General features: G+C 69.1%; 54 protein-coding genes and 6 pseudogenes. 24 read left to right on the top strand and 36 right to left on the bottom strand.

Going from position 1 to position 57,141, the window contains the following annotated elements; translation table 11 throughout:
* Positions 1-27: 27 nt before the first annotated feature.
* The 7 genes from ABH940_RS33035 to ABH940_RS33005 all read right to left on the bottom strand — a co-directional run bounded on the left by ABH940_RS33035 (position 28) and on the right by ABH940_RS33005 (position 3,249).
* Positions 28-195 (bottom strand): hypothetical protein, encoded by a 168-nt coding sequence (locus tag ABH940_RS33035; protein ID WP_370061952.1) that lies wholly within the window; start codon positions 193-195, stop codon positions 28-30.
* Positions 196-222: 27 nt separating this feature from the next.
* Positions 223-546, bottom strand: a complete 324-nt coding sequence (locus ABH940_RS33030; RefSeq protein WP_370106959.1) for a PRC-barrel domain-containing protein — start codon at positions 544-546, stop codon at positions 223-225.
* A gap of 196 nt (positions 547-742) precedes the next feature.
* Positions 743-1,114, bottom strand: a complete 372-nt coding sequence (locus ABH940_RS33025) for a hypothetical protein (RefSeq protein WP_370061948.1) — start codon at positions 1,112-1,114, stop codon at positions 743-745.
* 176 nt (positions 1,115-1,290) lie between these two features.
* Complete coding sequence (locus ABH940_RS33020) at positions 1,291-1,575, bottom strand: J domain-containing protein (RefSeq protein ID WP_370062957.1); 285 nt, start codon at positions 1,573-1,575, stop codon at positions 1,291-1,293.
* 73 nt (positions 1,576-1,648) lie between these two features.
* Complete coding sequence (locus ABH940_RS33015; protein WP_370106954.1) at positions 1,649-1,912, bottom strand: hypothetical protein; 264 nt, start codon at positions 1,910-1,912, stop codon at positions 1,649-1,651.
* Between the two features lie 221 nt (positions 1,913-2,133).
* The gene (locus ABH940_RS33010; protein WP_370106953.1) at positions 2,134-2,568 is read right to left on the bottom strand and encodes an Hsp20/alpha crystallin family protein; all 435 of its coding nucleotides are present in this window, start codon (positions 2,566-2,568) and stop codon (positions 2,134-2,136) included.
* 225 nt (positions 2,569-2,793) lie between these two features.
* Positions 2,794-3,249: an Hsp20/alpha crystallin family protein gene (locus ABH940_RS33005; RefSeq protein WP_370106952.1), complete on the bottom strand. Its 456-nt coding sequence runs from the start codon at positions 3,247-3,249 to the stop codon at positions 2,794-2,796.
* Between the two features lie 122 nt (positions 3,250-3,371).
* Here ABH940_RS33005 and ABH940_RS33000 point away from each other — a divergent pair, with 122 nt between their 5' ends.
* The 4 genes from ABH940_RS33000 to ABH940_RS32985 all read left to right on the top strand — a co-directional run bounded on the left by ABH940_RS33000 (position 3,372) and on the right by ABH940_RS32985 (position 8,024).
* Complete coding sequence (locus ABH940_RS33000; protein ID WP_370106951.1) at positions 3,372-4,052, top strand: type III effector protein; 681 nt, start codon at positions 3,372-3,374, stop codon at positions 4,050-4,052.
* A gap of 82 nt (positions 4,053-4,134) precedes the next feature.
* Positions 4,135-4,593, top strand: coding sequence for a hypothetical protein (locus ABH940_RS32995; protein WP_370061940.1), 459 nt, complete (start codon positions 4,135-4,137; stop codon positions 4,591-4,593).
* 125 nt (positions 4,594-4,718) lie between these two features.
* The gene (gene htpG / locus ABH940_RS32990) at positions 4,719-6,662 is read left to right on the top strand and encodes a molecular chaperone HtpG (protein ID WP_370106950.1); all 1,944 of its coding nucleotides are present in this window, start codon (positions 4,719-4,721) and stop codon (positions 6,660-6,662) included.
* 519 nt (positions 6,663-7,181) lie between these two features.
* Complete coding sequence (locus ABH940_RS32985; RefSeq protein WP_370061936.1) at positions 7,182-8,024, top strand: hypothetical protein; 843 nt, start codon at positions 7,182-7,184, stop codon at positions 8,022-8,024.
* A 717-nt stretch (positions 8,025-8,741) separates the two neighbouring features.
* Here ABH940_RS32985 and ABH940_RS32980 read toward each other — a convergent pair.
* The 5 genes and pseudogenes from ABH940_RS32980 to ABH940_RS32960 form a co-directional block, all read right to left on the bottom strand.
* Entirely contained in the window at positions 8,742-10,271 is a 1,530-nt protein-coding gene (locus tag ABH940_RS32980; RefSeq protein WP_370062954.1) for an NCS1 family nucleobase:cation symporter-1, read from the bottom strand.
* A gap of 60 nt (positions 10,272-10,331) precedes the next feature.
* Positions 10,332-11,348: a TIGR03842 family LLM class F420-dependent oxidoreductase gene (locus ABH940_RS32975; protein WP_370106949.1), complete on the bottom strand. Its 1,017-nt coding sequence runs from the start codon at positions 11,346-11,348 to the stop codon at positions 10,332-10,334.
* Positions 11,349-11,374: 26 nt separating this feature from the next.
* A pseudogene (locus ABH940_RS32970) lies at positions 11,375-12,235 on the bottom strand (amidohydrolase family protein); the annotation flags it as partial.
* Positions 12,223-13,035 (bottom strand): ABC transporter permease, encoded by an 813-nt coding sequence (locus tag ABH940_RS32965; RefSeq protein WP_370061932.1) that lies wholly within the window; start codon positions 13,033-13,035, stop codon positions 12,223-12,225. The gene ABH940_RS32965 and the pseudogene ABH940_RS32970, both read right to left, overlap by 13 nt.
* On the bottom strand, positions 13,032-13,637 hold the full coding sequence (locus tag ABH940_RS32960) for an ABC transporter ATP-binding protein (RefSeq protein ID WP_370061930.1): 606 nt from the start codon (positions 13,635-13,637) through the stop codon (positions 13,032-13,034). The genes ABH940_RS32965 and ABH940_RS32960 overlap by 4 nt, the downstream gene beginning before the upstream one ends.
* A 764-nt stretch (positions 13,638-14,401) precedes the next feature.
* Here ABH940_RS32960 and ABH940_RS32955 point away from each other — a divergent pair.
* From ABH940_RS32955 to ABH940_RS32935, 5 genes are all read left to right on the top strand, one after another.
* Positions 14,402-14,647 carry a transposase domain-containing protein gene (locus tag ABH940_RS32955; RefSeq protein ID WP_370106948.1) on the top strand — a complete coding sequence of 82 codons (246 nt, stop codon included), beginning with the start codon at positions 14,402-14,404 and terminating at the stop codon, positions 14,645-14,647.
* 30 nt (positions 14,648-14,677) lie between these two features.
* Positions 14,678-15,160, top strand: coding sequence for a transposase (locus ABH940_RS32950; protein ID WP_370106947.1), 483 nt, complete (start codon positions 14,678-14,680; stop codon positions 15,158-15,160).
* A gap of 28 nt (positions 15,161-15,188) precedes the next feature.
* Positions 15,189-15,671, top strand: coding sequence for a hypothetical protein (locus ABH940_RS32945; RefSeq protein WP_370061926.1), 483 nt, complete (start codon positions 15,189-15,191; stop codon positions 15,669-15,671).
* 269 nt (positions 15,672-15,940) lie between these two features.
* Complete coding sequence (locus tag ABH940_RS32940; protein ID WP_370106946.1) at positions 15,941-17,071, top strand: ISAs1 family transposase; 1,131 nt, start codon at positions 15,941-15,943, stop codon at positions 17,069-17,071.
* 238 nt (positions 17,072-17,309) lie between these two features.
* Positions 17,310-17,483 (top strand): hypothetical protein, encoded by a 174-nt coding sequence (locus ABH940_RS32935; RefSeq protein ID WP_370106945.1) that lies wholly within the window; start codon positions 17,310-17,312, stop codon positions 17,481-17,483.
* Between the two features lie 96 nt (positions 17,484-17,579).
* Here the strand turns inward: ABH940_RS32935 and ABH940_RS32930 are convergent, their stop codons facing one another.
* Complete coding sequence (locus tag ABH940_RS32930; protein WP_370106944.1) at positions 17,580-18,317, bottom strand: DUF4097 family beta strand repeat-containing protein; 738 nt, start codon at positions 18,315-18,317, stop codon at positions 17,580-17,582.
* 637 nt (positions 18,318-18,954) lie between these two features.
* The gene (locus ABH940_RS32925; protein WP_370073046.1) at positions 18,955-19,077 is read right to left on the bottom strand and encodes a hypothetical protein; all 123 of its coding nucleotides are present in this window, start codon (positions 19,075-19,077) and stop codon (positions 18,955-18,957) included.
* Positions 19,078-19,510: 433 nt separating this feature from the next.
* On the opposite strand from ABH940_RS32925, the gene ABH940_RS32920 reads away from it, so the two are divergent.
* Both ABH940_RS32920 and ABH940_RS32915 read left to right on the top strand, forming a co-directional pair.
* Positions 19,511-19,855: a transposase family protein gene (locus ABH940_RS32920; protein WP_370106943.1), complete on the top strand. Its 345-nt coding sequence runs from the start codon at positions 19,511-19,513 to the stop codon at positions 19,853-19,855.
* Positions 19,831-20,250, top strand: coding sequence for an SAM-dependent methyltransferase (locus ABH940_RS32915; protein ID WP_370106958.1), 420 nt, complete (start codon positions 19,831-19,833; stop codon positions 20,248-20,250). Before ABH940_RS32920 ends, ABH940_RS32915 begins: the two co-directional genes overlap by 25 nt.
* Before the next feature lie 364 nt (positions 20,251-20,614).
* Here the strand turns inward: ABH940_RS32915 and ABH940_RS32910 are convergent, their stop codons facing one another.
* Positions 20,615-21,022, bottom strand: a complete 408-nt coding sequence (locus tag ABH940_RS32910) for an NUDIX hydrolase (RefSeq protein ID WP_370072932.1) — start codon at positions 21,020-21,022, stop codon at positions 20,615-20,617.
* Between the two features lie 319 nt (positions 21,023-21,341).
* Here ABH940_RS32910 and ABH940_RS32905 point away from each other — a divergent pair, with 319 nt between their 5' ends.
* Together ABH940_RS32905 and ABH940_RS32900 are read left to right on the top strand one after the other, a co-directional pair.
* Positions 21,342-21,836 (top strand): hypothetical protein, encoded by a 495-nt coding sequence (locus ABH940_RS32905; protein WP_370072933.1) that lies wholly within the window; start codon positions 21,342-21,344, stop codon positions 21,834-21,836.
* Positions 21,837-21,930: 94 nt separating this feature from the next.
* On the top strand, positions 21,931-22,542 hold the full coding sequence (locus ABH940_RS32900; RefSeq protein ID WP_370072934.1) for a class I SAM-dependent methyltransferase: 612 nt from the start codon (positions 21,931-21,933) through the stop codon (positions 22,540-22,542).
* A gap of 240 nt (positions 22,543-22,782) precedes the next feature.
* Here the strand turns inward: ABH940_RS32900 and ABH940_RS32895 are convergent.
* Positions 22,783-24,193: pseudogene (locus ABH940_RS32895) on the bottom strand (IS1380 family transposase).
* Between the two features lie 156 nt (positions 24,194-24,349).
* Positions 24,350-24,604, bottom strand: a complete 255-nt coding sequence (locus tag ABH940_RS32890) for a hypothetical protein (RefSeq protein ID WP_370072935.1) — start codon at positions 24,602-24,604, stop codon at positions 24,350-24,352.
* Between the two features lie 189 nt (positions 24,605-24,793).
* On the opposite strand from ABH940_RS32890, the gene ABH940_RS32885 reads away from it, so the two are divergent.
* Positions 24,794-25,339, top strand: coding sequence for a hypothetical protein (locus ABH940_RS32885; protein ID WP_370106942.1), 546 nt, complete (start codon positions 24,794-24,796; stop codon positions 25,337-25,339).
* A gap of 288 nt (positions 25,340-25,627) precedes the next feature.
* Here the strand turns inward: ABH940_RS32885 and ABH940_RS32880 are convergent, their stop codons facing one another.
* The 3 genes from ABH940_RS32880 to ABH940_RS32870 all read right to left on the bottom strand — a co-directional run bounded on the left by ABH940_RS32880 (position 25,628) and on the right by ABH940_RS32870 (position 28,206).
* Positions 25,628-26,131: a cold-shock protein gene (locus ABH940_RS32880; protein ID WP_370106957.1), complete on the bottom strand. Its 504-nt coding sequence runs from the start codon at positions 26,129-26,131 to the stop codon at positions 25,628-25,630.
* A 741-nt stretch (positions 26,132-26,872) separates the two neighbouring features.
* A complete protein-coding gene (locus tag ABH940_RS32875) occupies positions 26,873-27,583 on the bottom strand; it encodes a hypothetical protein (protein WP_370072951.1) in 711 nt (236 codons plus the stop codon).
* 203 nt (positions 27,584-27,786) lie between these two features.
* On the bottom strand, positions 27,787-28,206 hold the full coding sequence (locus ABH940_RS32870) for a cytochrome P450 (protein ID WP_370072937.1): 420 nt from the start codon (positions 28,204-28,206) through the stop codon (positions 27,787-27,789).
* 584 nt (positions 28,207-28,790) lie between these two features.
* Here ABH940_RS32870 and ABH940_RS32865 point away from each other — a divergent pair.
* The 5 genes from ABH940_RS32865 (at position 28,791) to ABH940_RS32845 (ending at position 32,312) form a co-directional block, all read left to right on the top strand.
* Complete coding sequence (locus tag ABH940_RS32865) at positions 28,791-29,438, top strand: helix-turn-helix domain-containing protein (protein WP_370106941.1); 648 nt, start codon at positions 28,791-28,793, stop codon at positions 29,436-29,438.
* Positions 29,321-29,827 (top strand): helix-turn-helix transcriptional regulator, encoded by a 507-nt coding sequence (locus tag ABH940_RS32860; protein WP_370106940.1) that lies wholly within the window; start codon positions 29,321-29,323, stop codon positions 29,825-29,827. The genes ABH940_RS32865 and ABH940_RS32860 overlap by 118 nt, the downstream gene beginning before the upstream one ends.
* Positions 29,828-30,094: 267 nt before the next feature.
* Complete coding sequence (locus ABH940_RS32855) at positions 30,095-30,763, top strand: thioesterase II family protein (RefSeq protein WP_370106939.1); 669 nt, start codon at positions 30,095-30,097, stop codon at positions 30,761-30,763.
* A 5-nt stretch (positions 30,764-30,768) separates the two neighbouring features.
* On the top strand, positions 30,769-31,617 hold the full coding sequence (locus ABH940_RS32850) for a metallophosphoesterase (protein ID WP_370106938.1): 849 nt from the start codon (positions 30,769-30,771) through the stop codon (positions 31,615-31,617).
* Positions 31,614-32,312, top strand: a complete 699-nt coding sequence (locus ABH940_RS32845) for a 4'-phosphopantetheinyl transferase (RefSeq protein ID WP_370072938.1) — start codon at positions 31,614-31,616, stop codon at positions 32,310-32,312. Before ABH940_RS32850 ends, ABH940_RS32845 begins: the two co-directional genes overlap by 4 nt.
* A gap of 278 nt (positions 32,313-32,590) precedes the next feature.
* On the opposite strand, the pseudogene ABH940_RS32840 reads toward ABH940_RS32845, so the two are convergent.
* Positions 32,591-33,601 (bottom strand): annotated as a pseudogene (locus ABH940_RS32840) (TIGR03842 family LLM class F420-dependent oxidoreductase).
* A 236-nt stretch (positions 33,602-33,837) separates the two neighbouring features.
* Between ABH940_RS32840 and ABH940_RS32835 the strand changes: the two are divergent.
* From ABH940_RS32835 to ABH940_RS32825, 3 genes and pseudogenes are all read left to right on the top strand, one after another.
* Positions 33,838-34,752: a transposase gene (locus ABH940_RS32835; protein ID WP_370106937.1), complete on the top strand. Its 915-nt coding sequence runs from the start codon at positions 33,838-33,840 to the stop codon at positions 34,750-34,752.
* Positions 34,653-34,871, top strand: a pseudogene (locus ABH940_RS32830) (transposase); the annotation flags it as partial. The gene ABH940_RS32835 and the pseudogene ABH940_RS32830, both read left to right, overlap by 100 nt.
* A 131-nt stretch (positions 34,872-35,002) precedes the next feature.
* Positions 35,003-35,152, top strand: a complete 150-nt coding sequence (locus ABH940_RS32825) for a hypothetical protein (RefSeq protein ID WP_370072941.1) — start codon at positions 35,003-35,005, stop codon at positions 35,150-35,152.
* A gap of 199 nt (positions 35,153-35,351) precedes the next feature.
* Here the strand turns inward: ABH940_RS32825 and ABH940_RS32820 are convergent, their stop codons facing one another.
* Genes ABH940_RS32820 through hppD form a run of 3 tightly spaced genes read right to left on the bottom strand, consistent with a single transcriptional unit; the run spans position 35,352 to position 39,058 of the window.
* Positions 35,352-35,564 carry an MbtH family protein gene (locus ABH940_RS32820; RefSeq protein ID WP_370106936.1) on the bottom strand — a complete coding sequence of 71 codons (213 nt, stop codon included), beginning with the start codon at positions 35,562-35,564 and terminating at the stop codon, positions 35,352-35,354.
* Between the two features lie 30 nt (positions 35,565-35,594).
* Positions 35,595-38,042 carry an aminotransferase class I/II-fold pyridoxal phosphate-dependent enzyme gene (locus ABH940_RS32815; RefSeq protein WP_370106935.1) on the bottom strand — a complete coding sequence of 816 codons (2,448 nt, stop codon included), beginning with the start codon at positions 38,040-38,042 and terminating at the stop codon, positions 35,595-35,597.
* Positions 38,039-39,058, bottom strand: coding sequence for a 4-hydroxyphenylpyruvate dioxygenase (gene hppD / locus ABH940_RS32810; RefSeq protein ID WP_370072944.1), 1,020 nt, complete (start codon positions 39,056-39,058; stop codon positions 38,039-38,041). The genes ABH940_RS32815 and hppD overlap by 4 nt, the downstream gene beginning before the upstream one ends.
* A gap of 225 nt (positions 39,059-39,283) precedes the next feature.
* Between hppD and ABH940_RS32805 the strand changes: the two genes are divergently transcribed.
* The gene (locus tag ABH940_RS32805) at positions 39,284-39,382 is read left to right on the top strand and encodes a multicopper oxidase domain-containing protein (protein WP_370072945.1); all 99 of its coding nucleotides are present in this window, start codon (positions 39,284-39,286) and stop codon (positions 39,380-39,382) included.
* A gap of 233 nt (positions 39,383-39,615) precedes the next feature.
* Here ABH940_RS32805 and ABH940_RS32800 read toward each other — a convergent pair whose 3' ends face one another.
* The 10 genes and pseudogenes from ABH940_RS32800 to dpgA form a co-directional block, all read right to left on the bottom strand.
* Complete coding sequence (locus ABH940_RS32800; RefSeq protein WP_370106934.1) at positions 39,616-41,535, bottom strand: fatty acyl-AMP ligase; 1,920 nt, start codon at positions 41,533-41,535, stop codon at positions 39,616-39,618.
* A gap of 193 nt (positions 41,536-41,728) precedes the next feature.
* The gene (locus ABH940_RS32795; RefSeq protein WP_370106933.1) at positions 41,729-42,328 is read right to left on the bottom strand and encodes an AMP-binding protein; all 600 of its coding nucleotides are present in this window, start codon (positions 42,326-42,328) and stop codon (positions 41,729-41,731) included.
* A 441-nt stretch (positions 42,329-42,769) separates the two neighbouring features.
* The gene (locus ABH940_RS32790) at positions 42,770-43,906 is read right to left on the bottom strand and encodes a nitric oxide synthase oxygenase (RefSeq protein WP_370072921.1); all 1,137 of its coding nucleotides are present in this window, start codon (positions 43,904-43,906) and stop codon (positions 42,770-42,772) included.
* The gene (locus tag ABH940_RS32785; RefSeq protein ID WP_370106932.1) at positions 43,795-44,283 is read right to left on the bottom strand and encodes a transposase; all 489 of its coding nucleotides are present in this window, start codon (positions 44,281-44,283) and stop codon (positions 43,795-43,797) included. Before ABH940_RS32785 ends, ABH940_RS32790 begins: the two co-directional genes overlap by 112 nt.
* Positions 44,284-44,593: 310 nt before the next feature.
* A complete protein-coding gene (txtE, locus tag ABH940_RS32780) occupies positions 44,594-45,814 on the bottom strand; it encodes a 4-nitrotryptophan synthase (protein WP_370106931.1) in 1,221 nt (406 codons plus the stop codon).
* A 42-nt stretch (positions 45,815-45,856) separates the two neighbouring features.
* Positions 45,857-45,994 (bottom strand): annotated as a pseudogene (locus ABH940_RS32775) (MbtH family NRPS accessory protein); the annotation flags it as partial.
* Positions 45,995-46,381: 387 nt separating this feature from the next.
* The gene (dpgD, locus tag ABH940_RS32770; RefSeq protein ID WP_370072924.1) at positions 46,382-47,188 is read right to left on the bottom strand and encodes an enoyl-CoA-hydratase DpgD; all 807 of its coding nucleotides are present in this window, start codon (positions 47,186-47,188) and stop codon (positions 46,382-46,384) included.
* Positions 47,185-48,513 carry a (3,5-dihydroxyphenyl)acetyl-CoA 1,2-dioxygenase DpgC gene (dpgC, locus tag ABH940_RS32765; protein ID WP_370072931.1) on the bottom strand — a complete coding sequence of 443 codons (1,329 nt, stop codon included), beginning with the start codon at positions 48,511-48,513 and terminating at the stop codon, positions 47,185-47,187. The genes dpgD and dpgC overlap by 4 nt, the downstream gene beginning before the upstream one ends.
* A gap of 62 nt (positions 48,514-48,575) precedes the next feature.
* On the bottom strand, positions 48,576-49,277 hold the full coding sequence (dpgB, locus tag ABH940_RS32760) for an enoyl-CoA-hydratase DpgB (protein WP_370072926.1): 702 nt from the start codon (positions 49,275-49,277) through the stop codon (positions 48,576-48,578).
* 11 nt (positions 49,278-49,288) lie between these two features.
* Complete coding sequence (gene dpgA, locus ABH940_RS32755) at positions 49,289-50,485, bottom strand: 3,5-dihydroxyphenylacetyl-CoA synthase DpgA (RefSeq protein WP_370072927.1); 1,197 nt, start codon at positions 50,483-50,485, stop codon at positions 49,289-49,291.
* 475 nt (positions 50,486-50,960) lie between these two features.
* Here dpgA and ABH940_RS32750 point away from each other — a divergent pair, with 475 nt between their 5' ends.
* A complete protein-coding gene (locus tag ABH940_RS32750) occupies positions 50,961-51,899 on the top strand; it encodes a TauD/TfdA family dioxygenase (protein WP_370106930.1) in 939 nt (312 codons plus the stop codon).
* A 235-nt stretch (positions 51,900-52,134) separates the two neighbouring features.
* On the opposite strand, the gene ABH940_RS32745 is transcribed toward ABH940_RS32750, so the two are convergent.
* The gene (locus ABH940_RS32745; RefSeq protein ID WP_370106956.1) at positions 52,135-56,817 is read right to left on the bottom strand and encodes an amino acid adenylation domain-containing protein; all 4,683 of its coding nucleotides are present in this window, start codon (positions 56,815-56,817) and stop codon (positions 52,135-52,137) included.
* A gap of 45 nt (positions 56,818-56,862) precedes the next feature.
* Positions 56,863-57,126 (bottom strand): annotated as a pseudogene (locus tag ABH940_RS32740) (AMP-binding protein); the annotation flags it as partial.
* Positions 57,127-57,141: the final 15 nt, after the last annotated feature.

The following is a 57,141-nucleotide window of genomic DNA, read 5'->3' as shown; positions in this document are numbered from 1 at the left end:
ACGGCCCGGACGCTGCGGGGGCGGTAGTCAGCGGCTGGGACGCCGCGCGCCGCCGCGGACTTTGAGTCCGCCCAGGAGCAGCGCGGCGAGGAAGACGACCACGCCGATGATGAGCAGGTAGAACAGGCCCTTGGCGACCGCGCCGATAATGCCGAGCGCGACGGCGGCCAGGATGAGCAGCAGTACGAGGACCATGGCTTGGGCCTTCCCTGTGGTGCTTGGTCAGCGTCGGGCGAGGCGGCGTTCGCCGCCCTCGCCGGGCGTGTAGGGCAGTTCGTAGTGGGCGAAGACCGCCGGTTCCTCTTCGGCGGGCAGTACCCCGTCGGTGTCGATCGCTGGCGCGTCCTTGACCTGGGACTTGGCGAAGGCGACCTTCAGGTAGCCCGGGCCGACCAGCGCGCCGTCCAGTGGCACGAAGACCAGGCGGTGCCTGGTGGGCAGGCCCACGGTGACGGTGCCGAAGCTGGGCTCGTCGGTGGCGGTGTCCACATAGACGGACTCCAGCGTGCCGATCTTCTTGCCGTCGCGGTCCACCACGTCGTGCATGCGCCACTCCCGGACATCGACTATCGCGATCACTGCCAGGCCTCCCTTCCCTGGTTGCCGTGATCGCCCAAAGTTGGCGGGTGACCGTCGGCCCGATGATGATCATGCCGTCTGGTTGCCGCGGGACGCCGTCACCGCGCGCGCGAGGACCCGTGCTCCACCCGTCCGGGTGATGCTGGGTGTGTCCGCTGCGGTGTCACGGTCCGGGCATGGGGCCGGTGTAGAGGAGTTCGGCGGTGGTGTGCTGGGCTCTGCGCAGGTGTGTGGCGGCTTCTTCGAGGGCGGCGATGGCCAGGCCCAGTTCGGTGGCCACGACGGCCTGCACCCGTGAGGGGATGGGCGGGTCGTCCAGGACGGCGAGGTGCTGGTCGGGTATGGCGTTGATCGCCGCGGCGGTCTGGTGGAGGGTCAGCGGGAGCTGTTCGAGCATCCCGGCGAGGGCGCCGAGGGTGTGGTGGGCGTCGATGGGGTAGGGGAAGCAGCCGGGCCGGGCGGTGATTTCGCCGAGGCTGCGGATCTGCTCGGTCGCTGCCGCTGCGGCCTGGTGCGGGCTGCGGGCGCCGGTCATGACGGACTCCGGTCTGGTGCGGGCTGCTGCGGTGGGGTGGTGTACCAGCTGGTAGGGGTGGGCGGGCCGGGCTGGAGGGGTGGGCGGTGGGCGTGGGCGCCGAGCATCGGTGCGTGGTGGCGCTCGGGGCGGTGGCTGGCGGGGTCGGTGACCTGCCGGCGGGGCGCGGTGGCGCTTCACTCTGCGGGCAGGTTGTGGACGCGGACCGGGCCGGCCACCACGGTGGCGCCGCGCGGTCGCGTCGGCTGTCGCATCGGTCTGGGTGCTGCCGGGGCCGGTGACCGGCCCGGGTCCTGTGGCCGGGAACCATTCTGGGCCTCGCGTCTCAGGAGGCGGTAGGCGGCCAGGACCTCGGCAGTCCGGGCCGGGGAGGCCGGATCGGGGCTGGTGTCCGGGTGCCAGGCGCGGGCGAGTACACGGTAGGCACGCGTGACCTGCTCCAGGTCGGCGCCCAACGGCAGTCCGAGTACCCGGCGCGCGTCCTCGACCGCGTCCCAGCCCGGTTCCCTGGTCGCCTGCCGTCCTTTGTCATCCTCAGCGGGTGTGCCGGCACCGTTCCGGGGTGTGCGGCGGACTGCGAACCTTCCCCGACGCTGCGGTGGTCACCGCGCGCGAGAGCGGCAGCCGCCGCGGGGAGCCATCCGGGGCAGGTCGGCCAGGAGCTCGGTCGGATGGTGGGAGCAGGAGGTCTTCTTCGGCCAGGTCGTGCAGGTCGGCCGCCAGGAGGCCGGGGTCGGACCAGACGAGGTCCCAGAAGGCCTCGTCCACAGTCGGGTCGGTCTTCGTCTGCCAGGTCATGGTGCCTGCCTCGCAGAGGGGTCGGGGTGTCGCGCGGACAGACCGGGGGATGTGTGTGTCCGCGCGACACCGTTTCCTTTCGGGGCACCAGGCCCGAGGGTGTGGGCCTGGAGTCGTGGGATGCCCGGTTGCGGTGTCGGAGTTGCCGTGCGGGCGTCCGGGGGAAGGTTCCGCCCGCACGGCCGTTCTCCCTTTCCCGCGTCCGGGCCTGAGGGCCAAGGTCAGGCCTGGAGTTCCTTGCGGTCGCTGCCGCCGCTGATCTGGATCTTGCGGGGTTTGGCGGTCTCGGCGACCGGGATGGTGAGGGTGAGCACTCCGGCCTCGTAGGCGGCGCTGATCTTGTCGGTGTCGAGGGTGTCGCCGAGGAACAGCTGCCGGGAGAACACCCCGAGCGGCCGCTCGGAGACCTGGACCTCGGCGTTGTCGCCGTGCTGCGTGGGGCGGCGTTCGGCCTTGACGGTCAGCACGTTCTTCTCGACGTCCAGGTCGATCGCGTCCGGGCTGATGCCGGGAAGGTCGAACTGCACGTAGAACGTGTCGCCGTCGCGCCAGGCGTCCATGGGCATCGCGGACGGGCGCGACCACGTGCCGGTGGTGCCGAACATCTGCTGGGTGATCCGGTCCAGCTCGCGGAAGGGGTCAGTGCGCATCAACATCGTCGAGCCTCCTCGTCGAATCCAGTGGCAACATCGACGCGCTCACACATCCCGTGATAACACGTCGTCCATAAAGTGACAAGCTTTGAATGTCGCTTGATGGACGACATTGGGACGTGGTTACGCGTGGGTGGGTGAACAGGACATGAGTGTGGCCTTCAGCAGCCGGGCCATCGGGGGCGGGGTGCCGCGCAGCGCCGGCCGGGGGCGTCGCGGCCCGGGTGGTCACGCCGCAGCGGGGGCCGCGGCATCCTGCCGGGGGCGGGGCCGCGTGCCCTCGGCGCCCTGGACGGTGATCTTGCGGGGCTTGACCGCCCCCGCCACCGGCACGGTCAAGGTCAGGACGCCGTCGTGCAGGCCGGCCTCCAGGCGGTCGGCGTCCAGGGTGTCGGCCAGTTCGATCCGGCGGGCGAACACCCCGTGCCGCCGCCCACCGGCCTCGGTGCGCGCAGCCTGACTCCGCCCGGTGGGGCGGCGCTCCGCACGTACCGTCACCAGCCGGCCGGCCACCTCCACGTCCACCGCGTCGGCCGGGACGCCGGGCAGGTCGAGCGCGATGACATACCGGTCGCCGTCGCGCCAGGCGTCCACCGGGATCGGTGCCGGCTGGGACCCGGAACCCGGCCGGTCCTGTCGGACCGTGGGGTTCACCTGGCGGGTCACCGCAGTGCGCATGAACATCGTCGGACACCTCCGGTCCAAGGGCTTTCTCGCTGTGTCGCACCGGTGCGGTGCGAACGGAAACCGTTGTAGCATGTCGTCCAGACGATGACAAACACGCCGTCAGCGAAAGAGTGACCATCATGGACGCGCACGATCACACCGGCGAGGCGGGGCCGGTTTCCTTCATGGCCGCCGCTTCCGCGCTGGGGATGATGGACGCCGCCGCCCGCACGGCTCGCCACGCACCCCGCGAGGCTGCCGACCAGGACGACCCCCGGCAGGCCCTGGCTGCGCTGATGCTGCTGCGGCACGTCCGCGACGAACTCGCCGGCTGGGAGACCAGCCTGATCGAGACCGCCCGCACCGCGGGGGCCACCTGGGCCGATCTCGCCGAACCCCTCGGTGTTCAAAGCCGCCAAGCCGCCGAACGCCGCTACCTGCGCCTGCGCCCGGACCAGGCTGCGGGCACCACGGCGGGCAGCACTGGTGAGCAGCGCGTCCAGGCCGCCCGCGACCAGCGCGCCGCCGACCGCGCGGTGACCGGCTGGGCCCGCGACAATGCCGCCGACCTGCGCCGCCTGGCCGGTCAGATCGGCGCCCTGGAGGACCTCACCACCAGCGCGGTCCCGGCCATGGAACGTCTCCTGGACGCCCTCGGCGACAACGACCCCGCCCGCCTGCTGGCGCCCCTCGCCGAAACCCGACCCCATCTCGAAGCGGCCCACCCGAAAATCGCGGGTCGTCTGGACGAACTCACCGCCCGCACCGACCAGCTGCGCGCCCACAGCGACCGGCAGCGCCGCACCCCACCGGGCCCATGACCGCCACGGCCACCTGCACTTGACGGCCCCCGTAACACCCTGATCCGTGACGGCCCTGCCGTCCCCGACCTCTCCGACGCCCATGACTCCAGCCGATCTCCAACAGCTGCTCATCGAGCGCGCCCCCACCGTCCCCGGCATCACCGACGCCGGCAAGCGTGACGACGACAGCCCCTACGGACTGACCGTCACCCTCACCGACGGCGGGCAGGTGTGGTGGTCCATAACCGGAGCGAGCGGACCGGCTCCCACCACCGACGAAGGCTTCAGTGCCGAGGAGATACCGGACCTGACGGGATCCTCGGTCCCGGTGGCCCACGTCGAGCAGGCCCTGGTCGCCACCGCTGCCGGCGCGGACGATCCGTCCGGCGGAGTAGTTCGCGCCGACCGGTACAGCGTCCGCCCGAACCCGCCTGCGGTCCGCTACGGCGCCACGCTGGAATGCCGTGACGGCTGGAAGCTGTTCCTGTCCTGCTACGGCACGTCCCGCCCCGGCCGCACCAAACCCGAGCAGCCCTACAGACCCCTCAGCCACGTCTGAACACCCATGGGCCGGGCGCCACTGGGGGCCGAACGGTTCAGCCCCTGGGTGGCGGCGCCGCCCGAATCTCGCTACTTGACCCGACCCGCACCCTGTCCACCCGTTGCACGAAGGAGACACGTTCCGTGGCCGCCACGACCGAGACGCTGGAGTTCCAGGCGGAGACCCGCCAGCTGCTGCAGCTGGTGATTCACTCGATCTACTCGAACAAGGACATCTTCCTGCGCGAGCTGATCTCCAACGCCTCCGACGCCCTCGACAAGCTCCGCCTGGAATCCCTCACCGACACCGACACCGGCCTCGGCGTCGACACCTCCGACCTGCACGTCACCCTGGAGGTCGACAAGGAGACGCACACCCTGACGGTGCGGGACAACGGCATCGGCATGACCCGCGACGACGTCGTCGACCTGATCGGCACCATCGCCAAGTCCGGCACCGCCTCCCTGCTGGCCAAGATCAAGGAAGCCAAGGACGCGGACGCGGCCCAGCACCTGATCGGGCAGTTCGGCGTCGGCTTCTACTCCGCGTTCATGGTCGCCGACAAGGTCACCCTGCACACCCGCCGCGCCGGCACCGACCAGGGCACGCTGTGGGAGTCCGACGGCGAAGGCACCTACACGATCGCCGAGGCCGAAGGTCTGCCGGTCGGCACCGCGGTCACCCTCCACCTCAAGGCCGAGGACAGCGAGGACGGACTCGGCGACTACCTCGCCACCTGGAAGATCCGCCAGATCGTCAAGCAGTACTCGGACTTCATCCGCTGGCCCATCCGCATGGCCACCGAACCCACCGACACCGCCGACACGGACACCGGCGCCGACGGCACGACCGCAGGCGGGCCGGAGACCCTGAACTCGATGAAGGCCCTGTGGGCCCGGCCGCGCAGTGAGGTGGCCGAGGCCGAGTACAGCGAGTTCTACCAGCAGATCAGCCACGACTGGCAGCCCCCGGCCGAGACCATCCACATGCGCGCCGAGGGCACCTTCGAGTACGAGGCGCTGCTGTTCCTGCCCGCCCACGCTCCGTTCGACCTGTTCTCCCGCGACACCAAGCGCGGTGTGCAGCTGTACGTCAAGCGCGTGTTCATCATGGACGACTGCGACGCGCTGATGCCGAACTACCTGCGCTTCGTCAAGGGCGTCGTCGATGCCCACGACCTGTCCCTCAACGTCTCCCGCGAGATCCTCCAGCACGACCGGCAGATCACCGCCGTGCGCCGACGCCTCGTCAAGAAGGTCCTCGCCGCCATCAAGAGCATGCAGGCCACCCGCACCGACGCCTACGCGACGCTGTGGGAGCAGTTCGGCCGGGTCATCAAGGAAGGCCTGATCGAGGACCGCGACAACGCCGACACCCTCCTGGAGCTGGTCTCCGCGCACTCCACCCACGACCCGGCCGAGACGACCACGCTGCGCGAGTACGTGGCGCGGATGAAGGACGGCCAGAACACGATCTTCTACCTGACGGGCGAGAACCGCGCCATGGTCGAGAACTCCCCGCACATGGAGGCCTTCACCGCCAAGGGCTACGAGGTCCTCATCCTCACCGACCCCGTCGACGAGGTCTGGACCGACCAGATCCCCGCCTTCGACGGCCACCGCTTCCAGTCCATCGCCAAGGGCCAGGTCGACCTCGACAACGACACCGCAGACGAGGAGGACGCGAAGGCGGCCAAGGCCCAGCAAGAGCAGGACTACGCCGCCCTGCTGGCCTGGCTGCAGACCAGCCTGACCGACCATGTGAAGCAGGTCCGCCTCTCCACCCGGCTGACCACCTCCGCCGCCTGTCTGGTCGGCGAGGCCCACGACCTGACCCCCACCCTGGAGAAGATGTACCGCGCCATGGGCCAGGAACTGCCCACCGTCAAGCGCATCCTCGAACTCAACCCCACCCACCCCCTCATCACCGCCCTGCAACAGGCCCACCAGGCCAACCCCGACGACCCCGCGCTCGCGGAGACCGCCGAACTCGTCCACGGCAGCGCGCTGCTCGCCGAAGGCGGCGACCTGCCCGACCCCGCCCGCTTCACGCGCCTCCTCACCAACCGCCTCACCAAAGCCCTGTAACCCCAGCGGCGTGCGGCCGACCGGCTACACGACCGGCCGGCCGCACCCACTCCCCCGGCCCCGCACCACAACGGGTGGGGCTGCGGGTGGGTCGAACTCGCCGATCCTGACGGAAACCTCTTCGTTGTCGAATCACCTGAACCTGAGGATTTCGAGGCGCTGCTCGCCACACCCAGGGAGACGGCTGACCCGTTTTGGAGTGACGCAGTCGACCGACGGTAGGGGGCGTGCGCCGCACAGGCGAACGAGGAACGGCTGGCCAGCGAGGGTTATGACGTGGGCGAGGGCAGACCATCCTCGCACCCGGAACCAACTGCCCTACCTTCAGACCAGAGCGAGGACAGACCGCCGGTCGCGTCGCACGGGCGGCCACCACCAACGGCCCAGCGAGGGGCCGATACAGCGGAATGCGCGAAAGCCATGGCCCGTTCGGGCCCTGACCGTGGAGGCCGCAGACCTGGCGACGCGACGGCGTAACCTGAAACCGTCCCGGCTTCCGGGGCGTGAACGGGGGATGTCATGGAGACCGGGTCCGAGGAGCGGTTGCGCGGCGACGTGCAGTCGGCCGTGGCCATACTGACGCCGGGTCAACCGGCGGTCGTTGCACGGGAGTGGTGCGACACGGTGCAGCTGGACCGGGAACAGGTGGGCTGGCAGCGCCTCTGCCTGGCCGGGTTGGAGCTGCCAGCGCCCGCCCCGGAGGCCGCGGCGGACGCGCTCGCCGCGGGCGGCTGGGAGACCCGGCGCTGGGGCGGCCACGTCCGGGCGCAGCGCGAGGGCTGCACCCTCCGCCTGGACACCGGCTGCGGCTCGCGACTGCTCACCCTTCTGGCGGCAACCCCGGTGGTGTTCGACCACCCGGAGCGGGGCTGGCAGCAACCCCAAGCCACGTACAGCCTCGCCGACGGTGTGCTCTGCCACGAGTGCAACGGCTGGACCGTGTGCAACGAATGCGGCGGCCAGGCACGGCTGAGCGGCGGCAGGAAGTGCTGGTGCGCCGCGAGCAACGCCGGCCCCGGACGCTGCGGGGTCTGCCACGCCAAGGGCAGCCACCCAGCGGCCCGGCTGCGGCGCGAGCGCCACCGGCGCGAGAACCCCTGGGAGTACGACAACGAGGTCGCCACCGACTACATCGGCACCCAGCCCGACCCCGACGCCTTCGAATGGCCACCCACCGTCACCGGCTTCACCACCGAGACCGCCGCCCTGGCCGACCTCGCTCAACGACAGTGCCCCTGCGGCGAGTTCCGAGCACTGTGGCGGCACGAACGGGAACAAGCCGACGGCTACTCCGCGCTCCGCTTCATCGGCGACTGCAAGGCCTGCGCGGCGATCCGCGCCCACGCCTACGAACTTCCGTAGAGCTCGTAACACGATCTTGCGGGTTAGTGCAGGTCAGCCGTAACCGGTGTGACGGCTGGGCCGTTCGTGAGGACGTGAGCGTCGAGCCGTGGGTCGTGGACGACGAGTTGTGGGCGATCATCGAGCCGATGCCGCCCCCCTGGCCCCCTGCAGGGCGTCCTCTTTGGGCTCTACACCGGGATCCGTGACTGCAGTTGCCGTTGGAGCTGGGCGTCGGCCCCGGGCAGACCTGCTGGAGGCGTCTGGGGCGATGGCAGGATGCAGGGGTCTTCGACCAGCTCCATCGGAAACTGCTCGCGGAACTCAACACGGCCAGGCGGACTGGACTGGAGTCGCGCGTGCGTGGACGTATCCCAGGTGCGCGCGAATCCCACTGAGGATCCGGCTTCAGCCCCCTGGGACCACTTTGGGACCAGACAGCACGAGCGCGATTGAGCGCGCATGGACAGACCTGGACATACATGATCGAGGTAACACCTGGGCTCCGTCAGCTCACACAAGGCAGGAGAGCCACGCGCATAGCCCAACTATCCTAAAGCCCAACATAGTTGGCCACCAGCTCGGAGCCCGTCGAACAGGTGGCCAACCAGCAAGAGGGTCAACGCACTTGACTGGGGATCAAGTGCGCTACCTGTCGTGCTCCGTGGGTGCCGCCAGGTGGGCCGCAGCCGTCCTGACGGCGAGGCAGGGCGGCTGCGGGGTCGGTGGGACGGCGTGTCAGTCGGTCCGGCGCTGCCCCAGGCTGAGGGCAGCGTAGACGACGAACGCCGAGGCCAGGCCGACGGCCCAGCCGTAGTCGGCCAGCGGCTTCAGCAGGGGGATGACTCCGTCGGCCGGGAACGGGCCCTGCTTCACGCCCTTCACCACAGTCGAGTACGAGCCGCCGATCGCCAGCAGGCCGCCCACGACGAAGGCCAGCACCGCCCGCAGGTTCCAGCCGCCCGTGTACCAGTAGCGGCCGTCTCTCCGGTACAGCTCCGCGAGGGCCAGGCGGGTGCGACGGACGAACCAGTAGTCGGCGATCAGGATGCCGGCCACCGTTCCGAGCAGGCCGCCGACCACCCCCAGCCAGGTGAAGATGTAGACGTGCGGGTTCGCGATCAGCTTCCACGGCATGATCACGATTCCGACCACGCCCGTGATCAGCGCGCCTCTACGGAAGTTGACGAACCGGGGCACCAGGTTCGACAGGTCGTACGCCGGCGAGACGACGTTCGCGGCGATGTTCACCGACAGCGTCGCCACCATCACGATCAGCAGGGCGAACAGCGCCCCCACCACATTGCTCATCCTCGCGCTCAGCGCGATCGGGTCCCAGACCGGCTCCCCGTACACCGCCTGCGAACCCGACGTCACAAGCACCGACAGCACCGCGAACAACGTCATCGTCGTCGGCAGCCCCAGCGTCTGGCCCCACAGCTGCGCCCGCTGACTGCCCCCGAAACGCGTGAAGTCCGGGATGTTCAACGACAGTGTCGACCAGAAGCCGATCATCCCCATCAGCGCGGGGAAGAACACCTTCCAGAAGCCGCTCCCCCACCCCAGCTGCGAGGGCTGGTCCAGCAGCGGGCCCACGCCGCCCGCCTTCGACACCATGAAGCCGAGCAGCACCAGGGAGCCGACGATCACCAGCGGCGCGGCCCAGTTCTCCACCCGCCGCAGCGTCTCCATCCCGCGCGTGATCACCGCGATCTCGATCAGCCAGAACACCAGGAACGACAGCCACTGCGTCCACGGCGTCCCAGAGATCTGACCTACCGTCAACCATCGGTTGCCCAGCACCTTCCCGGCCAGCAGGTAGATGCCCTCCCCGCCGATCCAGGTCTGGATGCCGAACCAGCAGCACGCCACCGCCGCCCGCACCAGCGCCGGCAGGTTCGCGCCACGGACGCCGAACGAGGCCCGCGCGAACACCGGGAACGGGATGCCGTACTTCGTCCCGGCATGGCCGGTCAGCAGCATCGGCACCAGCACGATCACATTCGCCAGCGCGATGGTCAGCACGGCCTGCTTCCAGTCCATGCCGAGCGCCACCAGCCCGGAGGCCAGCGTCCACGAGGGGATGCAGTGGGCCATGCCGACCCACAGGGCAAGGTAGTTGTAGGTGCGCCAGGTGCGGCGCGCGAGGGGGACGGGGGCGAGGTCGCCGTTGGCGAAGCGCGGATCGTCCAGGACCACCCCGTCGGCCAGGGCGACCCGGCCGTCGGGGAAAGCGGTCTGCGTGGCGATCAGGTCGGACGAGGATATGGAGGGTGCGGGAGTTGCCGAGGACGAGGACACCGGGCACCACCTCTGGTGTGTTGTGGTTCAGCCTTTCAGGACGGGGATGATGTGCTCGCCGTAGGCGTCGATGGTCGGCTCGACGGCGTCGTGCATGGTGTAGATCGCGAACTGGTCCACGCCGAGGGACCGCAGCTGCTCCAGCTTCTCCAGCTGCGCGGAAACCGGTCCGATCAGGCAGAAGCGGTCCACGATCTCATCCGGGACGAAGGCCGTGTCCGGGTTCCCGGCCCGGCCGTGGTGGGAGTAGTCGTAGCCCTGGCGCTCCTTGATGTAGTCGGTGAGCGCGTCCGGCACCATGCCGGAGTGCTCGCCGTACCGGGAGACCAGGTCGGCGACGTGGTTGCCGACCATGCCACCGAACCACCTGCACTGCTCACGCGCGTGCGCGAGCTGCTCCTCGCTGCCGTCGGTCACGTACGCCGGGGCGGCGACGCAGACGGTGACGGACCCCGGATCGCGTCCGGCCCGCTCGGGCGCGGAGCGCACCGCCTTGACCATCCACTGCGTCAGGAACGGGTCGGCCAACTGGAGGATGAAACCGTCAGCCTGACGGTCGGTCAACTCCAGCGCCTTCGGCCCGTACGCGCCCATCCAGATCGGCAGCACCGGCTCGCCGGTGATCCACGGGATCTGCATCACCGTGCCGTCGACCTCGGCCTCCCGGCCCTCCGCCAGCTCCTTGATGACGTGCATGGCGTGCGACAGACGGTCGAGCGTGGCCGGCTTGCGCCCGGCGACCCGCTGGGCGGAGTCGCCACGGCCGATGCCGCAGACGGTGCGGTTGCCGAACATGTCGTTCAGCGTCGCGAAGAGCGAGGCGGTGACCTCCCAGGTGCGGGTGACCGGGTTGGTGACCATGGGCCCGACCGTCAACCGTTCGGTCTGCGCGAGGATCTGACTGTAGATCACGAACGGCTCCTGCCAGAGCACGCAGGAGTCGAACGTCCAGCCGTGGGTGAACCCGGCCGCCTCGGCCCGCTTCATCCGCTCGACGAGCAGACGGGCCGGAGGGTCGGTCTGGAGCACGAGGCCGATGTCCATGCGGTGCCTTTCCACGTACTCAGGGCTCAGATCAGGTACTGGGAGGTGCTGCGCGGCAGGAAGGTGCCGTGACCGGTGTGGCCGACGTAGCAGCCCGCGTCGACGACGGGCGTGCCGCGCGAGATCACCGTGCGCGCCCGCCCGGTCATCTGCCGGCCCTCGTACGCCGAGTAGTCGACGTTCATGTGATGGGTCGCGGCCGACATCACATACCGATCGTGCGGGTCGAAGACCACGATGTCGGCGTCCGAGCCCGGCGCGATGGTGCCCTTGCGCGGGTAGAGGCCGAACATCCGCGCGGGCGTGGCGCAGGCCAGCTCGATCCAGCGGCGACGCGAGATGTGGCCGTCGAGCACGGCCTGGTGCAGCAGGTCCATCCGGTTCTCCACGCCGGGCAGGCCGTTGGGGATCTTCGAGAAGTCCCCGCGGCCGAGCTCCTTCTGCCCGACGAAGCAGAACGGACAGTGGTGCGTGGAGACGACCGAGAGGTCGTTGGTGCGCAGCCCGCGCCACAGCGCCGCCTGGTGCTCCTTCGGCCGCAGCGGCGTGCTGCACACGTACTTGGCGCCCTCGAACCCCGGCTCGGCCATGTTGTCCGTCGACAGGAAGAGGTACTGCGGGCACGTCTCACCGAAGACGTTGAGCCCGAGATCGCGCGCCTGCGCCACCTCGGCCACGGCCTGCTCGCACGAGACGTGCACGACGTAGAGCGGCGCACCTGCGACCCGGGCGAGCTGGATCGCCCGGTGGGTGGCCTCGGCCTCCAGCAGCTCGCGGCGCACCTCGCCGTGGTAGCGCGGGTCGGTGTGCCCGGCGGCGAGCGCCTGCTCCACCAGCACGTCGATCGCGATGCCGTTCTCGGCGTGCATCATGATCAGCCCACCGTCACCGAGGCGCAGGCCGGTGCCGCCGGTAGAGCGCTGCGGGTGCGGCGGTCGAAGACGAGGAAAGCCAGGAGCGCTGCGCCCGTGAACCACACCAGTTGGAGGGCGAGATCGGTGAACGGGACGGTGGAGGAGAAGCCGGCCGCGGTGCTCGCCTGCATGGCTCCGTAGGAGGGCAGGTAGTCGGTGAGCCGGTTGTCCGCGACCGGGTTGGCGATGGGGTTCTGCACGGTGAGGTCGATGATGCTGATCATCACGATGGTGAACATGCCCTCGACCTCCTTCTTGAGCAGGGCTCCGAGGGTGACGCCGAAGGCGCCGTAGGTCATGGCCGCGCAGAACATTCCCACCGCCAGGAGCCAGGGCCGCTGGGGGCTCCAATACAGGCAGATGACGACGGTGGCGTAGGCGGCGACCGCGAGCGAGGCCAGGACGAGGGCGGTGACCTTGGCCAGCAGCAGATGGATCCGCGGATACCCGGCCATGGTCAGCCGGCGGTCGAAGTCGCCGGAGGCGAACGTCGCGGCGAACATCATGAAGCCGACGATGAGCGTGGCGGCGTTCAATGCGCCGCTGATCTGGGTCAGCTCGTCGCCGCCCGCGCGAAGCACCTCGCCGGTCGCGCGAAGCCGGATCTGGACCCAACCGGGCGTGACCACCAGATGCGCGAGGCTGATCCAGATGGGGACGAACACCGCGACCAGCACCATGGCGAACCGGTTGCGGCCGTGCTCGATCAGCGCGAAGCGGATGGCGGTGGCCAGGTGACGCCAGGCCCCGCGACCCGGACCGGTGCGATTCACGCGCGCGCCTCCGCGCCCTCGTGCAGGACGCCCCCACGGAGATGGAACAGCCGGTCCAGGCGCTCGGCGTCGTGCGCCAGGTGGGACACCACCAGTACCGCTCGACCGGCCTCCCGCAGCCGGGTGACCAGCTCCCAGAACCGCAGGTACGTCTCCCAGTCGAAGCCCTGGTAGGGCTCGTCCAGCAGAAGCACCTGCGGGTCGTGCATCAGCGCGAGCGTGAGGTTGACCTTCTGCCGCGTCCCGCCACTGAGCACACCGGTGCGTACGCCTGCGTAGGCAGTCAGACCCAGCACATCCATGAGTTCTTCGGCTCGGCACAGGTTCCGCAGGCCGTAGGCGGTGCGGAAGAACTCCAGGTGCTGACGGACAGTGAAGGCATCATTGAGAACCGCCTGCTGAGGGCAGTAGCCGAGCCTGCCGCGATGACGCACCGCCCCGCCGTCCGGACGCAGCTCGCCACTCAGAATCCGTAACAGGGTGGACTTGCCGGCGCCGTTCTCCCCCACCACACCGGTCAACGCACCGGGAGGCAGCACCAGGTCCACCCCGCACAGAACCTCCCGCCGGCCGTACCCGTGGCGGACATTGCACACCTCCACCGACACCTCCTACGCCCGCAGCACGTACAAGACCAAACGATCCACCGGCAGGGAAGGACACGGCCCGCCGAACCCGTCCAGCAACAGACGCAAGGATCAGCCGACCGCGTTCTCGCTGTTCGGGCCACACCTTCCCCAGGAAGACGACGACCTTGCCGAGAATCCGCGCGTTCGCGGCGCTGATCGGTGAGTGGACGTCGCTGGCCGGTGTCAGCCAGGCACCGGCGCGACCGCCGTGCCGGATCCGCTTGACCGTGTCGTCGGGGGCGTCGATGAGGGCGGCGACGTTCTACGGGGTCCTGAACAGTGTGGCGTGGGAGAGCACGTCGCAGCCCATCCGTCGGACGTTTTCCAAGAGGACCGCCCGGACATGGTCTTCGTCCTGGGGTGGGAAGGCGACGCGAATCAGGCTAGGATCCCCGAGCGCAACTGAGGCAAGGCTTTCGGCTGCCGCGCTGGAACTGAACGGGGAGTCGCGGGATCCGCGAGCACCACGCATGCCCACACGGCGCACATGGTCCAGTCAGGCGCCTCCGGACTGCGTCGAAGGCCGGGTCCGCGGCCGACAGCCCGAACGGGACCCGTTCGACCGACACTCCTGAAGATCGGAAAGCCAACAGCCACTTCAACGCCGTTGCGTTATGCCGCAAGCGGGCTGGTCAAGGGCTTGCACGAGGCAACGGGACCCCTGTAGATCAACGATCGGCGAAGAAAGTCGATCAAGGTCAGGGGTCCCGTTGCGGGAGAAGTCTGTCATCAGGCGGGTGGTCGCGGTAGCGGCGGGGGTGTTCGCGCCGGGGCATCTGGGCGAGTTGACCCAGATCGTGGACTCCGCGCTGGTGGATGCGGCGTTGGAGGCGAGCCGGGCGGTGTGGGACAAGCTCACTGCGGGCCTGGGCTCGCTGGTGCCGGTGCGCCCGCACAGCTCTTCGCTGTCGCGGGCCCGCAGGCGGCTGGGGCCGGAGCCGTTGCGGCTCGTGTTCGAGGCGTTGGCGGGGGCGGTGGCCTAGACGGACCGGCCAGGTGCCTGGTGGTGCGGGATGCGGACGGTCGCGGTGGACGGCACCAGCCTGCGCCTGCCCGACCGTGAGCCGGTCACCGCCCGCTTCACCAAGCGGCACGGCCCGCAGTACGAGTTCGCCTATCCCGTACTGCGGCTGATCACCCTGGTCGAAACAGGTACCCGCGCCGTGATTGCCGCCGCGTTCGGACCCGAGGCCGATGGCGAACTCGTCTACGCCACACGGCTGCTGAACCGTCTCGGCGCCCGCATGCTTCTGCTCGCGGACGCCGCCTTCGACGCGGTCGCGTTCCTGCGAGACGTCCACGCCACCGGCGCTCACTTCCTAGTGCGGTCTACCGCCGGCTGGCACCCGACCATCGGGCAGCGCCTGCCGGACGGCTCCTACCTCAGCCGACTGTCCGGCTCCTACCGGGCGGGGCGCGGCTACGAGATGCTGACCGTCCGCGTGATCGAGGCGTGGATTACCGTGACCCTGGAGGACGCTCACCAGTCTGACTGACCCCCAGCTCTATCCGGCGAGCCGGCTCGTGGCCCTCTACCACGAGCGTTGGCAGGCGGAGACCGCCTACGCGAGCTTGAAAGCCGTCCTGCTGGACGGTCGGGTCCTGCGTTCCGGCCACCCTGCGGACCTGGAGCAGGAGGTCTGGGGCCTGCTGGCCGTCTACCAGGCGCTGATCCGCACCGCCGCAGACGCGGCGTCCGACCGGCCGGGCCTGGACATGGACCGGCTCAGCTTCACCGTCGCCCTCCACTCAGCGCGCGGCCAGGTCACCACCGCCACCGGTGTGCTGCCACACGGGCCTGCCCGCCTGGTCGGAGCGATCGGCCACGCGCTGCTGGACAACCTCCTACTCGCACGCCGACGTCAACGACTCAAGGCCCGCAGCCTCAAGAGCGCCAGCAAGTACGTCAAGAACACCGGCAAGCACCCGGAAACCGGGCAGAAGTACACCCTCCACACCGAAATATCGATCATGGAAGGCGGGCTTGCATCCCGCTCGCCACGCTAAACGCAGCGGCGTTGAACAGCCACTTACGTTCCCGACCGCACTGTGCACCCAGGGCGACTTCAAGTTCCGTGGTTGTGCGGTGTGTTCGGGTAGCGGCCGACCCGGTGTGGATAGCAGTACAGGCACGGGCTTCGTGATCATTGTGGGTGCCTAAGCCCGATGATCACGAGGTGGCCCGTGCCTGCCGCTGTATCTTCTCCTATCCCCGCTGTCCTGCTGGAGCTGGGTCCACTGGATGCCGACAGGGTCGCTGACCTGCGCTCGATGCCGTGCCCGACCCCCGCTCGCAGCGAGGACGCTGGTACCCGCTGACGGCGATCTTGCTGGTGTGTGCCTGCGCGGTCGTGGCAGGAGCCAAGAGCATCGACGAGTTCGCCGAGTGGGGCGCGAGCGTTCCCGGCAGGCTGCTGGCTGCCCTCAGTGTGCACCGCCAACTGCTCGGGTGGCGGCGCTGTCCCTCGGCGGCGACGATCGGGCGAATGCTCCAGGCCGTCGACGGCGACGCGCTGGACCGGGCGGTGGGCGCCTATCTCGCCGACCGGCACCGCGCCGCCGCCAAAACGACCACCCAGCCGTCCGGTCCGCGGCGCATCATCGCCGTGGACGGCAAGGCCCTCAAGGGCTCGGCCCGGCTCGGCTCACCGCGCCAGCACCCGCTCTCCGCGGTCACCCACGGCACCGTGGTGACCCTCGCCCAGGCAGAGGTCGGCGCGAAGACCAACCAAACCACGCACTTCGAACCACTGCTCGCACCGCTGGACCTGACGGGCGCCACGGTGACATTCGATGCCCTGCACTCGGTCAAGGCGAACATCTCCTGGCTGGTCGAGACCAAGAGGGCGCACTACATCGCCGTGATCAAGACGAACCAGCCCCCCACCCACCGTCAACTGGCGGCCCTGCCCTGGCACGACATCGACGTCCAGCACACCGCCTCCGAGACCGGGCACGGCCGACGCGAATCCCGCTCGATCAAGACCTGCGCCATCGCCGACGGACTCGGCGGCATCGCCTTCCCCCACGCCAAGCTCGCCCTGCGCCTCCACCGCCGTCGCCAGGAGAGCGGAAAGCGGCAGAGCCGCGAGACCGTCTACGCCGTCACCAGCCTCGACGCCCACCAGGCCACCCCGGCGGACCTCGCCTTCGCGATCCGCGGGCACTGGGGAGTGGAGAACTCCTCCCACCACATCCGGGACGTCACCTTTGCCGACGACGCCTCCACCGTCCACACCGGCACCGCACCCCGCGCGATGGCCACCCGCCGCAACCTCGCCATCGGCGCACTGAAGACCCTCGGAGCCGACAACATCGCCAAGACCACCCGAGCCATCAGCCGCGAACCCCAACGATCACTCTCGATCCTGGGCATCACCAACAACCCGGACGAACACGGAACTTGATCAAGCCCTGCTGATCACCGGGGTCGCCGCCGTCGCGCTCACGACGTCAGCGTCGGCTGCCGAGGCCAATCCCGCCGCACCTGCCCGGGTCCACAGTCCGACCCAAGCGGAGGGATGTGGCGGCGACGTCTGCATCAACCTGGCTGACCCGTGGCCCAGCGGCTCGGTGCAGGTCAGGGGGTGTGCTTGGAAGGACCCCTTCTTCGGGCACATCGAGATCACCGGGCCCTCAGGCATCGTGCGGAACAGTCTCACCGGCCAGTGGTACACCACCACCAACTACTGCACAGGCAACGACAAGATGTTCGTCACCAGCGTCCCCGCGATCAAGGGCGAATACTGCGCCATCGGCTGGGTGCGGAGCCAAACCGGCTGGGTGCAGTGGGGAAGGGCTTGCGAGTGGGTCGAATAGGCAGGTAGAGCAAGACCGTGGCGCGATGCAGGATCACTCCATCGCGCCACGGTCTTGTGCGTGAGGAGAGGCATCACCGAGCCAGCTGAGCGCCTGTCAGCCGTAGTTGATGCTCAGAGCCCCGGCCACGGTGGAACCCGTGATGCTGTTCTGCGCGGTGGGGGAAGCCAATCCGTCGTCGACCGAAACAGCTGAGTTGTCGTTGCTCATCACGGAAACGCGGTAGCGGTCTCCGCGAGGAACGGTGACGTCGACCGACCCGGCAGTCGCCTTGACGGTCACAGACCTCGGCGGGCCGGCGAAGGCCAGATCGATGGAACCTGCAGTGGCCGCAGCCGAGACGGTCGGTGACAGCATGGCATCTCCGCTGATCGACCCGCTCGTTGTCGATGCCTGGACGGGCCCGGTGAGCCTGCTGAGCGTGACAGCACCTGAGTCGGACCGCACGTCTACGGCAGCGCCCATCGCGAAGACGTCAGTCGCCCCGGAATCGTTGAAGACCTGGACCGATGCCCCAACGGGGACCTGAATATCCACGCGTGCCTCGCAGTCGCTCAACCCAAACACCTGGATGCCGCCGCACAACGCTGTGATCGTCAAGGTGCCGGTTGCCGTGTCGAGTCGCTGGTCCACGGCAGGGCGTGCGGTCGACCAGCGAAGCTTCTGGGTCACTGTCGCCTGGCCCGCCGGTCCAGGGTGGATCGTGACGGAAGCCGAGGTGGCGTTGACCTCCACAACGTTGATTCGGGCGTCTCTATAGGCCCTGGACTCGGAGGAGTGCTGTGCGGTGAGCCATCCGACGACGCCCGTGGCGGCGATGACGGCGACGACCACGATGACCACCGCCGCTACCGAGTACCACAGGACGGGACGGGGCCGACTCGTCGTGGGGGGCACCAAAATCCTCCGATCGCGCAATCCGTAGACAGCCAGACTAGGAGAGAGCATCTGCAGCCGACCATGAACCGGGCGCCCGCCAGGGGGTGCACCTAGCACCACCCCCGCCGGCGATGCGCGGTCTGCGCACCGAGCAGCCGAGTGCTGTGTGAGAGCGGGACCCGCGTTGGTCCGTCAGCTGCCCGGCGCCGTGCCTCGAGGAGGGTGGTCTCCCTCAGGCGCTCGTGCCCTGCGAGCCCAGTACCAAGTGGAACGGCACCCGCCCTGCCAGAGCAGCGAGCTGGTGGGTGTACTCGGTCGTGCAGGAAGCCCACGACGCCGGCTGAGGCACGGGCCAGGATGCCGGTGTCGTAGACCGTCCAGGCTGCGCCGTAGGTGCGAACTCCGTGCGGCCCGACCGACCGGAAGCACCGGCGCTGAGGGCTCGTCCGTCGTCGCCCGGCCGCGCGCGGAAGGAGTGAGCGGTGTCCGAGATGGGTCGGCCGCAACAGGCCGCCCGGGGCGCCGCGGCTGCCGGCGAGACGGCACCGGTGTGTGTGAGGTGGTTCGCATACCCTGACGGTTCTGATCGTGCTCATGTCGGGAGGCTGGTGGCGAGGGACAGTGCGGAGATCGTGCGGTTCTGGCGTGCGGTGGAGCTGTACAGCCCGCAGAAGGTCGACCCGGTGACACCGCCCAGCGCGGTGAACGCGTCCACGTGGCCTTCGAGGGAGCCTCCTGCGAGGCGGTCGCGTAGACGCTTCTTTCTCCAGTAGGCGCGGGGTCTGGGCCGGGTCCAGCCGGAGCATCGGGCAGCCATCCGACCCCGGAAGCCGAACTCGCCCAGGTCATCAAGGGTCAGGCCAGCACGTGGATCCACTCGGTGCAGTAGTGCTGCCCCCGCATGGTGAACTGCCACCCAATCGCGGTCCAGGGCGACTTCAAGTTCCGTGGTTGTGCGGTGTGTTCGGGTAGCGGCCGACCCGGTGTGGATAGCAGTACAGGCACGGGCTTCGTGATCATTGTGGGTGCCTAAGCCCGATGATCACGAGGTGGCCCGTGCCTGCCGCTGTATCTTCTCCTATCCCCGCTGTCCTGCTGGAGCTGGGTCCACTGGATGCCGACAGGGTCGCTGACCTGCGCTCGATGCCGTGCCCGACCCCCGCTCGCAGCGAGGACGCTGGTACCCGCTGACGGCGATCTTGCTGGTGTGTGCCTGCGCGGTCGTGGCAGGAGCCAAGAGCATCGACGAGTTCGCCGAGTGGGGCGCGAGCGTTCCCGGCAGGCTGCTGGCTGCCCTCGGTGTGCACCGCCAACTGCTCGGGTGGCGGCGCTGTCCCTCGGCGGCGACGATCGGGCGAATGCTCCAGGCCGTCGACGGCGACGCGCTGGACCGGGCGGTGGGCGCCTATCTCGCCGACCGGCACCGCGCCGCCGCCAAAACGACCACCCAGCCGTCCGGTCCGCGGACCTGCGCGCGCCGAAGGCGATCCTGACCCACCCGTGCCTGGCCGGCCCGGACGCCGCGCTGGACCTGGACCGCCCGGTCGCACTGTTCCTGAGCGCCGTGGTGCACTTCCTCGGCGACGAGGACGACCCGTACACGGTCGTGCGCACGCTGGTGGATGCGCTGCCGTCAGGCGGTTGGCTGGTCCTCAGCCACCCCACCGCCGACGCGAGCCCGGACCAGGTCGGCCGCGCGGGCTCAGCGTACCGGAGCGGCGGCGTCGGCATCCGGCCCCGCAGCCGGGCCGAGGTGGCCCGCTTCGCGGAGGGCTTGGAGCTGGTGGAGCCGGGCATCGTGCCGCCGGGAGAATGGCGCCCCGAGCCGGGCGCGCCCGTCAGCGCGCTGACGCAGGACGGGTACGTCCTGGTGGCGCGCAAGCCGTAGGGCCTCTCCAGCCAGGTCAGCCCGGGTGGAGCGCCGCATCGCAGTCGAGGCAGTGGCGGCTGTGGTGCTCCGGCGGGTACCAGGGCGCGTCCGGGCCGGCCGGCGTGTAGGGCGGGCTCGGGTTCCAGGTCGTCGACGCCGAGGCCGCAGAGCGCGCGGGAGGGCGAGCCGCCGGGCGCGCCGGGGTCGGTCCGGGCGGCGTGCACGACGCGCACCCCGGCGCCGACGTCCAGCACCTCCGTCGCCGGCTCCAGCTCGAGCAGGACGATGATCGCGTTCACCCTTCGATCCTGCGCCGCCTGGGGGGGTTTGCCGCATCCGCTGAGGCGGGCCTGGACTCCCGCTGCCCACCGAATCCCGATACTCACCGGGCAGCGGAACCCGATTTCAGAAACTCCACGTACTGCCGGATGCGCAGCACGTCGTCGGGGAAGCAACTGTCCCAACCCTGATCCAGCCGCACCCAGACCGCCGGCTGTCCGGCCTCCGCGACGAGCGGCAGTCCCGGGTCGGCGATCGCCGCATAGGACAGCGACAGCGTCACCGGCAGACGCGGAAGGAACGACCGCACGGTCACCGCGGCGGGCCGCTCCATCAACTGCGGCCGCAACCCGGCCTCCTCGGCCAGCTCCCGAGCCGCGCCGTCGCGCGGACACTCTCCCGGCTCGACCTCGCCTCCCGGCGGGACCAGCCCGCGCACCGGATGTTCGACCAGCACGATCTGCTCCAGCGCGGAATCCAGAACCCACACCTCGGCGCCCAACGGCGGCACGACCCCGGCCAGCGCGGCACGCAGCCAGGACCGGGCCCCGTCGAACTCCAGGGTGGCGGCTGCGGCGTCGGCGACGGCGGCGTCGAGCGGGCGCTGCTCGAACGGGTTACGGATTATGGCGGCACGCTACCGGCCACCACTGACACCGCCCGGCCGCCGAACAGCCCCGGCAGTGTCGTCAAAGGGTCAGGCCCTCCGGCTGCGGAAGGTGTACCTAGCACCACCATCGAGTCGGGTAGGAGGGCTACTGCCTCGGGCGTGCGCGAACGACATGCTGATGTTGTGCCCGAGGGGCGGGCACGGGAGGGAGTCAGGTGTCATGGCGAGCACTCAGCTGACCGGCGTTCATTCGCCGCGTCTGGTCCCCGTGGACGCCGGTTCGGGCTCCGGTGTCCCGCGGATCCTTCCGAAGTCCGCGGCCGCTTCGACGTTCCCCCGGCTGCTTCGCCGGGCGGCCACAGTCCTCACCCTGCTCGGACTGGCGATGATTCCCTGGCTGGTCTTCCTGCACGCCGGGCTGCCGGCCACCGCTCAGGCCTCGCACTGGGCCTGGACGTGGACGGGTCTGGACAGCCTTGAAGCGCTCGGCCTGCTCTCCACCGGACTGCTCCTCAGGCGCGGCGACGGCCGGGCCTGCCTGACCTCCGCCGCGACCTCGGCCCTGCTGCTGGTCGACGCCTGGTTCGACACCATGACGGCTGCCCCGGGTTCGGACTTCAAGCTGGCGGTGCTGATGGCGGTCTTCGCCGAGTTGCCGCTGGCGGTGGCCTGCGCGGTTCTCGCGACCCGGGCCTTCCCTCGGCCGGGCCGCTGAGCGGAGAGCTCGGCGCAAGCAGATTGAACACAAACACAACTGATTGACCATCAGAGATCCTTTGATGGCCCAATCCGACATTTGGGGAGGAATTATGAAGCATTCGCGGGCATTGATCGGCGCGGGCGCTGCCGCCGCCGTCGCCACCTGGTGGTTCACCGACTCCGCGCCGTACCCGTACTCTCAGCGCTGGCTGCTCGACCTGCCGCTGCCGTTCCTGACTCTGAAGCGTCTGGACCACGTGCTGCAGGCCCGGGAGGGCGAGAGGATCCTGGAGATCGGCCCCGGAACCGGCCTGCAGTCGCTGCATGTCGCACCACAGCTGGGCCAGAACGGCCAGCTGGACATCGTGGACATCCAGCAGGAGATGCTCGACCACGTGGGCCGCCGGGCCAAGGAGCAGGCCGTCGACAACATCGTGCCGAACTGCACCGACGCACATGAACTTCCTTTTGCGGATGGCTCGTTCGATGCGGCTTACCTGGTGACGGCGCTGGGCGAGATCCCGGATCCGGCGCGTACGCTGGCCGAGCTGCGCCGGGTGCTGAAGCCGTTCGGGCGGCTAGTGGTCGGCGAGTTCTTCGACCGGCATCAGATCCGGCCGTCCTCGCTGATCAGCCTGGCGGAGGGAGCCGGGCTGCGGGTCGCCCGGCTGTACGGTCCGCCGTTCGCGTACTACGCGGTGCTGCGTCCGATCGCCGCCTGACGCGGCTCGGGCAGTCAAAGAGTCAGGCCCACATGAGGAGTGAGGCGAGGGTGGCTGCGGCACGAGCCAGCCGAAACGCTACCTAGCCTCACTGTTTCGGTTCGCCTCGGCTGATCTGGTGTGATCCGCATACTGGAGGTCCTGGGGCTGCGGTCGGGCGTTGGGCATGCCGAGGGCCCGGCGCTGTGGCCGGGTGCTCCTGGGTCCTCGGGTCGTGGGTGGTCGGGGTGGCGTCGTCGGTCACGTGGCCGGTCGGGGCAGCGCGGCCCGACGGTGGAACGCCGTGGTCAGTTCGTGGCGCCAGGGCCAGGTGGCGGCGATCCGCAGGCGGAGGCGGCGGGCTCCTCGGGTGATCCGGGCGGCGGCGTGCAGGAGCCGGTAGCGGAGCCTCTTGGGCTCGGCGGTGGCCAACTCGCCGTCAAGCAGCAGGGCCCTGGTCCAGGCGAGCAGGTCGATCGCGGTCAGCGACAGCTCCAGCCAGGCCTGGTTGATGGCGAAGCGGCGGGAGGGGAAGCGGCCGAAGCCGGAGGTCTTGCCGCAGCGGATGTGGTCCTCGACCCGGGCATGGGCCCGGTGGCGGACCTCCAGGTGCTGGAGCGAGCCGCCGCCGGCGACGGGCGTGTCGGTGAGGAAAGCCTGGTGGCGCATGCCTTCGTCCTGGTCGAACAGGGACAGCTGGGCGCCGGGGTGTGGGCGCTCGCACCGGACGATGATGCGGGTGCCGTCCGGGTATCCGGTGAGGTCGACCAGGCCGGTCAGCTCGGCGACATCGGCCCCGGCGCGAAGGGCCCCGTCCTGTTCCAGCGCGGGGTGCCAGACCCGGTCAGGCAGGACCCGGATGGCCTTGCGGACCGGTTCGGTGACGGCGTGTCCGACGGAGAAGGTGGTGCGGATCCCGTGCTGCCGCAGCCCACGCAGGGGGGCGAGGAAGGCTTTCGCGCTGCCCGCGCTGTCGGCACGGACGAGGATCGTGGTGCCGTGGCGGTGGGCGTCGGGGATCTGCGCGAGGGCCTGGTCGAGGACGGTGATGTGGTCGGCCGCGGTGTTCGCTCCGGCGTTGCCCGGTCGCAGGAGACCGGCGAGGGCTTCGCCGGTGTTGTCGAGGAAGCAGAGCAGCGGGTGGTAGCCGAAGCCGCGTTTGTAGGTGGGTGGGGGCGGCCTGTTCCTTCTCGGAGTGGCAGGTGACCAGGGTTGCGTCGATGTCCAGGACAAGGCCCGGGAGTTCACATCCTCCGGCCTGTGAGGCGGGGATGGGGTGTCCGGTCTCGTCGGCTTGCAGCCAGGCGACTTCGCGGGCTTGGGCCCTGGCTGCCCGCAGCGTGTTCAGGGCCGCCTTGTCGATGCCGGCCAGCATGCGCCAGGCGGTCGGGGTGGAGGCGACGGGGCCGAATACGTCGCGCTGGTCGCGGAGCACGGCCAGGTCGGCGATCGCCTGGCCGCCGTCGGCGAGCATCACCGCGAGGTCCACCGCGACGCGGCCGGGGTCGTGCCCGGTGCCGCGGGGTCGCAGCCGGTGCAGGGCGTTGCTGAAGGCACTGGTCAGCGTGGTGGCGTCGGCCAGATCCGCGAGCAGACGCGAGCCGGCGTGGTTGACCACCCCGTTCCCGTCGGCGCTGACGACGAGCTTGGGGCGCGACCGGGTAGTGTGCACGCAGAAAGTGCCTTCCTGCTGGAACGACTGGGACCTTAGACAAGCCTCATCGTTGCAGTTCAGAAGGCACTTTCGCTTTTTCGATCATGATCCGGACGCGACCCCAGATGAAACGCGCAGGCTAGGGGTCCGTGCCTGGGCTCGTTGGGCCGTGCCTCAGTAGGGGCGGCGGATGCCGTGGCTGTCCAGGACATCCTCGTAGTACCCCAGGATCTCGTCCAGCTTGGCCAGGAGGTACTGCGCACTTTCCAGCGCCTCACCCACCTCGCCCTGAGCACAAAGAGTCGTCACTTCTGCTACCTCGCTGCGAATGATCGACAGCGAGTCACCCTGGACCACAACCCCTGGGAAGCGTCGGCCGGGCAAACGAACCACGGTGGGGGCCAGCAGCTCTATCTCGATCCGCTCCATGAAGCCATCCAACCGAAGCTCGCCCGCGACCGACAAGGTCGACCACCCCTACTGCTGCCCTCCGCCTAGGGGCCTTGCCCTGATTTCGTCATCGCAACCGATGGCCAGGGCGGCTGCAGTGGCCACCCGGAGGAAGACGTAACGGCACTCGTCATCGCGGGTGGGGCTACCGCCTCGACAGGGGGCCACGTGATCACAGAACGGGAGCTTCTGGACTACGCCGAAGCCCTGGCCCTGCCCTGGCACGACATCGACGTCCAGCACACCGCCTCCGAGACCGGGCACGGCCGACGCGAATCCCGCTCGATCAAGACCTGCGCCATCGCCGACGGACTCGGCGGCATCGCCTTCCCCCACGCCAAGCTCGCCCTGCGCCTCCACCGCCGTCGCCAGGAGAGCGGAAAGCGGCAGAGCCGCGAGACCGTCTACGCCGTCACCAGCCTCGACGCCCACCAGGCCACCCCGGCGGACCTCGCCTTCGCGATCCGCGGGCACTGGGGAGTGGAGAACTCCTCCCACCACATCCGGGACGTCACCTTTGCCGAGTACGCCTCCACCGTCCACACCGGCACCGCACCCCGCGCGATGGCCACCCGCCGCAACCTCGCCATCGGCGCACTGAAGACCCTCGGAGCCGACAACATCGCCAAGACCACCCGAGCCATCAGCCGCGAACCCCAACGATCACTCTCGATCCTGGGCATCACCAACAACCCGGACGAACACGGAACTTGATCAAGCCCTGCAGGTGGAGTGTGCATGGAGGGTCAATCACGATTCGGGCATCGCCATGCGCCATCAAGATCAACTTCTTCTGACCCTGGGTTAGCCCGATAGCCCGACCGCACGAGCAAGCTATCCGGGCGATCGACGGACGCCCTGCCCTGGACTTACGGCAGGTTGCGCGCCATGACGATGCGCGGGACCTGGTGGGTGCCCCTCATAGATCCGGGCGGCGTTGGAGGTGCAGCCGGGCCGCTCGCGGCTTTGCGAAGGCAGCCGATTGACCCGCAGATATTCCCATTAACCCTTCTCAGGGCCTGCCACCATATTCTCAGGAGCCCACTCCTCGGCCCAGCCGTGGTTCTCCCCGAACTTCACCAGTTCCTTCCGAATCAGTAGGATCTGCTTTCCTGTCAGTTCCGGAGCCGCCTGCAGAAGGAGCTCGGTAACCTCCTTGGCGAAATCCTGCACGCTCAGCACATCGCACATCGACTCCTCGCCGTCCGCTCCCCTCGGCTCCGACGAACGCGTTGCCGACACAGCTCCCGCGAATGAGGCAGACGGTGCAGCCGCGAACGGCGTTGCCGCCATGGCGTCGGCTCCTGGGGCAAGTCGCACCGAAGATGACTTTAGCCCGCGATCGCCGTTCCCAACCTCAAATTCGACCGCTGTCCCTGAGCGCACAGAGGACTCAGGGATCAGTAGATCATTCGCATGGAGGAAGACATCTTCCCCGCCCAATTCCGGAGCAATGAACCCATAACCTCGCGTGGCATCAAATCGAACAACACGACCCATTACCATGCCAACCCCCAACAGAACCAAGCCCATTGCCCAAACAACCCTATGACAGACAGAAACCACCTTGCCAGAGAAGTGCAGGGACCATCAAGATCCCCTGAACAGTCACCCGCCGTAGAGTCCCAGGGCCCGTCAAGTCGAGGGCGGGGCGGCACACGAGTAGTCGTCAAGCCGTCCGGTTGCACGGTAGTCACCGCGCCAGGAAAACAGGGCAACCCCCCGTTGTCCGGCCCCGAGCCCCCCGGCGGAGTTCTCGAGATGGTCGCGGAGTTCCTCCGCCGGCCTGCTGCCCTCGGCTCGGTAGGTGTCGCCGCTCCACGTCGACAGGACCCGTGATCTGGAGCCGCCGACCGCGATCCCCCCGGCGTTGTTCGTCAACTCATCGCGGGCCACACGCTCGCGCAGCAGTCGGGCATAGGAGAGGTGGTCGAGCTGACAGCCGCGAGGCGGAGTCCTGCTGAGCCAGTCGGGGCTTGACAGATTGCGCTTCCGGGCGGCCACCCACATGGCCGGGACCCGCTCCTCTGCGTACACTGAAGTCGCCATCTGCTCACACATCCACAGCAGCCGCCCGCTGCCGCGCGTCGGCGCACATCGACGCCAGCGAACCCGTCGGCACAGGTCCGCGGCCACGATGGCACACCAGGGGGAACCGTCCGCAGGAACCTTGAGCACCTAGCCAATGAAGGTGGCGAGGAGCACTCTCAAGGACGGGAAGGAGGGTGGCGTAGGGGATTCCCTTGATCACGCGATGGGGCCGCGCGAAGACATCCGGGCTCCTCGCCACGATGAGCAAGCGCGCACGTGCAAGGTCGCCGTCTTCGTACGGCACATGCCCGTACGGTTCCGCCGTGCAGGGACCACTGCTATCGAGCCGTGACAAAGTCCCTCGCACCTGCAAGATGCCAGTTTGGGGACAACGGTGGACAGCAGCTCAATGAGTGTCTCCTCGGCCTCGTCCGCATCGGTGGGCACTGGGCGGTCAGCCAGTGCCGAGCGCAATTGATAACCGATGTGCGCAGACACCATGACACGAGCGGTCAGCAGTCCCAGTTCCGCCGCCTTGAGGGTGGCCAGGCCGCTGTCGACCTCCTCGGACCTGGCAAGATACCCCGCGCCTACGAGGAAGCTGACCGCCTGCCGCAACTGCCCAGCGCTGATATTGCCCTGATGATGCGCAAGGGTGCTCCTCCACCAGCGCTCGGCTTCTGCGAGCGAACCGACACGCCCTTGGACGACCTCAGCCAGCACCTGGTCGGGAAGGCTGGAACTGATCTGTGAGGCAACCGTATAGCCGCCGACCAGTTTGCGTTGCCAGTGCGACCGCTCGCTCTCATCGACGATCATGAATGCCCAGCCGACGCTCTCCCCTGCTCCCAGCCGTCCGGCCCGACCGAACATCTGCTGGACAGTGGCAACATCGATATCGCGCATGCCGATCTGGGTGTCGCGCACTACCACGCCGGATCCCAGAGGGCCTGTTGAAGCCGTCCCCGCGACGGAACTCTGCCAGGGCCTTCAGTGGAACGCCTAGGACAGGCGGCTGGCATGAAGTGTCCTGAGATCAAGTGTCATATTCGGAGCGCACTCATCTGACCACCTGCAGTGACGGCAGATTCGGCAATGTGTGCAACCACTGGATGCCGCTCGTGGGCCGGTCACCGCTGAAGCGAGACGGGCAATGTCTCCCAGCGGCGCAGAGTCAATCGGTCTCGGCGGACGGGTTCTCCGGCCCTGGTGATGACAGAGAATTTCTCCAGCAGGCGGGAGAAGGCTATCCGACCCTCCAAGCGAGCCAAGGCGGCGCCGAGGCAGTAGTGTGCGCCCCCGCCGAAACTGACCGGCTGGTTGGACGGGCGGTGCGGATCGAAGACATCCGGGTTGTCGAACCGTCGCGGGTCTCGGTTTGCCGCGCCGGCGAGAATGAGAACCTGAGCGCCCGGCGGTAGCGTTACGCCCTCCACTTCGGCGCCAGCTGGGGCCCAACGGCTGGCGAGTTGGACCGGGGAGTCATATCGCAGGATCTCCTCGACGAAGGCGGGCGTGAGGGCAGGGTCCGTGCGCAGCTCGGTCAGCACGTCCGGCCGGTCCAGAAGGAGTGAGGCCGTTCCCGAGGAGGTTGGTGGTGGTTTCGAAGCCGGCCACGAGCAGGTAGGCGAGGTTGACGAGGAGTTCGCGGTCGCTGAGCCGCTCCTCGTCGGAGTCGCGGGCCTGGACCAGAGGACTGACCAGGTCTTCCCGCGGTTCGGCTCCAGCGCGGGATCGTGCAGAGTGCGGCTGGTCCTGGTCCAGGAGCCAGGAGTAGTAAGGGTAGGGCGCGAAGCGACCTTCAGCGGTCATGAGAGCTGTGACGGCAGTGGCGGTGTCCATGGGCACAGCTTGTCGTCCCGCGACCGCATTGTCAGCGCCACCTCTGTGAGAGCCGCGCCCCCAAGCCGTCCGCGGATCGTCTCGGTGAGATCGGGGCCAGATGTCCGAAACGCACACCGGCACAGGCCACGGGCACCAGCGGATCGAGTGCTCGGCCAGGTAGGCCAGGGCAGGGCGTTGACTGTCAGTCACATGAAGCACTTTCAGTCAACCTCACACGCAATGTGTGAAGATATGTCCAAGACCATTTGCGGCTGAGGCGGGCCCGCGTGAGACTCGTGATCAAAGCTCGATGGTGCCGGGGGGTGCAGTGATAGAAGTCCTTGGGCTGGATGCCGTGTCCGAGTCTGTGTACTGGACGATGCTGGAGCTTCCCGTCTCGGGAGCGGCGCAACTGGCGGCGCATCTCCGGCAGCCAGAAGAAACGATTCTCCAGGCGCTGGAACGTCTCGCTTCGATGTCGCTGGTTCGGCGACAGGAGGACGCCCCCTCCGTGTGGCACCCGGTGAGCCCGGAGCTGGGCCTGGAGGCACTGATTGCTCGTCAAGAGGCAAGCCTCGCCCGCCAACAGGAGCAGGTCTCCGAGAGCCGAAATGCCATGGCGGCCTTCCTCGCACAGTGCACACCCCTCACCGCTGGCACGCCCAACGGTCAACTGGAGCGGTTGCAGGGGGAAGTGGAGGTGCGACTGCGGTTCGAACGGATGGTCCAGCAAGCCGACAAAGAGCTCATGGCCCATTGCGCTGGGAGGGCCACTCGCCGATTCCGTCCTGGAGACCTTCGAACCGCTCGCTGCGACGGCACTTGCCCGGGGGGGTGCGCATGCGCATCCTGTGCTTGGAGAGCGTGGGCAACGAGGCTGCCAGTAGCGCCCATTGCCGCTGGCCAACCGATTGCGGCGGCGAACTGCGCACCAGCGCGACTTTGCCCCTGCATCTGACGATCTCCGACCGACTGATCGCGGGGGTTCCATTTGACCCCGACCGCCCGCGTGAAGGTGCCGTGGTCGTGCGCTCACCCGGGCTCGTGGCGGCGCTGTGCGCCCTCTTTGAGCAGTGCTGGCATGCGGCTACCCCTTGGGGAGCGCCCCAGCAACGCGATGAGACCGGGCTGAGCGATCAGGAGCGGGAACTGTTGCGCCTCCTGAACAGCGGTCTCACCGACCAGAGCGCCTCAACCAAATTGGGAGTGTCACTCCGGACGGTCCGAAGGATCATGTCCGACCTGATGACGCGAACACAGGTGAAGAGCAGGTTCCAGATGGGACTCATGGCTGGTAAGCGCGGCTGGTTCTCCCCGACGGCAGATCGCAAGTTCACCGAGAGATGAACGGTGCCGCGGCGGCATGGACATGCCTCGGGAGGTTGGTACTTGTGGCCAGGTCACTTGCTGCCACCTGAAAGGTCCGGTGAGCTGACCCATGGGGTCATACGGTGGCCAAGACCGTGACGCAGACTCTGAACAGGATGGCTGAGCATGACGGATTCCCTCGGGGCCGACAGTCTGTGGTGTCGGCGTTTCAATCCGAGCGACAGGGGTGCACCCCGATTGGTGTGCTTCCCGCACGCAGGCGGGTCGGCGAGCTACTTCCACCCCGTGTCCGCCGCGCTGTCACCGGCCGTGGATGTGCTGGCAATTCAGTATCCGGGGCGGCAGGACCGACGAACGGAACGGGGAGTGGAGGACATTCGGTCGCTCGCTGATGGTGTGTTCCAGGCGCTGAAGACCTTGGCGGACCGGCCCTTGACGTTCTTCGGCCACAGCATGGGAGCTGTCGTGGCCTTCGAGGTCGCCCGCCGCTTCGCGTCCGAGGGCCTCGTCGGGCCGGCCCGCTTGTTCGTCTCCGGACGCCGAGCTCCGACTCGGCATCGGGACGAAGCCCTCCATCTGCGCGGTGACGACGCGATCGTCGCGGAGGTGCTGTCTCTGGGTGGCACCGATCTCAGGGTGCTGATGAACGAGGAACTGCTGAGCATGGTGCTGCCGGCGCTTCGCAGCGACTACATGGCAGTGGAGACCTACAGGGGTGAGCCCGACGCTGTGGTCCCATGCCCGATCACCGCCCTGGTGGGCGACACGGACCCCCGGGCGTCAATAGACGAGGTGCGCGCCTGGGAGACGCACACGGGCGGTGGATTCAGTCTGCATGTGCTTCCTGGCGGACATTTCTACCTGAGCAGCCGGGCGGCAGAGGTCCTCCAGGTGCTGGTCGAGCACTTCGGGGATCCGGCGGCGCCGCCCGTTCCCACGGGCGCACACAAGTGAGCTCCATGGGGGGTGCTGCGTCCGGCAGACTGCTCGCGGTCAGTGACCTGCATGTCGCTTATCCCGACAATCGCGCCATCACGGAGGGGCTTCGACCGGAGTCGGAGGACGACTGGCTCCTACTGGCCGGGGATGTCGCAGAGCTAAGTACCGACTTCGAGCGGACGCTGACGCTGCTGAGCAAGCGGTTCTCCACCGTCTTGTGGGCTCCCGGGAACCACGAATTGTGGACGCATCCAGAGGATCCACTGACACTGCGGGGCGAACACCGGTGCCGGCACCTTGTGGACTTCTGCAGGAGTGTCGGGGATGTGACCCCGGAAGACCCCTACCCAACCGGGAGGGGCGCAGGCGGCCCCGTCACCGTGGCCCCCTTGTTCCTGCTGTACGACTACTCCTTCCGCCCGGCCGCAGCGACCACCAAGGAGGAGTCGCTCCGCCTGGCCTACGAGGCCGGAGTGGTTTGCAGCGATGAGTACTTCTTGCATCCTGACCCCCATCCCAGCCGCGAGGCATGGTGTTACGCCCGGGTTCGGGAGACCGAAGGGCGATTGGCGGCCTGCGACTCTGCCTATCCCGTGATCCTCGTCAACCACTTCCCCCTGCTGAGGCATCCGACGCGAGTCCTTCGTTACCCCGAGTTCGCGCAGAGGTGCGGCACCGAACTGACCGCGGACTGGCACCGCCGCTTCCGAGTTTCAGCGGTGGTGTATGGGCACTTGCACATTCCTCGGCTCACCTGGCACGACGGAGTCCGGTTCGTGGAAGTGTCGGTCGGATACCCCCGCGAGTGGCGCCAGCGCCCGCAGCCTCCCGTGCCGTTGCGCCAGATCCTTCCGGCGGTGCATCCGTGATCGAGGAAATCGTTCCTGTAGCGGTTGCGACAGCCGAGGCGTTCACCGATCCGCCTGACGCCTTCCTCTACCCGCAGGAACGGGCAGCCGTGGCAAGGGCCGTAGACAGGCGCCGACGCGAGTTCGCCACCGCGAGGCTCTGCGCTCGCCAAGCGCTGGAGACCCTCGGGCTCCCTCCGGTCCCGATCGTCCCGGACAGCTCGGGCGCTCCACAGTGGCCGACCGGAGTCGTCGGCAGCATGACCCACTGCGAGGGCTACCGCGCCGCAGCCCTCGCGCGGTCCACCGACATCAGCACCATCGGCATCGACGCCGAACCGGACAGGCCCCTGCCGGACGGTGTACTGGAAGCCATCGCATTGGCGCAGGAGCGCGACCGGATCTATGAGCTCGAGCTCAGTTCCAAAGAGCTCTGCTGGGACCGGCTGCTCTTCTGCGCCAAGGAGGCCGTGTTCAAAGCCTGGTACCCGCTGACGAGACGCCCATTGAAGTTCGAGGACGCGGTTGTCGAGATTGATCCAACTGCCAACACATTCCGCGCACGGCTAGTCGTTCCGGGACCCGTGGTGGCCGGGCGGCAGGTGAACAGCCTTCTCGGGCGCTGGTTGGCGGCCCACGGACGGATCGTGACGAGCATCATTCTTTTGCCGAACAGCGGGCAACTGCGGGACCGAGGAGCGGGCGAGCGGTCCTAGCGATCGGATTCGGCAAGGTACCAGGCGACGTCGGACAGGTCACGGCCTGTGGTCACGGGGAACCGCGCATTGGCCCATCCCCGCGTCGCCGAGGCATACGCGGGGGTACACCGAAGACGACCGGTGAGAACGTCACGCTGAGCGAGTCCGTCCCGTCGATGCGGGGGTGATCCGTCGTCCGGCCGCGTCCCGAGGTGGTGGACGACGTATGTGCAGGGTGCGGGAGTTGCTGAAGACGGGGGCACTGGGCACGACCCCTGCTCTGTCAGGGATCAGCCCTACAGGGTGGGGACGATGTGTTCGCCGTAGGCGTCGATGGTCGGTTCGACGGCGTCGTGCATGGCGTAGATTGCGAACTGGTCGACGCCGAGGGATCGCAGGTGCTCCAGCTTCTCCAGGTGCTGCTGCGGCGTGCCGATGAGGCAGAAGCGGTCCACGATCTCGTCCGGCACGAAGGCGGTGTCCGGGTTGCCCGCGCGGCCGTGGTGGGAGTAGTCGTAGCCTTGGCGCTCCTTGATGTAGTCGGTGAGCGCGTCGGGCACCATGCCGCTGTGCTCGCCGTACCGGGAGACGAGGTCGGCGACGTGGTTGCCGACCATGCCGCCGAACCAGCGGCACTGTTCGCGGGCGTGGGCGAGCTGCTCCGCCGAGCCGTCCGTCACGTAGGCCGGGGCGGCTACGCAGATGGTGACCGAGTCGGGGTCGCGACCTGCGTCGGTCGCGGACTGGCGGACGTGCTTGATCATCCACTCCGTCAGGAACGGGTCGGCCAGCTGGAGGATGAACCCGCCGGCCTGGCGGCCGGTCAGCTCCAACGCCTTGGGGCCGTACGCGCCCATCCAGATCGGCAGCTTCGGGTCGCCGCTGATGCACGGGATGTGCATGACCGTGCCGTCGACCTCGGCCTCCCGGCCCTCCGCCAGTTCCTTGATGACGTGCATGGCGTGCGAGAGCCGCTCCAGCGTCGCCGGCTTGCGCCCGGCGACCCGCTGGGCGGAGTCGCCGCGGCCGATGCCGCAGACGGTGCGGTTGCCGAACATGTCGTTCAGCGTGGCGAACAGGGAGGCGGTGACCTCCCAGGTGCGGGTGACGGGGTTGGTGACCATCGGGCCGACCGTCAGCCGCTCGGTGTTCGCGAGGATCTGGCTGCAGATCACGAACCGCTCCTACCACAGCACGCAGGAGTCGAACGTCCAGCCGTGCGTGAACCCGGCTCGTTCGGCGCGGATCATCCGCTCCACCAGCAACTTCGCAGGCGGGTCGGTCTGGAGCACGAGGCCGATATCCATCACAGTCCTCCTTACACCTTTTGTTGACGTCTCGCAGACGTGAAAATCGGTGGTGGGTCGCCCGTCAACGCCGGTCGGCGCTTGGCCTGTCGAGCTCGCATCACAGTCTGGTGAGGGAGTGGCCCGAGGGGGTCGCACACTGTTGCCTCGCGCACGCTGTCCAGCTTCTCCGTTCCCCTCTCGCTCCCCGGGTGGCCCGTCCGCGCGCGAATGCTGGGTGGAGGGGAGGGTTGGCGGTGGAGGAACAGACGGAGGAGCCCGAGGGTGGGACGGTGGACCGGGTCGCGGCCATCGACATCGCGAAGGCGTCGGGGATGGTCTGCGTGGTGCCGCACGAGACGGTCGAGGGGCGTCGGGTGCAGCAGGTGTGGACGGCAGCCGCGACCACGAATGCGATCTGGGAACTGGGCGACCAGCTGGTCTGCCACGGCGTCCAGCACGTGGTCATGGAGGCGACCGGCACGTACTGGCGGCCCTTCTTCTACCTGCTGGAGGCCCGCGGGCTGCAGTGCTGGCTGGTCAACGCCCGCGACGTGAAGAACGTCCCGGGCCGACCGAAGACCGACAAGCTCGACGCGGTCTGGCTGGCCAAGCTCGCCGAACGCGGCATGCTCCGGCCCTCGTTCGTGCCACCGCAGCCGGTGCGGCAACTGCGCGACCTCACCCGGACCCGGACCGTCTTCACCCAGGAACGCACCCGGCACAAGCACCGGGTCGACAAGGTGCTGCAGGACGCGCAGATCAAGCTCTCCGGCGCCGTCTCCGACCTGTTCGGGGTTACCGGGCGGGCGATACTGGACGCCCTCGCGGCCGGCGAGCGCAGCCCCGGGGCCTGGCCGACCTGGCCCAGGGGCGCCTGGTCCCGAAGAAGCCGCTCCTTGTCGAGGCCCTCACCGGACAGTTCGAAGACCACCACGGCCGGCTGCTCCAGATCCTGCTGGACAGCATCGACCACCTCACGGCCCAGATCGCCCGGCTCGACCAGCTCATCGCCCAAGCTCTGGAGCAGCTGCCCGAACCGCGGCAGGACGAGGGCCCGGGCAGCCCGCCCTTGTCCAGCGGGACGACCCTGGCAGAGCGCCTGGACGCCATCCCCGGCGTCGGACCGGCGACCGCCCAGATCATCCTGGCCGAGATCGGCACCGACATGAGCCGCTTCCCGACCGCAGACCACCTGGTGTCCTGGGCCAAACTCTGCCCCAGAACCATCCAGTCCGGACCCAAGAACCGCGGCGGACCGGCAGGGAAGGGCAACCCCCGGCTCAAGGGCGCACTCGGTGAGGCCGCCACCGCCGCGTCGCGCACCGACACCTTCCTGGGAGCCCGCTACCGACGCATCGTCAAACGCCGGGGGCATGCGAAGGCCGTCGTCGCGGTCGCGCGCTCGATCCTCGTCATCGCGTGGCACCTGATCGACGACCCTGCCACGCCTACCAGGACCTCGGTCCCGAGTGGCACCGCCGCCACCTCGACAAAGCCCGCAAGACCCGCGACCTCGTCCGCCAACTCCAGGCCCTCGGCCACGACGTCACCCTCGCCCCCACCACCTGAGAGAGCAACCGTTTCCGTCCGTTCCGCTCCGCGCAACGGACGCTGCCGCCGGCCCTCCCGAACCCCGATTTCCAGTCCAGCACAGATTAGATCGGCGGTAACAGTCGTTCTTCACGCTGTCGGCCCCCAAGGGTGGAGCCCCCTGCCAGATGGCTGTGGAAGGGGCCACCGCAGTTTCGCTCGCTGGTGCCGCAGGGGTTCAGCTGTTCGCCATGGCCTCGATCAGGCTATTCGGGCGCAGGTCGGTCCAGTTCTGCTCGATGTAGTCCAGGCAGTCCTGCCGGAGTGCCTCGCCGAACACCGAGGTCCAGCCGGCGGGCACTTCGACGAAGACCGGCCAGAGGGAGTGCTGGCCCTCGTCGTTGACGAGCACCCGGTAGTTGGCGTCCGGGTCGTCGAACGGGTTCGTCACTGCATTGCCCTTTCGGAAGATGTGGGCTGGTCAGGCGTCTGCCTGGGCCCTGATGAAGCGCGCCAGTCGGCCGATGCCGTCGGCGATCTGGGCGTGGGTCAGGTAGCTGACGGACAGGCGCAGGCTGCGCTCGCCGCCGCCCTGGGGATTGAAATAGGACATCGGCGTCCAGATGACGCCGAACTCCTCGGCCGAGCGTTCCAGCGCGGCGTTGTCCGCCCGGAACGGCACGTTGACGGCCAGGAAGAAGCCGCCGCTGGGCTCATTCCAGCGCACGCCGAGCGCCGCCCGCTCCACCTCGGGAAAGTGCGTCGCCAGTTGCTCGAGGGTGACCCGCATCGCGTCGCCATAGTAGGCGGCGGTGCGCGTGTTGAGCACCGAGGCCCGTCCGTCGGCGGCCAGCAGCATGCCGGCCACCACAGCCTGGCTCACCGGGGAGGTGTTCACCGTGACCATGCTCTTGATCTTGGTGAGCTCGTCCGCCAGCAGCCCGGTGGCGCCGGAGCCGTCCAGCACCGGCTGGTCCGCAATCGCGAAGCCCACCCGGGCGCCGGGGAAGAGTGTCTTGGAGAGAGAGCCCAGGTGGACGACCCGTCGGTCGCGGTCGAGCGCCTTCAGGGTCCGCAGCTGGGTGCCCGGGCTGACCAGTCGGTACGGACTGTCCTCCAGGATCAGGATGTCCTGCCGGGCCGCCACGTCGAGCAGCTCCCGGCGGGTCGGCTCGGACATGGTGGTGCCCGACGGGTTGGAGTGGTCCGGGATCACGTACACCGCGCGGGGGCGGCGGCCGCGGGCCCGCTCGGCCAGGATCGCCGTCTCCAGGTCGGCGCAGCTGAAGCCGTCCGGCCGCTCCTCGACCGCGGTCAGCGCGACGTCCAGCAGGCTGGCCACGCCGGTGATTCCGACGTAGCAGGGGCTGGAGACCAGCAGCACGTCCTCGGGGCCGGAGATCAGCGCGCGCACCGCGAGGAGCATCGCCTCCTGGGCGCCGACGGTGACCACGATGGCCTCCGGGGAGACCTCGATGCCCTCGTCCTGGCGCAGCCAGTCGGCGATCAGCTCGCGGATCTGGCCGCTGGTCGGTCCGTACTGGAAGAGCGCGGCGCGGACCTGCTCCGGCGTCGCCCCGCCCTGCTTCAGGTGGTCGAGGTAGCGGCGCAGGCATTCGAAGATCTGCTCGGTCTCGAAGAAGCCGTCGTAGGGCCGTCCCGGTGCGAAGGAGACCGCCTCGGGATAGCGGTAGGTGACTTCGTTGAGGAAGTTCATGGTGTCGAGCACCGGGTCGGACAGACTAGCGTGCAGGTCGTCCTTCCACAGGCCCGGGCCGCTCGGCCCGGGCCGCTCAGCGGCAGCCTGAACGGGAGGCCGGGCCACGCTGGGAGCCTCGGTCGGCCGCTCGGCAGCGGTGCCACCCCCTAGCAGCTCCGGTCCGGCGACGGCGACCGAGCGGGTGCCGGTGAGGGCCATCGCCTCGGTCAGCTCCTCGGTGACGATGCCCAGCACCCTGGCCGCGCCCGTCTCACCGTCGACCGCGAGGCCGTGCAGCACCGGGCGGCCCAGCAGGACCGCGTCGGCCCCCGAAGCGAGCGAGGCCAGCACGTCCCTTCCGCACCGGACCCCACCGTCCACCAGCACCGGGCAGGCCCCGGCGACCGCCATGGCGATCTCGGGCAGCACCTCGAGGGTGGCCGGGGCACCGTCCAGCTGCCGGCCGCCGTGGTTGGAGACCACGATGCCGTCCACCCCGGCCACCAGCGCCCGCCGCGCATCGGCGGCCGTGAGCACGCCCTTGACCAGCACTGGCAGGGAGCTGATCGAGCGCAGCCAGTCGATCACGGACCAGTCGAGGGTCGCATCGAACTCGGTGGCCGCATGGCCGCTCGGCGACGAGAAGCCGTCTCCATCCAGATTGGCCGGGGTGATCCCGGTCGGCAGTCGGAAGTCGTTGCGCAGGTCGCGCAGCCGGCGGCCCAGGTGCGGGGCATCTACGGTGAGGACCAAGGCTTCGAAGCCAGCCCCCTCGGCGCGTTCGATCAGCCGCCGCGTAACCGAGCGGTCCTGGAAGCAGTAGACCTGTAGCCACAGCGGGGCCGACGCGGCCGCGGCGATCTCCTCGAAGGCGCGCCCTGCGAAGGTGCTCACCACCAGCGGGAGGCCCGCGCGGCCGGCGGCTAGCGCCGTGCTCACCTCGCCCGCCGGGGCGAGCATCGTGTGGTAGGCCATCGGCGCGATCCCGACCGGGGCCGCCCAGGTGCGCCCGAGGATCTTGGTCTCAAGGTCCGGGCGGCCAGCGCCTGCCAGCACCCGCGGGGCCAGCCTGACGCGGTCAAAGGCGTCCAGGTTGGCGGCAAGGGTGCGCTCCTGGCCCGCGCCGCCCTCGATGAAGTCCCAGACGGCGCGGTCGAGTCGTGCCTCGGCCGCGGCGGCGTAGTCGGCCAGGGTGAGCAGGCCCGCCGGGTCGACGTCCGGGCCCGTCACTGGGAAGCCAGCCGGTCGCGCTCGACCGCCTCGTACAGCGCCCGGATGTTGGCGCTGCCGAAGCCGCGCGAACCCTCGCGCTGGATGAGCTCGGAGAAGAGCGTGTTGCGCTCGTAGGGCGAGCGGCTGAACAGCTGCAGCAGGTGGCCCCACTCGTCTCGGTCGGCCAGCACCTGGGTCTGCCGTAGCTGCGCGATCCGCTCTGTCATCTCGGGGATGCGCTCGGCGAGGGCGTCGTAGTAACTACCGAGCGTGGTCAGGAACTCTACGCCGCGGTCGCCGATCTCCCGGACCGCCGCGGTGATGTTCGCGACCAGGAACGCCAAGTGCTGCACCCCGGCGCCGCAGTTGCGCTCCAGGTAGGCGCCGAGTTGCCCGGCATCCTTGGCCGCCGGGTCCGGCGCGACCAAGGTGAAGATCACGCGATCCGAGGCGCTGCGGACCACGATCGAGTCCATCGCCTGGGCGCCGACCGCCACGTACTCGGAGGAGTAGCGGGAGAACCCGAAGGCGTCCCGGTAGAAGTCGGCGAATTCCTGCAGGCTGCCGCCCTCCAGGCAGACAGCGACATGGTCCAGCGAGGAGATCCGGCCAGTTGCCGGGGACGCCGGCGTCGCGGTCCACCGGCGCCCAGCGGGAGCAGTTGTCACCGGACTAGCCGTCAGCGGCAGCAGGGTGTACGTAACGTCCCCGAAGGCCGACACCACCGGATGCTCGCGTACCGGGCCGACCAACTTGGCGCCGGCCGCCACAGCCGCGTCGGCGGTGGCGGCCGGGTCGTCGCAGGTCAGGGCGATGTCGGCAACACCATCCCCGTGCTCGTCCAGGAACTTCCAGACCCCGCGGCCCGAGGTGACGACCAGTTGCACCCCGCCCTGCCGGAGCAGCACTGAACTGCGGTCACTCTCAACGGCATCCGCGACGCGGGTGAACCCCATGGCCGAAACGAAGTAGTCGACGGTAGATAAGTTGTCCCGCGTGTAGATCTCGGCGAATGCCATGTCCTGCACAGCCACGGGATACCTCCTGAAAGGCTGTTGGCCAAGAGACGGTCGGTTCGTGTCAGGTATCCACCGGCGCACCTCGCCGGGACCGACGGCCGAGGTCGTGTCGCCGGTCCTAGGCGACCATCAGCGCCACTCCTGCCGCTCCTCCGCCGCTCGGCGGATTCGACAGCCTCGACGGTGTGGTCGACGATGTAGCGGCTGAAGATGTCGATGATGACGTAGGCGTGATACCAGATGCCCTTCACGGGGCCGGCCGCCTTGGTGATGTCCCACTGCCACATCGCCGCTCACGAGGACAACGGCATGATGAGCTTCGTCAACGTGGTCCAGTAGACGCTGCCTTAGGGTGTCCCACCTGCGGAAACGCGGGTGGGACATACCACAGGAGCAGCGGTTCCACCCAGGCCGTGGGCCTGGCCGACCATCCGGGGTCAGCAAAAGGTCAGCATCAGTCCCCGGGAGTCGGTCAGCCATAGCCACCCGATCCGCGCCCGTGAGCCCGTACTCGGCCTGCATCCACGCCAACCGGTTCACGATCCCGCGTGCGGTGCCGGTGCGGGTGGGCGTCACAGGGTTTCGGGTTCTGCGGTCAACCGCCGTACCGCAGGATCGAGTTCGGTGTGCAGGGCAGTGATCTCGCCGGCCAGGAAGCGGTCGCGCATCGCGGCGCGCTGGATCTTGCCGCTGGTGGTGCGGTGCACGCTGCCGCGCCGCACCAGCAGGACGTTGCGGACCGGCGCACCGGTAGCGGCGGTGAGGCGGCGGATGATGGCCGCCGCCACGGTGCGCAGTTCCTCGGCCGGCAGGGTCGGGCTGACCTCGTGCACCAGCACGATCCGCTCGTCGGGGGCCTGGACACCGAAGGCGGCGCCGAGGAACCCCTCCAGCGCGGGGTGGGCGGCCCGCGCCTCGTGTTCGATGTCGTGCGGGTAGAGGTTGCGCCCGTGGACGATCATCACCTCCTTGAGCCGGCCGGTGATGAACAGTTCGCCGTCCGCCAGGGCGCCCAGGTCGCCGGTGCGCAGCCAGCCGGGTCCGGTGTCGTCGGCGCCGGCGGGACGGGCGTGGAAGATGCGGGCGGTGAGGTCGGGCTTGTCCCAGTAGCCCCGGCCGACACTGTCGCCGCGCAGCCAGACCTCGCCGACCTCGCCGGCGGGCAGGGGGCGCAGGGTGGCGGGGTCGACGATGAGGGCGTCGAAGGCCTTGGGGCGTCCGACGCCGGTGATCTCCTTGCCGCGGCCGTCATGGGCGGGAACCAGCGCGGGGTGGTCGGCGTCGGCGAGGCGCTGGGGGTCGACGACCAGGACGGTCGGCTGGCGCGGGATGGGGGTGGTGCAGGTGTAGACGGTGACCTCGGCCATGCCGTAGCCGGCGGCGATGGCTTCGGGGCGCAGCCCGATGTGTGCGAACCGCTTGGTGAACGCGGCGATGGTCGGGGCGTGGATCGGCTCGGAGCCGTTGCACAGCCAGCGCAGCGGTGACACGTCGAGCCCGTCGAGTTGTTCGTCCGTGATGAGGCGCTGCGCGATGCCGTACGCGAAGTTGGGAGCGGAGCTGGCGGTGGTCCGGAATTCGTTCATCATCCGAAACCATTCGACGGGCTTGCGGGCGAACGTCACCGGCGGCATCAGGACCGTTGTCGCGCCGTGGAAGAGTGCGCAGCTGAGCTGAACGAAGAGACCGAAGTCGTGGTGCAGCGGCATCCAGCTGCCGAACGAGTCGTCCCCGCCCAGGCCGATGACGGAGTGCAGGGCCTCGAGGTTCGCCTGGACGTTCCGGTGGGCGAGCATCACGCCCTTCGGGGTGCCGGTGGAGCCGGAGCTGTACTGGAGGACGGCGAGGGCGTCCTGGTCGATGTGGCGACCGCGGAGCGCCGCGGGGAGTGCCTCACCGGCCGGCACGGGGGCGGCGGCCCGGACGGGGACGTGGCCCAGGCCCTGCGCTTGGAAGCGCTCGGTGAGGGTGCCGAGGTCCCCGGCGGTGACGAAGACCAGTCCGGGCGTGCAGTCCACGGCGATCGCGGCGACGCGCTGGGCGGCGGCGGTGGAGCCGGTCGCCGGCGGGGCGGGCACGGCGATGACACCGGCCAGCAAGCAGGCGAGGTAGAGCTCGACGAACTCGGTGCCGGTGGGCAGCGCGATGAGAACGCGCTCACCGGGGGCCAGGTGCTGCGCCAGGTCGGCGGCGCGCAGGCCGGCCCGGCGGGCGAGTTCGGCGTAGCTGAGGCTATCGTGCGCGGCCTCGGCGGAGTTGCGGTAGATGGTGAGCGCGGTCTTGTCGGGATGTTGGGCGACACGCGCGGCGAACGCGTCGCCGAGGTTCCGGTAGCTGGTCAGCTCGAAGGCCATTGCTTCCCCCTGGGCTTGGCGCTGCGTCGGTCCGGGCGGCGCGCGGACATGCGCGGCGGCGCGCGCCGCGCGGTTGGGCGGTTGGGCGGTGCCGTTCTCGACTGTCGCGATCAGGCTGTCCGGCCGCAGCTCCACCACCCACGGTTCCTCGGTCCGGTCCAGGCTTCCTGACGTCCGGCCTCGCCGAACTCCGTCGGTTCCTGGCGACGCAGACCACTATGCCCCAACCACTGGCGATGGTGCGGGTGTTCAACCCGGCGCAAGTGATCGGCACGGGTGTTCAACCAGCACCGTGCGTCACTTGAACAACTCACCGTTCCCGGCCGGGAGATCACCCGTCCCGTGCGCCCGCTACGAGGCGGGTGCAGGCGAGCCGTTCGGGCTCCAGCCATAGCGCCGGACGCCAGATCGAGGGGACCCCGTCGACCCGGGTGGCCCGTGTGTCGGCCAGACACTGCAGGAAGCGGAGCGGCAAGCGCAGCTGGTCGCGCGGCACGGGCACGACGGCGGCGCCGCTGCTCAGAGCGAGGCCGATATCCAGCAGCGAGAAGTCGAACTGCAGCGGCGAGGTGGTTGCCACCCGGTCTTCGCTGGTGACGATCCGGTGGTCCATCAGTCCGCGGTAGAAGGCGAGCACACCCCGGTGGCTCATGACGATCCCCTTGGGTCGCCCCGTCGTGCCGGACGTGAAGATCATGTAAGCGGTGTCGGTGGTGACCGCAGCGCGACGGTGCCGGGTACGGGGCGTGGGCGCCCGCTCGACCGTCAGTCTGGTCGTGTCGAACCGTGCCGTCGCGACCGAATCAGGCAGGCAGGCTCGCGCGACCGCGGCGGCGCGCGTGTGGAGTACGGCCCCGGAGGTGTCCAGGACCGAGAGCAGCCGCTGGTCGGAGGTGTCCGGGCTGACCGGGACGAAGGTGACACCGTGCATCGAGCAGGCGAGGAACATGGCGATCGCTGGGCCTGTTGTCCGCCTCAACGAGCACCCGGTCACCTATGTCCAGACCCGGCCGGTCCATCTCGGTCGCGCACGCGACGGCGAGGCTCTCAAGCTGACGATAGGTCATGATGTTGAGCTCACCGCTGTCGGTGTAGTCGATGACCGCGGGTGCCTGCGGGGTCACCCGGGCTGCGGCCAGTAGCAGTTCGTGGACCTTCGCCGCGGGGGGAGCTGCCGGAACGAAGGCCGCACGCGTCTCACTCACGTGGCACTCCCAAGGTTTGTCTTGTGGTTGGCGAACGTGGCGCCGCCGGGCAGCGCTGCCAGGGTCCGAGCAAACCAGGTCGATCTGGAACACCTGGTCGACGTACGAGGCGCCACATCTCGCCGAAGGCAGGACCCCGGACCGAAGCCGCCGCGGCGGTGAGTCGCTCAGTGCGCATACGGGCATTGTCCCCGGCTGCGAGCACGCGCCTGGTCGTCAAGGTAGAAGTTGGGGCGTTGCTCGGTGTCGTCGTAGTAGCGGTGGAAGACGGGCGTGATGCCGCCGGAGATCGGGGGAACGATCCAGCTCCAGTCCGCGGAAACAGTGCGGCCGTTACGCCCTTCCCGGGCCAGGTGGGTGAGAAAGTGCCGGGATTCCGTGTGGTGGTTGCTGATCGTGACACCGGCGGTGGTGAAAGAGTGCAAGACTGCAACATTCAGCTCGACCAACGCGCGATCACGCCACAGGGTGATTTCGCTGCTGATATCCAGGCCGAGGCACTCTGCCACGGTCAGCAACAAATCGAACCGGTCCTCGTCGACCAGGTTGCGCGCGCCGATCTCACTACCCATGTACCAGCCGTTGAACGGGGCAAGGGGGTAGTCGATGCCTCCGATGCGCAGACGCATGTTGGAGATCGCTGGCACGGCATACCAGCGCAACGCCAAATCGGCGATCTGTGGATGCTCCGGGTGGATGATGGGCACTTCAAGGATCAGATCGGAGGGCAGCTCGAAGATCTGCGGCTTGTCATCGGCGGTCTCTATGACCAATGGCAATACATCGAAGAGGCCTTGGGGGGCCGACCATCCAAGTCGGCAGACGGCCTCAGTGAAGTCCACCAACGCTGGGTCACCAAGAATGGTCCCGTCCTGCCGGCGGTAGCCGGCGTAACGGATGAGCTGGTCGTTCCATACTCTGGGGGCGGCCCGCTCGGGGGTGTCGGGGGCAAAGATCGAGATGACGGGGCGGATGCGTCCGGCGTTCGTCGCCTGACGCAGATGCTCACAGAGGCATCGGTAAATCGCCTCGGACGTTTTCGCGTCCCGTCGGTCCATGACGCGAAGGCTGTTCCAGTACAAGCGACCGATGCAGCGACTGGAGTTACGCCAGGCTACACGGGCGCCGAAGGCCAGTTCCTCGGAGGTGTGTCGATAGGCGCCCGTATTGTCGATCTCGATGAGGACCTGTCTCAGACGCGCTGTGAACGGGACGGGCTGCTCGGGCTGCTCGGTATGGAACTGGCGCAGGAACTCCTCCGCTTCTTTGGGGTCAGCGGCACTGCTGGAGCGGCGCGCGGGCACGGAAGCCAGGCACGTCGGTGCCGTGCCAGCCGTGGCGGTGGGGGCGCAATGGTCAAGGGTGCTTGCTGGAAGTGTTTCGGCATCCATGGGTTTCCTCGCGGCCTGGCATGCACTTTCCGCTGCGGCCCCACTGCCAGGGTGAATACTTGGCTGGCCACACGCGAACGAAGAGTTCTCAGTTCCTCAAGCTCAGTCGGTCCCATTCCGCCGGCGGCCAGGGTGCCGGCGCGCTCCTCGCGGCGCACCCAGCTCCGTAGGGTCTCGCGGTTGACGCCGAGTTCGGTGGCGACGTCGGCGATGGTGCGGTGCGGACCGGAGCGTACGAGGGCGACTGCGTCGCGCTGGAACTCCGGGGAATGACGGGATGGACGTGGCATCCAGGGCCCCTTCTTCTTGGATTATGGAGGAACCAAGTATCGGGGTGTCTACTCACCGGGGGACGGGCCAAACAGCCTGACCAGGCTTCACTATGAAGGCGCCATGTCCGAGTACCCCCTTACCGAGGCGGGCCGACCCCCTGGCCGCTTCGCGATGAGCGGTTTGCCGAGCTTGGCCGCCGGCCTTCGCATCTGCACGAGGGCACGGGGCGTCATGACAGAACCCCTATCGTGTGACGCGAAATCCCCCGTGCGGTTCATTCGCCACGCAGAAGCAGTCCATCAGCCCCGTGCCCCGGATGACGGCTCGTCAGGCCAGGAGCAGTGGCAGGGACCGGAGCGACCGGAATTCAAGGTTGCTGTTCCATTCGGGGTCTCCCGCCAGCCGGATCATCGGGAAACGTGCGAAGAGAGCAACGAAGAACCACTTGATTTCGAGGCTAGCTATCTGCCTACCGAGACACGCGTGCGGCCCGAAGCCGAACGACAGATTCTTGCCACTGTTCTGCCGACCAAGGTCGAACTCGTTCGGACGGGCGAAGACGTTCGGGTCCCGATTTGCCGCCCCCAGGAACAGGGCGACCCTCTGCCCCTCCTTGATACGAACACCGCGCAGGTCCACGTCCGTCGCCGCGACGCGCCACGTAAACTGGTTCGACGCGTTGAAGCGCACCACTTCGTTCGCCGTGTTCTCAACGCACTCGGGATTCTCCAGGAAGCGTGCGATCTGATCGGGGTTCGTCGCGAACGCGAGCATGCCGCTACCGACGGATCCCGGCGTCGTGGGCGCAAACAGCGCGATCAACAGAAGCACCAGCTGATGTACGGTCTGCTGCGGCGTGACCTCGGTCTGGTCCGCCAGGCTGGCCGCGAGTCGGGCGATGACCGTGCCCGGAAGGACCCTTCCTCGCTTGCCCTGAATGAGTTCGAGTGCGTAGGTGTGGAGGTCCGTGAGGTGCTCGAGCAGGTGCTCGAGCTCCAGCGGCTGCTCTTGCGGCCCCGACCAGTAGGTCATCACCTTGGCTACGCTGGGTATCACGGCGTCAAGATCCTCTTCGGGAACTCCGAAGGCGTGAACAGCTGCATTCACGGGAAGCTTTTCGGCCAGCGCGGCGACGGCGTCGATCTCCTTCACGCCGTCCGGGATACTGGCGACCAGGTCGTAGGCGACACGTTCGATCACCTTGCTGTAGAACTCATGGGCCTCGCGCGTGAAGCCGGCGTGCGTGGACTTCCTCAGTGCGTTGTGTTGCGGCCCATCCGTGTACATCATCACGTTCTTGGTGAACTGGTGATAAACATTCTCGGTCGGCAGTTCCCGGCCGTCGAACTTGCCACTCAGAATCTCTTCCATGCGTTCGGCCTTGAATTGGGGATCCTTCAGCGCGCTCGCGCAGCCCTCGTATCCCATGACGGCCCACGCGTTCAAGCCCTCGCACCAGTGGACCGGCTCCTGCTCGGCAAGGCGCGCATAGGTCGGGTACGGATTCGGGACGATGCCAGGATCCGAAAGCGGCGACAGATCTTCCACGGACTGCTCCCTTTAATTTGTTTCCCTGGTTGCGGATATGGGTCAGGACGATGCGGCCAGGTTATCCATGGCGTCCATCAGGCTCTTGGGTCGCATATCCGTCCACGTGCCTTCGATAAACTCCACGCAGGACTTCCTGTCCGCCGGACCGTGCGCCACACTCCATCCCGCGGGTACCTCGTTCGTGGGTTCCCCTCCGACTCGTGCACTCTGGCTAACAGAGTTTTAGCGATGACCGCTAACAGCTCAGGGGGACATCATTTCCCCCGACTGTCGCGATCAGGCTGTCCGGCCGCAGCTCCGCCACCCACGGTTCCTCGGTCCGGTCCAGGCTTCCTGACGTCCGGCCTCGCCGAACTCCGTCGGTTCCTGGCGACGCAGACCACTATGCCCCAACCACTGGGGATGGTGCGGGTGTTCAACCCGGCGCAAGTGATCGGCACGGGTGTTCAACCAGCACCGTGCGTCACTTGAACAACTCACCGTTCCCGGCCGGGAGATCACCCGTCCCGTGCGCCCGCTACGAGGCGGGTGCACGGGACGGGCGGGTTGCGCGGCCGGGCAGGGTCAGCGGCCCTGCCATCGGGGTTCGCGCCGCTCGGCGAAGGCGCGCGGGCCCTCGACGGCGTCCGCGCTGTCGCGGCGCCGCTGCTCCCACGGATAGGCAGCGGTGAACGCCTCGTCGAGCGGGAGGTCCACCGATCGCATCACGGCCTGCTTGATCGCCCGTACTGCGAGCGGGGCGCTGCGCAGCAGGTCGTCGGTCCACTCGGCGACACAGTCGTCGAGCTGGTCGGCCGGGACGACCCGGTTGACCAGGCCGAACCGCAGGGCGGTGTCGGCGTCCATGCGACGGCCGGTCAGCAGGTAGCCCATCGCCGTCTTCAACGGTAGCTGGCGGGCCAGCCGGAACGCCCCGCCGGCGCCGGGGACCAGCCCCAGCCGGGCCTCGGGCAGCGCGAAGATCGCCTGGTCCGAGGCGATGATCAGGTCGCAGGCCAGGGCGAGTTCGAAGCCTCCGCCCAGGGCGTAGCCATTGACCCGGGCGAGGACCGGCTTGGAGAGGTCGAACCGCTCGGTCAGCCGCGGCCACCCGGGCTGGCCTCGGCTGCCGAAGCTGGTGCGCGGCACTCCTGCCGCGTCCAGCCGGGCCCGTTCATGCAGGTCCTGGCCGACCGTGAAGGCCCGGTCGCCGGCGCCGGTGAGCACCGCGACCCGGACGTCGTCGTCCGCCTCGACGTCGTCCCAGATCTGCGCGAGTTCCTCGTGCATCCGCAGGTCCATGGCGTTGAGCACGGCGGGCCGGTCGAGCGTGATGCGAGCGACGCGGTCCTTCTTCTCGTACCGCACCCGTGGCTCGTCCGGGCCACTCACTCCGCCCACCCCCGGGCTTGGTCCCGCTCCTGGCGGCGGCTCTGTTCGGCAGTGAAGCGGCCTACCTTGTGGATGACATCTCCGCTGTACAGGCGCAGCGCCTGCTGGAGTGCGAACTCCGCCATGTAGAGCCGGAACGCATCCATCGGTTCCTCGGCGATGTTGATCATCCGCCGGTTGGCCACCACGGCCTGGCCGCGCATCCGGTCCAGGCTCCGCTCGATGGCGAGGTCGAGCTCGTCGGGCTCGTGGACCTCGTCGATGAGCAGGGCGGCCTCCGGTTCGCCCGCGTGGACGCGGCGTCCGCTGAGGATGACCTGGCGGGACAGCCGGGGCCCGCCGATCGCGCTGAGGCGGAAGTTGGCGGCGCCTGGCACGATCCCCTCCTTCGCGGCGGGCAGGCTGAGGTAGGAGTCGGTGGCGGCCAGCACGTGGTCGAAAACCAGCAGCAACTGCATGCCGCCGCCGATCGCGAAACCGTCGACGGCGGCGACCCAGGGCTTCTCCACCCTCGCGGGGCGCCAGCTGGTGCTGTCGCCGGTGATCAGACCGCGCTGGATCTTGTGGATGTAGCCGAGTTCGCGGCGCAGCAGGAAGTCGACCAGGGAGATCCCGCCACCGGAGAGCGCCTTGAGGTTGATGCCGGCGCTGAAGATCCGCCGACCCCAGTAGCGGGGGTGGGTCATCTCGCCGCCGCGCAGCAGGCAGACCTCAACCTCGGGGTCGAGCATCGCGAGGTCGACGGCGGTCTCCATGGCGTCGACCTGCTGGTTGTCCTCGGCGTTGAGCCGGTCGTGGCCGGTCATGGTGAGCCGGGCGACGGGGCCGGTGCGTTCCAGCCGGACCGGCCCGAGGTCGATGCGGCCGGTGGCGGCGTACTGGTCCAGCAGGTCGAGTGCGCGCTGGGTGGGGCGCAGCATCGACTCGAGCAGGTGCGTCCCGGCGACCGGCGAGCGCAGCAGGTGGCTGAAGAAGAGGCCCTGGTCGATCTCGTGGCCTTCCTTGCCGGCCTGGGTGCGGGTGCGTTCGTCGTCGAGCTGCGTGGCGGTGGGCACCAGGCCGGGGAAGGCGTGGGCGGCGGCCTCGGCGAGTTCGGCGAGCCGCAGGTGGCGGGTGCGGCCGGCGGTGAGTTCGTCGTGGACGGCGTCGATGTGGGTGCGCAGGAACATCTCGCGCAGGGTCCGCGTGACGTCGATCGCCTCGGCGGCGGCGGTGCGCTGGCAGGTGGTGCGCACGGCCGGGACGGGCAGGATCGCCAGCAGGCCCTCGGAGTGGGCTGCGGCGGCGGCGAGGGCGGCACGGGCGGTGGCGAGGTCGCCGCGCATCGCGCGCAGGTCCTCCTCGGGTGCCGGCGGGTGGCCGGCGGCGTTCGGGGCCTGGCGGGTGGTCACGAGGCGGCTCCGGCGACAGCGCGGCGCAGGGTCCGGTCGACCGCTGCGAGGTGGACTCCGAGGGCCTCCTCGAAGCTGGTGGTGGCCGCGTCGGCCATGAGCTGGCGCCGGATGGCCAGTTCGGTGCCGCTGATGCCGCCGGCGCGCAGGGCGACGGTGGCGAGGGCCTCGGTGACGTCCTCGGTGAGTTCGTCGAGCAGGTGCAGGGCGAGTGCGTCGCCCGCGTCGACCGGGGTGCCGAACAGAACGGCGCGGCGGATCGCGGCGGCGGTCGCACCGTGCTGGGAGATCCGGTAGAGGGCCATGCCGGGCCAGGTCGCGCCGCCACCGACGGGTACCACCAGGCGCACCGAGGTGGTGGCGATGCGGTAGTCGGCGGCGAGCATCGCGTCCAGGGCGGTGCCGCCGCAGTCGCCGTCGGCGATGGCGATGGTGGCGGCGGGGAGCCGCTCGAGGCGGCGCAGCGCGCGCTCCCACTTGCTGACCAGTGACACCGTCAGATCGGCGGCCCAGGTGCCGCCGGGGACACCGCCGAGGCGCAGGACGACGCGGCCGCTGCCGGCCCGCTCCTCGACGCGGTCGCAGACGGCCGTCACCGCCGCGACGGTGGCGAGGGTCAGCGGCTTGGCGCCGTCGATGACCAGGTCGATGTCCTCGGGGCCCGCACCGAGCCCGGTGGTCCTCGTGTTCTCTGCCATCTGCTTCTCCCTCACCACTGCAGCAGCGCCGTTTCGATCGTGGAACCCGGTCCCATGGTCATCATCACGACGTGGTCGCCAGCCCTCGCGACGCCCTCGTCGAGCAGCCGCTGGTACGAGAACAGGAACGAGCCGCTGGACAGGTTGCCGTAGTCGCGCAGCACGCTGGTGGTGTGCCGGACGTCGTGCCGGGTCAGGCCCAGGTTGACCCGGACCGCGTCGATGACCTTCTTGCCGCCGGAGTGCACCAGCCACTGGCTGATGTCGCTGCGGCGCAGGCCGGCGCCGGACAGCAGCCGGTCGACGACCTGTTCGGCGTTGGCTCCGACCACGTAGGGCACGTGCGGGTCGAGGTAGAAGCTGAACTTGCCCTGCTCGTCGTCCCAGTCGTAGCGCATCGCGCCGATGGCGTCGGTGATCAGGTGGCTGGCGAAGCCGAGGATGCGCGGGCCGCTGGTGCCGGGCGGCACGTCGGTCGGGGCGTAGGCGCTGTCCGGCGGGTCGGCGATCAGGGCGATGGCGGCGGCGCCGTCGCCGAAGAGGCTGTTGACCACGGCGGTGCGCATGGTGCCGTCGATCACGTAGGCGGCCGAGCAGGCCTCGGCGCAAAGCAGGACGGCGACCCTACCGGGGTTGGCGGTGGCCCAACTGGCGGTGGCGTTGAGGGCGTTCAGCCCGGCGTTGCAGCCCATCCCGACCACGTCGATGCGGCTGGTCTTCGGCAGGATCCCCATCTCGCGGATCAGGTGGGCGCTCAGGCCAGGGGTGAGGAAGCCGGTTGTGGTGGTGCAGCACAGGTAGTCGATGTCGGCCGGCTCGAGTCCGCTGTCCTCGAGGCAGGCGCGGACCGCCCGGGCGCCCATGTCCAGGGCCAGTCGCTTGTGCTTGTCCAGCAGTTCGCCCTGAGCCTCGGAGAGCACGGCGCCGTCGGCGTCCCTCGGCGGGACGGTGAGGTAGCGGCGCTCGATCGCGCTGTTGAGGAAGATCGAGCGTACCTTGGGGTCGGTGATGCGGAAGATGTCGAGCAGTTCCCGCTGCGAGTAGGAGTGCTCGGTGTTGGCGGTGCCGACTCCGACGATCCGGGCGGCGTTGGGGGTGTTCTTGCCTTCGAGGGCCGGCTGGTCCAGCGTCCCGGTCCCCGGGTGGGCCGGGCGCCGGGGCGGAGCCTGGCGGGTTCGGCTCGGCGTGCGGCTGTTGCTGGTCGTCATCGGAACGTCCACCCCCACATGCGGGTCTTGCTGCGGACTCGGCGTACTAGGGCCGACACGGCTGGTACCTCCGTCTGGAGCGGTGTGTTGTCTGTCGACGTGCGGAGCGACCCCGGCGGCGCAAGGTCGCCTCGGGGCCGACCCGGTCGGGTGGACCTGTCAGTTCTGGGACACGGCCTCGACCAGGCTTTTGGACCGCGTGTCGGTCCGGTCCTGCTCGATGTGGTCGCAGCACTCCTGGCGGACCACCCGGCGTTCAGTGACAATCGTGGGCGACCAAAAGAGGGCTCTGGAGAGATCCCCCTGCTGCCCGCCACGGGCACGAAGCCCCGCCTCTCGACAGCAGCATGGCCTCAGTCCCACCGAACCAACAACTCCAGTCGTGCTGGCCAGCGTTCAACCGCCGCGCGACCACCGTTGAACACAGGTGCACGACTCGACGCCCAACGTCCCAATCACCAAGGAGATATCCCCCATGAGCGTTCAGCAGGGCTGGGCACCGCAACGGATCACGCCCGAGAACACCGGCGCCGGCGCGACCCCCCAGGGACTGACGGAGTACCTCGACTCAGTCGCGGTCGACGAACTGCTGGGCCGTCACCAGGCCTTGCTGTTCCGGGGTTTCGATGTCACCGAGGCGGGCCTGGCGGACGTGATGCCCGCCCTGCTGCCCGAGCGCCTCGCGTACGTGCACGGCAACACGCCCAGGACCAAGGTCTCCGACAACGTCTACACCTCGACGGAGTACCCGCCCGAGTACGCGATCTCCATGCACAGCGAGCTCTCCTACGCCCACGCCTGGCCCTCCCGGCTGCTCTTCTGCTGCGTATGGCCGGCTGCGACGGGAGGCGCCACTCCACTGCTGGACGGCGCCACCTGGCTGGCAGCACTCGACGACCGGATCCGTGCGGACTTCAGCGGCGGTGTCTGCTACCGGCAGTACCTGCACGGCGGCCGGGGCTTCGGCAAGAGCTGGCAGGCGACGTTCGAGACGGACGACCGGGCGGAGGTCGAGAAGCTGCTGGCCGAGGCGGGCGTGGGCTGGGACTGGACCGCCGGCAATGCGCTGCGGACGCGCCAGGTCCGGCCCTCGACGGTCCGCCACCCGGTCACCGGTGCGGAGGTCTGGTTCAACCAGGCGGACCAGTGGCACCCCGCGACACTGGGCGAGGAGACCATGCGCGAGCTCGCGGCCATCGTCCCCGCGGACGAGCTGCCGCAGTCGGTGACCTTCGCCGACGGCTCCCCGATCCCCGACGACTACGTGCTCGAGATCCGCGAGAAGGGACTGGCGCTGGCCGTCGACGTCGACTGGCGCCAGGGCGACGTCCTGGTCATCGACAACGTCGCCGTCGCCCACGGGCGCAGGGCGTTCTCCGGGAGCCGCCGGGTCCTGGTCGCCATGGCGCGCTGAGAGCACCGGTCAGAGCGCGGGAGCCCTGGTCCGCCGTTGGTGGGCCAGGGCTCCCGCTTCGGTCGGTGGCCGAGCCGGGCGTCACTCGGGAGGCGAGACGATCCTCGCCTCATGGGCGGCGACGGCGAGTTGCGCCCGGTCGCGTGCATTGAGCGGGAGGGCCGCCGCCCGCGGTGCGGATGACAACACTCCCGTTCGCTTCCGGCGTGCCTACCGCCGTGCCCGTAGGAGACCGCTACGACCGGCCCGAGCCCAGCCATCCCTCGACGGCGGCCCACACCTGGCCCAGTGTGTCAGGCCGCACCAGGTCGCGGTGCGTGCAGGGAAGGCTCACCTCGGTGATCTTCCCGGAGATGTACGGCTCCCACCGCTGCACCCACGGCACATCGGTCGCCCTGCCCTCCGCCGCGACCACCACCAGGGCATCCCCGCCGAACCGACCGGCCCGGTGCTCCTCCTGCAGCTGCTTGTTGTTGTCGAAGACGTGAACGATCCGGATCAGCTCCTCGTCCGAGACCCCGCCGAGGACATGGCCCACACTCGCCCGAAGCTCCCGGAGCCTCTGGGCAAGAACGTCGTTCTCGTCGGACGTCGACGAGCCCGCCGGGTCGTCGGACCCGTCCGCCTCCCCGGCGTCGCGGGATGCCTCGCCGACCGCGGCGGGATCCGCGTCCCGCTGCACCGGGAAGGTGTCCAGGATGACCAGCGCGGCCACCTGCTCACCCGCGGCCTCCAGTTGCACCGCGATCTCGTGCGCCACCGTCCCCCCGAAGGAGTAGCCCACCAGATGGTAGGGGCCGCTCGGCTGCACGGAACGAATCTGCTCGATGTACGCCGCGGCCATCTCCACAGCACCGGAGGCGAGTTCACTCGTGCCGTCGAGCCCGTCGGCCTGCAACCCGTAGAGCGGATACTCCTGCGGGACGTACCGGGCCAGCGGCAGGTAGCACCAGCTCGACCCGCTTCCGGGATGCACGAAGAAGAACGGCGGCTCGCTGCCGCTCGACCGGATGGCGAGCATGCCGCAGAACGCGTCCTTGACCGACGACAAGGACAACGTGCTGAGCAGCCCCGCCACGGTCGGGTTGGTGATCAGGTCGCGCACCGACACCGACACACCACGCGACCGCAGTTCCTCCACCAACGACACCGCCAGCAGCGAGTGCCCGCCCAGCGCGAAGAAGTCGTCGTCGACCCCGACGCTCTCCAACCCCAGTACCTTCGCGAACGCCTCGCACACGCTCTGCTCGAAGGCACTGAGCGAGCCACCGCCCTGGAGGGCCTGCGCACTCACGGCGTACTGCGGGGCCGGCAGGGCCGTGCGGTCGAGCTTGCCGTTCACGGTCAGCGGCAGCGCGTCCAGCAGCACGACTGCCGACGGCACCATGTAGGACGGCAACCGCTCACCCGCGAACTCCCGCAACAGGGCGACGAGTTCGTCCGGCGGTGTGTCCGAGCCGGCCGGAACGGCGTACGCCACCAGGCGGATGTCTCCCGGAACGTCCTCGCGAGCGACGACCGCGATCTGGGCCACGGCGGGATGGGCGGCCAGGACGGCCTGGACCTCGCCGGGCTCGATCCGGAAGCCGCGCACCTTCACCTGCTCGTCCGCGCGGCCCGCGAACACCAGCTCTCCGTCGCCCGACCACTTCGCGCGGTCGCCCGTGCGGTACAGCCGCCCACCCGGCACCCCGAGCGGCGACGCCACGAACCGCCCCGCGGTCAGCCCGGGACGCCCCAGGTACCCGCGCGCCAACTGCCCGCCAGCAACGTACAACTCACCCGTCACACCTACCGGAACCGGCTGCAGGAACTCGTCCAGCACGTACACGCCCAGGCCCGGGATGCCACGCCCGATCACGCTGTCCGACCCGCCCTCACCCGGCGCGAGCTCGCGGAACGTCACCATCACCGTCGTCTCGGTGATGCCGTACATGTTCACCAACCGCGGACCGGCATCACCGTGGCGCCCCCACCAGCCGCTCAGCCGGCCCAGATCCAGCGCCTCACCGCCGAACACCACCGCACGCACCGAGGCCACCGACCCAGGCCGCTGCTCCTCCGCGGCAGCCAACTGGTAGAACGCCGACGGTGTCTGACTCACCACCGTCACCCGCTCACGCTCGATCAGCGCCAGGAACTCCTGCGGCGACCGCGACTCCCCAGACGGGACCACCACCACCCGACCCCCGTGCAGCAGCGCACCCCACATCTCCCACACCGAGAAGTCGAACGCGAACGAGTGGAAGCACGACCACACGTCATCCGCCCGGAACCCGCCGAACAGCGGCCCCGCCTGCGCGAACAACTCGGTCACACTGCCGTGCGACACCACCACGCCCTTGGGCCGACCCGTCGACCCCGAGGTGTAGATCACGTACGCCGGATGCCCCGGCAGCACCGCACACTCCGCCGCCCCGCCATCCAGCGCCGCCAACTCCCCCACCACCGATGGCTCGTCCAACACCGCCACCCCGACACCGAAGCCACCCAACCGATCCGCCAGCTCAGCACACGTCAGCACCAGACAGGCGCCCGCATCACCCAAGGTGAACCCGATCCGGTCGTCCGGATACACCGGATCGATCGGCAGATACGCACCCCCCGCCTTCACCACCGCCAGGATCGCCACCACCGCCTCGACCCCGCGCTCCAGACACACCGCCACGACCGACTCCGCACCCACACCACGCCCGACCAGCAACCGCGCCAACCGGTTCGCCCGCTCGTCCAACTCCGCGTACGACACCTCGACACCCTCGAACACCAGCGCCACCGCATCCGGCGTCCGCGCCACCTGCGCCGCGAACAACGCCGGCAAGGTCGAGGACGCCACCTCCAGCGCCGTCTCGTTCCACTCCTCCACGATCTGCCGGCGCTCAGCCTCACCCATCACATCCACCGCGCTCAACCGGGTCCCCGGCCGCGCCGTCACCGTCTCCAGGACCTGGACCCACCAGCCCGCGATCCGCCGCACGGTCTGCGCGTCGAACAGATCCGCAGCCGCGATCAGCGTGACGCGCAACCCCGCCGGCACGCCCTGCGCATCGAAGACCTCACCCACACTCACTTCCAGGTCGAACTTCGCCGCCGACGCAGCCGCAGCAACCGCCCAAGGCCGCACCCCGGGCAAGTCCAACACCGCCGCAGCCATGTTCTGCACCGTGAGCATGACCTGGAAGAGCGGGTGCCGGGCCATCGACCGGACCGGCGACAGTTCCTCCACCAGCTTCTCGAACGGCACGTCCTGGTGCTCGAACGCCCCGAGACTGGCCTCCCGCACCCGCTCCAGCACCTCGTCGAAGGTCGGGTCACCGGACAGGTCCGTGCGCACCACCAGCGTGTTGACGAAGAACCCGACCAGGTCGTTGAGCGCCTCATCGGTACGCCCGGCGATCGCGGAACCGATCGGGATGTCCGTGCCCGCCCCCAGGCGGTTCAACGTCACCGCCAACGCCGCCTGCACCACCATGAACAGGGTCGCCCCCCGCTCCCGGGCCAGCGCCGCCAGTCGCCGGTGCGTCTCTGCGGAGACGGTCAGATCCACACTCTCGCCGCGGTGCGAAGCCCGCGCCGGACGTTGGCGATCCGCCGGCAGCACCAACTCCTCCGGCACCCCCGCCAACGCCTCGCGCCAGTACGCCACCTGCCCGGACAGCACACTGTCCGGATCCTGCTCGTCACCGAGCACCTCCCGCTGCCACAGCGCATAGTCCGCGTACTGCACCGGCAGCGCGGCCCAGTCGGGCTTCCGGCCCTCCACCCGAGCGGTGTACGCCCTGGAGATGTCCCGCCCCAGCACACCGAACGACCAGCCGTCACCAGCGATGTGGTGCACCAGCACCACCACCACATGCTCCTGCGGCGCCACCGCGAACACCGCCGCCCGCAGCGGAACCTGCACGGCCAGATCGAACAGGTGGCTGGCGGCCTCGGCCACCGCCGCATCCAGCCCGTCCGGCCCGACCACCAAAACCGGCACCTCGAAACCGCACTCCTCCAGCGACAGCACCCGCTGATACGGCTCACCGTCCACCACCGGGAACACGGTGCGCAGCACCTCGTGCCGACCCACCACATCCCGCAACGCCCCAGCCAGGGCCTCCCGGTCCACCTCCCCGGTCAGCCGCAGCGCCATCGGGATGTTGTAGGTCGCACTCGGGCCCTCCAACTGCCCCAGGAACCACAGCCGACGCTGCGCGAACGACAACGGCACCCGTTCCGGACGCACCACCGGCACCAACGCCGCACGACCCGCGCCGGCCCCACCCAGCCACGCCGCCACCGCAGCCGGCGTCGGGCCCTCGAACAGCACCCGCAACGGCAACTCCACACCCAAGACCGCACGCACCCGGCTCACCAACCGCATCGCCAGCAGGGAGTGGCCGCCCAGGGCGAAGAAGTCGCCCTCCACGCCGACCCGCTCCAGGCCCAGCACCTGCGCGAACGCCTGGCACAGCAACTCCTCCCGCACCGTCGCCGAAGCCCGCCCCGCATCCGCCAGGCCCGTGTAGTCCGGAGCAGGCAGGGCCTTACGGTCCACCTTGCCGTTCACCGTCAGCGGCAGCTCGCCGAGGACCACCACAGCGGCCGGAACCATGTGGGACGGCAACCGCCCGGCCACGAAATCACGTACAGAAGCCGGAAGTTCATCGCCCGCAGCGCCGGTGCCCACCACGTAGGCGACCAACTGCGAGTCCTCGCCCACCTGGTCCTGGCGGGCCACGACCGCGGCCTGCGCCACGCCCGGGTGCTCGGCCACCACGGCCTGGACCTCGCCCGGTTCCACCCGGAAGCCGCGCACCTTCACCTGCTCGTCCGCACGGCCCAGGTGCACCAGTTCGCCGTCGGCGGTCCACCGCACCAGGTCACCCGTCGCGTACATCCGCTCGCCGACCACCCCGAACGGACAGGCCACGAACCGCCCCGCCGTCAAACCGGCACGCCCCACATACCCGCGTGCCACCTGCGGACCAGCCACATACAACTCACCCACCGCACCAACCGGAACAGGACTCAACGACCCGTCCAGCACATAAGCCCGGGTGTTCGCCACCGGCACCCCCAACGGCACCACACCCCCAGCCACCCACTCCCGGCCCAGCCGGCCCGCCACCACACCGATCGTCGTCTCAGTCGGCCCATAGTGGTTGAACACACCACGACCACCCGCCACTTCGAGCAGCCCCGCGACCAGCGCCGGCGACGCCGCCTCGCCACCCAGCACCAACGCCCCCGCCGG

The organism is Streptacidiphilus sp. BW17 (genome assembly GCF_041262485.1).
Lineage (GTDB): Bacteria > Actinomycetota > Actinomycetes > Streptomycetales > Streptomycetaceae > Streptacidiphilus.
Note: the sequence above shows the minus strand (reverse complement) of the source record. Positions and strands in the feature narration are given on the sequence as shown.

Coding starts and splice junctions, on each gene's coding strand:
- ABH940_RS32805 (WP_370072945.1), top strand. CDS start 39,284: ATGCCCTTCACGGGGCCGGCCGCCTTGGTGATGTCCCACTGCCACATC.
- ABH940_RS32750 (WP_370106930.1), top strand. CDS start 50,961: ATGAGCGTTCAGCAGGGCTGGGCACCGCAACGGATCACGCCCGAGAAC.
- ABH940_RS32890 (WP_370072935.1), bottom strand. CDS start 24,604: ATGGAGCGGATCGAGATAGAGCTGCTGGCCCCCACCGTGGTTCGTTTG.
- ABH940_RS33010 (WP_370106953.1), bottom strand. CDS start 2,568: ATGTTGATGCGCACTGACCCCTTCCGCGAGCTGGACCGGATCACCCAG.
- dpgA (WP_370072927.1), bottom strand. CDS start 50,485: ATGACGACCAGCAACAGCCGCACGCCGAGCCGAACCCGCCAGGCTCCG.
- ABH940_RS33025 (WP_370061948.1), bottom strand. CDS start 1,114: ATGACCGGCGCCCGCAGCCCGCACCAGGCCGCAGCGGCAGCGACCGAG.
- ABH940_RS32785 (WP_370106932.1), bottom strand. CDS start 44,283: ATGCCACGTCCATCCCGTCATTCCCCGGAGTTCCAGCGCGACGCAGTC.
- ABH940_RS32905 (WP_370072933.1), top strand. CDS start 21,342: ATGGCGAGCACTCAGCTGACCGGCGTTCATTCGCCGCGTCTGGTCCCC.
- ABH940_RS32880 (WP_370106957.1), bottom strand. CDS start 26,131: ATGGTAATGGGTCGTGTTGTTCGATTTGATGCCACGCGAGGTTATGGG.
- ABH940_RS32900 (WP_370072934.1), top strand. CDS start 21,931: ATGAAGCATTCGCGGGCATTGATCGGCGCGGGCGCTGCCGCCGCCGTC.
- ABH940_RS32795 (WP_370106933.1), bottom strand. CDS start 42,328: ATGCACGGTGTCACCTTCGTCCCGGTCAGCCCGGACACCTCCGACCAG.
- dpgC (WP_370072931.1), bottom strand. CDS start 48,513: ATGCGCGGCGACCTCGCCACCGCCCGTGCCGCCCTCGCCGCCGCCGCA.
- ABH940_RS33030 (WP_370106959.1), bottom strand. CDS start 546: ATGCACGACGTGGTGGACCGCGACGGCAAGAAGATCGGCACGCTGGAG.
- ABH940_RS32995 (WP_370061940.1), top strand. CDS start 4,135: ATGACTCCAGCCGATCTCCAACAGCTGCTCATCGAGCGCGCCCCCACC.
- ABH940_RS32850 (WP_370106938.1), top strand. CDS start 30,769: ATGGGGGGTGCTGCGTCCGGCAGACTGCTCGCGGTCAGTGACCTGCAT.
- ABH940_RS33035 (WP_370061952.1), bottom strand. CDS start 195: ATGGTCCTCGTACTGCTGCTCATCCTGGCCGCCGTCGCGCTCGGCATT.
- dpgB (WP_370072926.1), bottom strand. CDS start 49,277: ATGGCAGAGAACACGAGGACCACCGGGCTCGGTGCGGGCCCCGAGGAC.
- ABH940_RS33000 (WP_370106951.1), top strand. CDS start 3,372: ATGGACGCGCACGATCACACCGGCGAGGCGGGGCCGGTTTCCTTCATG.
- ABH940_RS33005 (WP_370106952.1), bottom strand. CDS start 3,249: ATGTTCATGCGCACTGCGGTGACCCGCCAGGTGAACCCCACGGTCCGA.
- ABH940_RS32975 (WP_370106949.1), bottom strand. CDS start 11,348: ATGGACATCGGCCTCGTGCTCCAGACCGACCCTCCGGCCCGTCTGCTC.
- ABH940_RS32950 (WP_370106947.1), top strand. CDS start 14,678: ATGCGGACGGTCGCGGTGGACGGCACCAGCCTGCGCCTGCCCGACCGT.
- ABH940_RS32860 (WP_370106940.1), top strand. CDS start 29,321: ATGCGCATCCTGTGCTTGGAGAGCGTGGGCAACGAGGCTGCCAGTAGC.
- ABH940_RS32985 (WP_370061936.1), top strand. CDS start 7,182: ATGGAGACCGGGTCCGAGGAGCGGTTGCGCGGCGACGTGCAGTCGGCC.
- ABH940_RS33015 (WP_370106954.1), bottom strand. CDS start 1,912: ATGACCTGGCAGACGAAGACCGACCCGACTGTGGACGAGGCCTTCTGG.
- ABH940_RS32865 (WP_370106941.1), top strand. CDS start 28,791: ATGGTGCCGGGGGGTGCAGTGATAGAAGTCCTTGGGCTGGATGCCGTG.